Here is a 57,404-nt window from a genome sequence, read left to right on the forward strand (position 1 = left end):
CTGACAGACCCGACCGGACAGCAATCTGCATGACCGGAGAAATATCAGGAGCAGCCATTTTCAGCACCACCTGCTGTAATCCCCAGATCATGCACAATGCCACCATAATGCCGGATGCCTTTGCATCCAGGGCTTTTCGCACGTCCACAGCACGACCTTCTTTTAAAAAATTACACTGCACTATAACGCTGTCAGATTTACAGGATATAATTCAAAACAGATAACACATCTTCTTATTCAGGCAAACTGTCTTCATGAAAGTCCGCCATACCCATCAACAGCTGCATCGGCTGACAAATAACGATGAGATTGTTGCACCCCTCTGGCTGAACATCCGCCACGACCCTGCCCAATCCATCTATCCCCTTCATGGGCATGCATGGGGCGAATTCATCTATGCATTCAACGGGGTGATGGAGGTAAACATTGAGCAGATTGATTACATTACTCCTCCACCGTATGGCATCTGGCTCCCACCGCATATTCAGCACAGTGGACTGAACCGGACGTCAATTACCCATGCAACACTGTATGTACATGAAAGTCTCTGTAATGCACTTCCGGCACATCCAGGTATTCTGCTGACGACTCCACTAGTGACCTCAATACTGCAACATATTCTGCAGAACCCTTCAGATGAAACCGACCCGGCTTATACACGGTTGCTGTATGTCATGCTTGATCAGTTACGCCAGGCGCAGGTTATCAGCAGTTATCTGCCCCATACTTCACATGCTGCACTGAAACAGATTCTGGACTATCTGCATCAGAATCCTGCGGATAACAGCTCACTTGAAGCACTCGCCCGTACAGTCAATATGACCGAGCGGACACTCGCAAGACACTGTCAAAAAGAACTGGGCATGTCGCTGAATGAATGGAGACAGCGCCTGAAAGTCATGAAAGCCATGACCATGCTGAATGAAGCAAGGAAAATTGAGAGCATTGCGCTGGATCTGGGCTATGCCAATGCATCTGCTTTTATCAATATGTTCAAACGCTGGATGAATATTACCCCTGATCAGTTCCGTAAACTGAGACAGCTCTGAACAGCAAAATTCAAGGCAAAAAAAAGCGACCTGAAGGTCGCTTTTTAAAATCTGAAGCTTTATTCGCTGACAAATGCAATATCAGTCAGTCCTGCTTCACTTGCACGGGACATGACCTGTGCAACCGTATCATAACGTGACTCTTTGTCTGCACGTAGCTGAATCGGTGGTTTGCTGGACTGCTGCCCTGCTTCATCCAGGCGCTTCTTCAGTTCATCCATACTGATGACCTGAGTTCCCCACGCCACTTCACCCTCAGCATTAATACTGATGGTGACCGCCTCCTGAGGAGGCTCAACCACTTCTGCGGTTGTTTTTGGCAATGTTAATGGAATTGATGGGTTGGCAACGGTTGCAGTCACCAGAAAGATGATCATCAAAACCAGCATAATATCGATCAGAGGAATGAGGTTCATCTCATTCATTCCTGCATCGTTATCTTCACCCAACTGAAAAGCCATTAAACCTGACCTCCAACCAGACTGTCAGAAGATGTTTTGACATCTGCTTTCTGAGCCGTTGAATCCTGTTGCAGCATCGTGTCAATCAGCAGGCTATGTGCCTGATCCTGTAACTCGTTGCTGAGTGTACGGTTAAAACGGACACAGATGTTGTAGGCAAGTACTGCTGGAATTGCCACCGCAAGACCCAGCCCCGTCATGATCAGTGCTTCACCCACTGGCGTTGCAACCTGAGCCAGACCCGCCTGACCGCTTTTACCCACAGCAACCAGGGCATGGAAAATACCCCATACTGTACCGAACAGACCCACGAAAGGCGCAATTGAAGCAATCGTACCCAGAACAGAAACACCTTTTTCAGCATTTGCTTTTTCTGCAGCAATCTGACGAAGCAGCGCCTGTTCAGCAACGGCTTTACGCTGTTCAAAACTTAAAGGAGAAAACTTCGCCTTTAATTTATTCAGTGCATCTGCAAGACGGATATAAGCCACCTGCTTTAACTGACGAGTACCCATCAATCTCAGAACAAAGATGGTCCATGTCGCAATCGACATTGCCAGCAATACGAAATACAGCGTTTTACTCACTGCATCAGCATGTTGCCAGTAAACTGAAAAGTTCATACACGAACTCCTGAAATGTTAATTTTGGGTATTCAATTCAAATTCCAGTGGAAGCGTTGTTGTCAGAATCCCACCACCTTTGACAGGTCTGAATTTACTGTAACGCACGCTTCTCAAAATCTTTTCATCAAAGGCAGAAACACCTGAAGAACTGGCTATTCTTGCACTGTTGATCTTGCCCGATGTTCCATCAACCTCAAGTGCAATCAGCATTTTTCTGTTACTTCCTTTGAGGTCTTCATTGGTATATTTAATGGCTGGTTTTCTTGACCAGTCGAGTTCACCCAAACTGACCACCCGTGGTGTTTTCGACTCACGGTCTGCGCGTTCACGGTCAGCCCGATCCCGTTCAGCTTTATCACGCGCAGCCTGCTCTCGTGCCTGTTGCTCTCTGAGTTCCTGCTCACGCTTTAACTGATCCTGACGTAACTGTTCTGCCTGACGCTGCTGATCCAGCTTCTGCTGTTCCTGCTTCTGCTTTTCTTTTATATCTTCCTGATGCTTTACATCAGATGCCGGCTTAGTCACCTTCTGCGAAATAATTTTTGGTTTCACAACAGGCTTCGGCTCAACCTTTTTCTCTACCGGTTTTGGTTTCGGTTTCGGCATGACAGGAGGCGGTGGTGGTGGCGGAATGTCCTGTTTAATTTTGACAAAACGCACCTGTACAGGTTTTTTCTCTATAGGTTTAAGTTCAGCCATTTTCATATGACTGACTGCCCATAGCACGCCCATATGTCCAATCACAACAGCAACAAGTGCAGCTACGACTTTCTTTTTCATCGAATTTGGATCTTGCATAGCGGGTGTGGGAGAATAGCTCATTTAAAATCTGATACCTGAACTGCTGCTTATTATTCAAATAAACAATCAGTTTCATTGGTTGGCACAATTAAGGTAACGCAATAATAAATGAGAAGTGTTTTCATTTGCAACTATTAATTGCACTGTTTTTATGAGTTTTTTGAATGAGTCACACAAAAGAGGCATACCAGATGTATGCCTTTTAAAATAAAGAAATCAGTCGATCTTACTGGAATACAACCGTTTTATTACCATCCACAATGATACGGTCTTCAAGATGCCACTTCACCGCACGGGCAAGTACATTACGCTCTACATCCTGTCCAAGTTCACGCAGCTGCTCGACGGTAAAGTCATGGCTGACACGCTCTACATCCTGCTCAATAATCGGCCCCTGATCCAGATCAGCCGTCACATAGTGTGCCGTTGCCCCAATCAGTTTCACACCTTTTTCATACGCCTGTTTATATGGGTTTGCACCAACGAATGCAGGCAGGAATGAATGGTGGATATTGATCACTTTCATTTCCCACTTCTGTACAAATTCTTCATCCAGAATCTGCATATAACGGGCAAGAACAAGCAGATCATTACCTTGCATCAGCTCATCAATCTGTGCATAAGCTTCACGTTTATTTTCTTTTGTAACAGGTACAACTTCAAACGGAATACCAAAGTTTTCCACGGCTTCACGCAGATCAGGATGGTTGGAAACCACTTTAGTGATCTCACACGCCAGTCCACCACGTGAATGACGCCACAGCAATTCAAGTAAGGCATGATCCACTTTAGAGACCAGAATACCGACTTTTTTCACGTCACTGACCAGAGAAAGACGCCATTGCATCTCATAACGTTCAGCCACATTGGACGCAAAAGTCTGGAGCAGGCTTTCACGACGGCTCTGTAAATTATCCAGTTCAAACTCAACACGCATGAAATAACGTCCACCCTGAGCTTCAGTCGCGTATTGATCCAGTGCGGTAATGTTTGCGCCCTGATGGTACAAAAAGCTGGAAACAGCCTGCACAATACCAGGTTTGTCCTCACAGGTAATCAGTAAACGTGCTGTATTAGCAGTGGTCATATTCATGTTGGTTTATATCACTAATCGGTTAATTAAAAAAACAAGGCAAATATTCTACTCTGTTTCAGGTTTTTTGAAACAGAATTATTCCTCTGTATCGTTATTACGCGATGCAGAAAGACAGGCAAACAGTTCAGACGGTCCAAATGTTTCCATTAAATGCTCATAGGTTGCACGGCTTTCACCACGCAGATATGCACCCTCAAGGAACACCATCTGTCTGAGTGCCTGCCAGACCCACTTCTCTTCAAGATGGTTGGAGTCCACGATATGACCCGACATATACAGGAAATTGGTCCAGTTGGTCAGCACAATCCAGAGGTTGATAATCAGTGCCTCAATTTCAGAAGATGTCATCTGCATCAGACCTGCATCCACAAATGCCTGATAGATTTTCTGACCCTGCTGCATGACCTTGCCCGCAAAACGTGGGTACATCTTACGGAAATCTTCGTTATTTTCCACCAGATGATAAACATCACGGTGCAGAAAGCGGTAAGCCCATAACTGGCTGCTCAGCACCTGAAAATAACGGATCTTATCATTGGCATCGAGCAGACGGTCATCTGGCAATGCAAGCATTTCCAGTGTTTCCTGCTGATACTGCTCCATCAGCTCTTTGATGATTTCATTTTTATTTCTGAAGTGATAGTACAGATTCCCCGGACTCATACCCAGTTCTGCTGCAATATGATTCGTAGTAACGGAACGTTCACCACGCTCATTAAACAGCTGCAGACTGAGTTGCAGAATTCGTTCTTTCGTTTTAACCGTTTTGGAGTGAGACATCCTGAACTAACCATTTTCCAAGTGTCAGATGAGTGACACATAAAGTAACTTGACTCTTTAGAGTAAATACTCTAAAAAATAATTCAATCGCTTTTTATTAAATGGTAACACGTCATGAACAGTCAAACAAAAACAACTTCAATGACACCGCATGCACTGGACAGTCAGATGCTGGGAATTCTTGAGCAGCAGAAGTTTGCCTATCAGCGTTACCCGATGCCAACAGCAAAGGAACGTATTGATCGTCTGGCACGACTGAAAAAAATACTTGTGAAATATCAGGATCAGATTGCAGAAGCCATTAATCAGGATTATGGCAACCGCTCTATTGCAGAAACCAAAATTGGTGAACTGCTGACCTGCCTTGAACATATCAAATATTACAGTAAAAATCTAACCGGCTGGATGAAGCCTTCCAAACGTCACATCGGTATTATTCACCAGCCAGCAAAAGGATGGGTTCAGTATCAGCCTCTTGGTGTTGTAGGCATTATCACGCCATGGAACTATCCTCTACTGCTGTCTATGGGTCCTCTGATCTGTGCGCTGGCTGCGGGTAACCATGCCATGATCAAAATCTCCAGCGCCTCTGCCAATTTTGGTCGGGTCATTGAAAATGCACTGTCTGAAGCTTTTCCACAGGAACTGGTTGCAGTCATCAATGGCGGTGGGGCTGTTTCTGATGCATTCTGTCGTCTGGCTTTTGACAAAATGATTTTTACCGGTTCAACCAATGTCGGTAAAACCGTCATGGCGGCGGCAGCTGAAAACCTGGTTCCTGTTATTCTGGAGCTGGGAGGCAAATCACCTGTTCTGGTTCACCCTTCAATTGATCTGCATGATGTCGCACAGCGCCTGGCTGTCGGTAAATTATGGAATGCCGGTCAGACCTGTGTTGCACCGGATTACATGTTCCTGCCTAAAGGCAAGACAGCTGAATTTACTGAACACTTCAGAAACTGTGTTCAGCAGATGTATCCATCCATTCAGAACAACCCTGACTATACCTCGATTATCAATGACAAACAGTACAACCGTTTGCAGGGGTATCTTGAGGATGCACGCAATCAGGGTGCAACCCTCACTGAAATCAATCCAAAGCATGAAGACCTGAGTGGTGTCCGCAAAGTTGCACCGACATTGCTGAGCAATGTGACCCCTGATATGGACATCATGAAGAATGAAATCTTCGGTCCGGTACTTCCAATCATGGAATATGATCAAATAGACGATGTTATTGACTTTATTAATAGCCGTCCACGTCCACTTGCTTTATACTACTTCGACTTTGATCAGGCGCGTGCAGATTATGTTGCACAGCGTACTCATTCAGGGCATTTCGGACAGAACACGGTTTTGACCCATGTCGCACAGGACGATTTACCATTTGGTGGCGTTGGTGCATCAGGTATGGGGAAATATCATGGTCCAGAAGGTTTCTTCAGTTTGTCGCATGAACGGTCAGTGATGTCGAATCCCAAGTTATACAGCTTGAAATTCATTCTCCCACCGTTTAACAAACCGATTCACAAGTTGATTTCAAAGACCCTTCTTCGCTAAATGATCAAGGCATGACCTATCGCACAGGTTCATGCCCAGTTTTAATGAAAATCGCTTGTCTTTTAAGCGCATTTTTGGTATAAAACGCCCCTTGAATGATTTCATCCGTTTACTTAATAACTAGCTGCACAATCTGTGTTGTCTAGCAATGGAGTTCACCATGTCTAAGGTTTGCCAAGTTACCGGCAAGCGTCCAGTCGTTGGCAACAACGTCTCGCACGCCAATAACAAAACCAAACGCCGGTTCGAGCCGAACCTGCATCACCACCGTTTCTGGTTAGAAAGCGAAAAACGTTTCGTACGTCTTCGTCTAACTACAAAAGGTATGCGTATTATCGACAAATTGGGTATCGAAAAGGTTGTTGCTGACCTGCGTGCTCAAGGTCAAAAGATCTAAGGAGTCACAGCAATGCGTGATAAAATTCGCCTGGTTTCTTCAGCTGGTACAGGTTATTTCTATACCACTACTAAGAACAAACGTACTATGCCGGAAAAAATGGAAATCAAAAAATTTGATCCAAAAATCCGTCAGCACGTGATCTTCAAAGAAGCGAAAATCAAATAATTTTGGTTTTCTTAAAAAAAACGACCTCTCTGGTCGTTTTTTTTTGCACTTTTTTTATTCAGCTTGTTAAAATTTCTGAGACTTTTCTGGCATTTTTTGTGCTTATGTTTTCACCTTAATCATTACTTAAGGAGCCTTTAGTGCCTCATGACGTAGATCTGATTATATTACTTGCCGCAGGTTTTGGCTTAGCCCTTGTTTTTGGCTATTTTGCTGCCCGTCTACGCCTCCCCCCTCTGATTGGATATCTGATCGCAGGAATTATCATCAGCCCAAATACGCCTGGTATAGTTGGTGATATTCAGCTGGCAAACCAGCTCGCTGAACTGGGCGTGATGTTCCTGATGTTTGGCGTAGGTATGCACTTTTCGTTAAATGATCTGATGCAGGTCAAACGGATTGCTTTACCTGGTGCAATTTTACAGATTGCTGTAGCAACACTGCTCGGAATAGCTGTTTCCATGCTCTGGGGATGGAGTTTTGGCTCTGCCCTGGTCTTTGGTCTCAGTCTGTCCTGTGCAAGTACAGTCGTCTTACTCAAAGCTTTGGGTGACAGAGGTTTACTCAATTCTGTAAATGGTAAAATTGCCGTTGGCTGGTTACTGGTTGAAGATCTGGTCATGGTACTGGTGCTGGTACTGTTACCTGCAACTGCGGTTCTGTTGGGTGGCAAGGCACTCACTGACAGCTCTGCAACGCAGAATATATGGCTGACACTGGGCATCACACTCCTGAAAGTTACCGGCTTTATCGCATTCATGCTGATTGTGGGTAAAAGACTTGTCCCATTAATCATGCAGTTTGTTGCCCGTCTCGGATCACGTGAACTGTTTACTCTGACAGTGGTTGCAGCCGCGGTCTCCATTGCATTTGGTGCATATAAAGTCTTTGGTGTTTCTATGGCACTGGGAGCATTCTTTGCAGGGATGGTGGTTAAAGAATCAGACTTCAGTCACCGTGCTGAGGAAGAAACACTGCCTTTACGCGAAATTTTTTCCATCCTGTTCTTTGTCTCTGTCGGTATGCTGTTTGACCCACGCATTCTGATTGATGATCCAATCCATGTTCTGGCAGTGGTTGCCATTATTATGATTGGTAAAACCATTGCAGCTATGGCACTGGTTCTGTTTTTCCGCTATCCGCTCAACACCGCTTTAACTGTAGGCGCAAGCCTTGCACAGATCGGTGAGTTCTCCTTCATTCTTGCCACACTGGGTGTCTCACTCCAGCTGTTATCCCTGGAAGGTCAGAACCTGATTCTGGCTGGTGCCCTGATTTCCATTACCCTGAACACGTTCATTTTCTCTGCAATTGAACCTGTGCAGAACTGGATACGTGAACGCTCACATCTGGCACGCTTACTGGAACGCAGTGGTGACCCACTGGCGATGTTACCGGATGAAGTCTCACAGGATTACCTGCGTGATCAGGTGGTGATTATTGGGCATGGTGAGGTCGGTCGCCGTATTACCCGCAGCCTGATGTCTGAAAATATTAAAGTCGTGATTGCAGAAGAAAACCGGGAAATCGTGGAAGACCTGCGTGAAAAAGGCATTGCCGCAGTCAGCGGTGTGGCAACCGAAGCTGGCGTCCTGATTCAGGCACATATTCAGCATGCCCGCCTGTTGGTGATTTCACCTATGGATATCATTGATATTCATCGTATCGTTGATATTTCAAGAACACTCAACCCACAGATTCAGGTACTGGTCTGTGCTGAAAGTAAAGAAGAAGCTGAAGTGATACGCAAAGAAGAAATTGGTGAGGTCTATTTTGCCAAAGAAGAAATGGCGAAAAATATGACCAATCATATTCTGAATCAGATTCAGATCGCACACCATCAGTCACCTACGCATTAACCTGTTACTAAAAACAAAAAACGCACCTTCTGGTGCGTTTTTTCAATGAAACAACTCAGCTCATATACTGTGGTTTTTCATCCACAATTTCAGCCTGAAGCTGATCCATCTGTTTTTCCAGCAAACCAAACAGGGCTGCCTGAATCATATGCTGTGCAACCACTGCTGTCTGATCACCAAGCAATGCCTTCACTTCGTCATTAAACTGAATTTTGACCAATGGCTCTTTTTCAGAATCAGCATTTCTCAATGCCAGTTCACCGCCCTCCAGCTGAACCAGTTCCAGAATCGCTTCCTGGCTGCCAAATAATTCTTTCAATTGTTCTATAGACATAAATCCTCCATGTTCAACATGGTGACAAAGAGCAGGACACTTTGTGTGACTGAGAATACTGATATCGGGGCAATTTTCTAAAGTTCAAGGGTTCCCCCTCTGCTTAGAATTCCACCATTTCATTTCTGAATCCATCAATCAAATGAGTCAGCTCACGGTGCCATTCCCGCAGGATTTTTGTATCAGGTAACCATGCCTGCGGTGTCTGTGTCACTTTAATAATCAGGTTGGATGATGTTTCATCTTCAGGTTCTGGCGCACTTGGCTCGGGTGTGTACTGACACATTCTGTATGCCCGTTTAAGTTCAGCAATAAAACCCTGCTTTGCCAGTTGCTGCATCACAGCAACTTCAGGTGACACCTGCCCTTTGGCCGCCATATTTTCTTCAATGGATTTCAGCGTTGGCGTCATATCGTTCAGGCGGTAGTAACGCACCAGTTCCTGTAAAAAGGCAAGTACAGCACCATGCAGATGAAATACTGCAGCTTCACGATGTGCCTGTGACTGCTGAATATGTTCAATCTGTTCCGCCTGCTGACAGGAAAGTCTGGCAAAATAAAGCTTCTGATTGGTACGGTCTGCATGAAAACGGGCAACACGGGACATGAGTATTTCCTAAAAATTCTGGCGTCTATGACGTAAAAGTCTGCGTTGCTTCAGCCCATCATACAGACTGAACCGATGATTCAGCAGACCCTGTAAGCTTAATCTGTATTAAACCGAATACACAATAAAAATTATTCATGATCAATTTCCACCGTATAGATTTTCCGTTTAGCAATAACAGAAACAGGTGGGTCAAGTGGACGAACCCTGGTGATCACCCATGCCCAGTAAGTACCACATGCTGCTTCCAGTTCATCTTCACGCCAGGGATGAACCGATTCAATATCCACCAGTGCGACCGCCAGACCGGTATCTTCATCCCCCTCCTGTCTCAGGTAATGATGATTTTCCACGATCAGCAAATCTTTCATCGGCACATGAGGCGGACACCATGAACGTATTTCCAGCGTCTTTAATCCCTGTACAATTTTAGAACCACCTGGTGAGACGATCGACAAAGCAGAATATTGTTTTTTCATTTACAGTTCTTAAATCAAGTACTTCAGGGTTTCAATATATACCGACAGCAATATTCTCAGGCAATAAAAAAGGAGCATTTCTGCTCCTTTTCAATGTCGTGTACTCAGTTTAAGCTTTTGGTTTTTCTTCCGCAGCTTTCACACGAATCCCACATCCTTTCACTTTCAGCGTATTTAAACCTTTGATTGCTTTAATCGCTTCACGTGGATTTGTCATTTCAACAAACCCAAAGCCTTTGGATTTGCCTGACTCAGCATCCATCACAACTACCGCAGACTCTACAGCACCAAAAGGTTTAAACAGCTCAAGTAATTCAGCTTCTGTGATCGAACGCTCAAGGTTACGCACTAAAATTTTCATGATCAAACCTGTAATATCTTCCACATAGTTTAATCCAGATCTATACCAAAATCTAAATTAATCGCCTGACGTTCGATCAAGGCACTTTTTACTGTCTGCTGACGGGGACGGTAATGCGTTTCCGTAGTACATAAAATGCGGCTCAGATCATTCAGAAAATAACTTTCGATCTTACGCCCCTGCTCATCCACCTGATCTTTTGCCCACAGACTCAGATTCTGCTTAGTCAGAATCAGCTCATTCTGCGCCCGTGTCAGTGCCACATACAGCACACGGCGTTCTTCCTCAACTTCGTCAAAGTTACCTTGCGCACGTGCATGTGGGTACTGTCCTGCGGATACATTCGCTACATAACAGACTTTCTGTTCAGTTCCCTTTGCTGAATGAATGGTAATGAGTGTGACCACATCATCCTGTGACTGACGCTCAATCTCGGAAATGGACACAGGATCGAGCACATATTCTTCCAGGAACTCACTCAGCTGAGCATGTTTTGAAGCCAGCTGTTTGACCAGCTCAAAGTCTCCGACCCGTTTATGCCAGTCTTTTTTGGCATAATTTTCTTCCAGCTGCTGCACAATGGCTTCCACACCCAGTCGGACACAGGCTTCCACTTCTGTTTTCAGTACCTGCATCTGTTTCATAATGAGCAGTGTATTTTCTGGAATACGTCCAAATTTTTCCAGTTTCAGCATCAGCTGATCAAAGTCAGCTTCCAGTAATAACTGCTGCGCGAGTTTGCTGGCACTGACATCCCCCACACCATTCCACAGCGTCAGAAAACGCATCCAGGCGATATCATCCATTGGGTTGGCAACAACACGCAGCAAACTGAGTAAATCCTTCACATGCGCTGTTTCCAGCAGTTTCATGCCCCCAATAAAACGATAGGGTACATTCGCCTGAATAAAAGCCGCCTCAATATGACGTGCTGCAAAAGCTGAACGCACCAGCACCATGTGATCATTCCATGATGCACTTTCAAGCAGATGCCGCTCCTTGATATCAATCGCAATCCATTTCGCTTCATCAAACTCATTCGGGAAAACATGAAGACGAGGTGCTATACCCTCTCCACGGTACGCTTCGAGTTTTTTGTCATAATGAATCGGGCTTTGATCGAGCAACCAGTTGGACAGGTCCAAAATTTCCTGGGTGGAGCGATAGTTCTTTTCCAGTTTATGGACAACGGCATCGGGTACACGGTCTTTGAAATGGTGAATATTTTCAAAATCTGCACCACGAAAGCCGTAGATGGACTGTGCGTCATCGCCCACGCAGAACAGACTGGTCTGATCTTTTAAAGGCTCAAGAATTGCCCACTGCAAGGGATTGGTGTCCTGCATTTCGTCCACCAGCATGTGCTGACACAGCCCTGCCACATACTCACACAGCCCTTCAGACTGCGCCAGTGCAGAAGCGACCACAGCCAGGATATCATCGTAATCAAGAAAGTGACGTGCCCGCTTCCGAGCCTCGTATTCCTTCATAATCTCTGCAATCTGATCTTTATATTCCAGAAATTCCGGATGCTGTTTTTCCAAGGAAAGACTCAGTTTCTGACGGGTGTTCCGCGCATAGGAATAGACATCACAAAGCTGCTGGGGTTTTGGCAAGGCGTTAGGATTTTTTTTATCATCCTTACCACGGATCAGACGGAACAGCATGAGCTGATCATCCCGATCAATAATGGAAAACTGTTCCAGTCCAAATGCCTTAGGCACACGGCGCAGTAAATACATACAGAACGTATGGAACGTGGAAGCACGTAAACCTTTGGCTTCATCGCCCAGCGCCAGTTCCACCCGTGCGACAATTTCACTCGCTGAACGGCGGGTAAAGGTCAGAATCTGAATCTGGTTTGCCGGAACACCCTGGTCTATCAGATAGGCTGCCCGCGCCACAATGGTTTTGGTTTTGCCACAACCTGCCCCTGCAAGTACCAGACTGTGCTTTGCCTCTGTAGTGGCAGCCTGTTTCTGTTGCGGGTTCAATTCATTTATCAGCTGGGCTAAACTCATTTTTACTCATCAATTTGCGAATGGCGTTAGTTTAGCAGACCTGTCTTTTAAAAATGACTTTTCCTTTTCATTCGTTTACAGGATTAATCTGGCAATATTTTCACAGCTCCTTTCCAGATTCTTTTCTCCATTTTTCAATGCTGTCTGCAGATCACAAGCACCATCAACGATGCCAAAAATCGCAGTAAAGCCCTTATCGTACAATTCTTCAATGCCTTCACCGACATAACCTGCCAGAGCAATTACAGGTGTATTGAAACGCTTGGCAACTTGCGCCACACCAAATGGTGTTTTACCAAACTTGGTCTGAAAATCTATGCCACCCTCACCTGTCAGCACATAATCAGCCTGGACTATTTTGTCTGCCAGCTGCGTTTCTTCAATCACGATTTCCACACCTGAACGGATTGTCGCACCTGCAAAAGCCATCAGACCAAAACCCAAACCACCTGCTGCCCCTGCCCCCGCAACATTCTGTTGATCAATCTTTAAAGTGGATTCAACCAGAGCAGCAAAATGCTTTAAATTCTGATCCAGTGTTTCCACCATTTCAGGGCTTGCACCTTTCTGTGGTGCAAAAACATGGGAAGCACCATTTTCACCACACAGAGGATTATTCACATCACTGGCAATCATGATTTCAGTCTGCTTTAAACGTGAATCCAGTTCTGAAAGATCAATTTGAGTCACCTGATTCAACTGACCACCGCCCACTGCCACAGGCTGTCCATGATCATTCAGGAAGCTGACACCCAATGCCTGAGCCATGCCTGCACCCGCATCATTGGTCACACTCCCCCCCAGACCAATAATAATTTTCGAAACACCCAGATCCAGCGCAGCACTGATCATTTCCCCTGTGCCAAAGGTCGATGTAAATAATGGGTTACGCTGAGATTTTTCAATCAGATGAATACCATTGGCGAGTGCCATTTCTATTACAGCGGTTTGATCATTTTCAATCAAACCGAAATATGTCTGAATTTTCTGACTGACTAATGGTCCTGAAACTTCAACTGCAACTTTTCGCCCATTTCTCGCTGCCACTAACGCATCCACTGTTCCCTCGCCACCATCTGCCATAGGAACATGAATAAACTCCGCATCGGGTATCACTTTCAGAATGCCGCTCTGCATAGCATGGCAGGCTTGCACAGCAGTCATGCTTTCTTTGAAAGAGTCAGGGGCGAGGACAAAACATTTTGACATTTAATTTTCAAGCGTTACTGATTCAAAAATTAACATAACGACTTTTTACACATAGATAAACTGATAAATAATTTCTAAAGCTAAAGAAGTGATGAATATGGAACGAGTCAATTTAGGAAAAACAGCACCTGAACTGTATAAAACTGTCCTTGAACTTGAAAATCTATCCATGCAAAAAGTGAAACAGGCAGGTCTGGACTCAGGTTTTTCACATCTTTTAAAATTACGTGCTTCACAGATTAACCAGTGTGCTTTCTGTGTCCGTATGCACACCCAGGATGCAATCAAAGCAGGTGAATCCATTGATCGGATTACCTTGATCAGTGCATGGCGGGAAAGTCAGTATTTTTCAGAAAAAGAACGCGCAGCACTGGTTCTGATTGAAGAAATCACCCTGATTGCACAACAGCATTTTCCTGATGAAGCCTATACAGCTGCAAAAAAAGTGCTGAATGATGATGAAATTACAGCGATTGAATGGATCGCCATTGTGATCAATACCTGGAATCGCATTGCCATTTCAAGTCAGTATCAGGTCAGACTATAAAGATTACTTTTATCTTTATCAAAGTACAGACCCTATCAGCGCTGAAATTTCAGCAGAATAAATAAAAATGCCCAGCGACTGACTGGGCATTTTTATTATTTACAAGTCATCAATGGCTTGCAGGTGGTATATTCTTAATTGCGGCAGCAAAAGTCAGATAATTGACCCCCTGAAACAGAATATCCACACCCAGAAACAACCCCAGTACCCAGAAAGGTGAATCGGGTGTTGCCAGAATCATGACACCGGTGATCAGCGTCAGTATGCCTGAAAATAACGTCCATCCCCAGCCATGCATTGGCTTCAGCATAAAAGCATTAATAATCCGGATAAATCCTGCGATCAGCAAAGCCACAGCCAGCAGGTTGGTCAACACGACAGCCGTTGTCACAGGTGCCTTAAATGCATAATAACCTGCCCCGATATACAACAGCCCAAACAGCGCCCATAGCCAGCGCAATCCACCATCAAATATTTTAAAAGCCGCAATCAGATGTAATACACCACCGATCATCATCAGCACGCCAAACAGCATGACGACCGTTAATGTCGCAAAGCCGAGTGATCCCAGTAAAACCAGTCCAAAAATAACCAGTATTGCCCCAAGCAATAAATACCACTTTCTGTTTTCATGAAGTTGATGGCGAATCAGATCGTTTCCCACTGTACGCATATTTTTCTCTTCGTTGTCATGCACCTGCTTTATTGTTGCGCTGTTTCAACAGGCTGTCTGTATAAAAACTGCATCTGAACAGGTACAAAATATGGCTCCAGCTACAGGCAGCCCGTCTTATTTCAGCCAGCCCATTTCCTGAGCCGTCAGCGTACTGATCATGGTATCTTCGAGTTTTGAAGGGGTAATACTTTTTTGATTACTCAGCGGAATATAGCCACCCATCAGTTCTGCACGTTTCTGAGGGAACAACGGTTGCTGATCAGGGGCTGCATAACCTTCAGGAAAAACTGGCTGCCCTGTCTGCATGCTGTATTTGTCTGTTGCTCCAAAAGTATGCATCAGCTCATGCAGCATCACCACTTTATTTGAACCACTGTGCCTGCCTGACGCAAACAGATTGACCGAACCAATTTTACCCCGCTGTAAAGCCACAGAGTGTTTTAAAAGCTTCGTCTGCTTAGGGTTATAGTAATTCAGATACAGAGTCACACCCGGACGACCATCTGCACTTTCCTGCTGTCGCCAGGCGTAATAACGGAACTTCAGGCTCCAGATGATCGTATCAGCCATGCTGCCTGTTTCAGGTACCTTAGGTGCCAGCTGATTGATCTGACGCCCCAGCTGAAAATAAATCTGCACAGGATTGCCCCTCAACTGCTGACTCTGACTGAGGATATAATCCTGTGCCTCTATCATATCGACAGCAGACAGTTGCTGAATATAGGCTTGCGTCACTTCACTTCCATCCGCGTTGACAGGATGCAACAGAACAACCACAGGCTTTGTCCAGTCCTGATTCATATCCCGCCAGGCATTCACAGCAACAATCAGTAAAACCACCAGTAAAATAGATACTCTGATTTTTTTCCACATAAACAGGACTCGGCTTAACGTTTAAAACAGCTGGATTTTCAATAATTCAGATGGTTTCCGATGAACAAAATTATCCCAGATATACTGATACAGGAGTCTCTGCCCCCCAAATTCAGCTTTTTCAATTGCCTCCTGCAGACTGAACCAGGCATATTCGCTATGTTCATCATTCAGCACAATCTGCTGATGTTCCGTGCAATACACCAGGAACACAGGAATCATTTCTATTACATTCTGATCAGCTTCATAGAACTGCTCCAGATAATCAGCACTGTACAGCTCGCTTACCTGAACCTGTGTTTCCTCTTTAATTTCCCTCACAATCGCCTGAACAGCGGTTTCAGCCGTTTCAACTTTTCCTGCAATGTGAGACCAGAAATTTCCTTTGACCCGTTTCATCAGCAGAATTTTTATTTCCCCGTCCTGCCTTGAGAGCAGGATCCCAGAAACAATATGTGAACGAACTGGAATGAGCGTTTTTATCATGAATCTATCCTTTTACAGTTCAGTTATGCAGTTCAGTCCATTGTCTTAAAAACAAAAAATGCTAACCGAAGTTAGCATTTTAAACCGACTGAATAATTAAGCTTCAGTCCATTTTCCATCTGTATAAACCAGTGACCATTTGGTCTGTTTACCCTCAGGTGTTTCAGAACCAATATACTGTGCCTGATTCTTACGGCTGAATTTCACCAGGGTTGGATTACCTTCTGGATCCTGATCCGGAGCCTGCAGGATAAACTGATATTTCGGATCCAGCTGATCTGCAACACTGCGCAATTCTGCAACCTTAGGCGCACGTGTTTCACGGACTTTCGGGAACTTACTCGCCGCCAGGAACAGACCTGCTGCACCGTCACGCAGTACAAAGAAGTCATCATGCTTGGTTGAACGTAAATGTTCCATTTTGATCGGGTCTACACGCGGAGGTGCAGGCTGACCACTTTTCAGGACTTTACGGGTATTGTCACAGCTCATGCAGGCAAAATAAGGACCGAAACGACCTGTTTTCAGCTGCATTTCGCCATCACATTTATCACATGGAATGGTTGGACCATCATAACCCTTGATTTTGAACTCACCTTCTTCGAGTTCATAACCATCGCAGTCAGGGTTATTACCACAGATATGCAGTTTGCGACCACCATCAATCACATAACTGTCCATTGCCGTTTCACAGACTGGACAGCGTTTTTTCGACATCAGATCTGCGGTTTCAGCAGCGTCATCATCAGACAGCGCAGCCAGTGATTCAACTGGCGTTAAATTCAGTGTCTCTTTACAGCGTTCTTTCGGTGGCAGGTTGTAACCTGAACAACCCAGGAACACCCCAGTCGTACCTGTGCGAATCTGCATAGGACGCTCGCATTCTTTACAGTGCACAGCTTCCACTTCCACAGGTAAATTACGGCGCATACCGTTTTCACCCTGTGCTGTGGTCAGACGTTTTTTGAAGTCACCATAAAAACTGTTCAGCAGCTCTTTCCAGTTACGCTCACCATCTGCAACTTTATCCAACTGCCCTTCCAGGTCAGCTGTAAAAGCATAGTTCATCAGATTGTTAAAGTTTTCATCCAGACGGTCTGTCACAATCTCGCCCATCTTCTCTGCAAAGAGACGACGGTTATCAAGTTTGACATAGCCACGATCCTGAATGGTGGAGATGATGGCAGCATAAGTCGATGGACGACCAATCCCCTTTTTCTCCAGTTCTTTCACCAGCGATGCTTCAGTAAAACGTGCAGGTGGCTTGGTAAAATGCTGTGATGGGTCGAGTTTTTCAAGTTTAAGAATTTCACCGACTTTTACCGCAGGTAACAGTACATCATCATCAGATTTGTTCTGACCACGGACTTTCGTAAAACCTTCAAAAACCAGTGTACGGCCTTTGGCTTTTAACTCAACGCCATTGGCATCAACCAGAATCGTGGATGATAAATATTCAGCAGGTGTCATCTGACATGCAACAAACTGACGCCAGATCAGGTCATACAGACGCTGTGCATCACGTTCCACACCCACCAGACTGTCACCTTTCAGCGATACTGTGGATGGACGGATCGCTTCGTGCGCTTCCTGTGCTCCTGCCTTATTGCCATAACGGTTCGGTTTGGCTGGCAGATATTTCTCACCAAATTCTGTTTCAATATGGCTGCGTACCATATTCACCGCATCATCACTTAAAAATGTGGAGTCAGTACGCATATAAGTGATGAAACCTGCTTCATACAGACGCTGTGCAAGCATCATGGTTTTTTTCACGGAAAAACCAAGACGTGTACTGGCTGCCTGTTGCAGGGTCGATGTAATGTATGGCGCACTCGGATTGACCTTGGTCGGTTTATCCTCACGGGTCGCAACTTTATAATCTGCACCTTTTAAAACATCCAGCAAAGCATCAGTCTGTGCTTTGTTGCTGAGTTTTAAGGTTTTACCGTTCTGCTTAACGGCTTCAAGACGGATCTCATCTTTGGCAGATTTTGTATCTGCAAAAACCTGCCAGTATTCTTCTGGGACAAACGCGCGGATTTCACGCTCACGTTCCACCACCAGTTTTACTGCAACTGACTGTACACGGCCAGCAGACAGACCACGGGCAATTTTTTCCCACAGTAAAGGGGAAATCATGAAACCTACAACACGGTCGAGAAAACGGCGTGCCTGCTGAGCATTGACTTTATCTATATCCAGACGCGTTGGATGATTAAATGCATCCTGAATGGCATTTTTCGTAATTTCGTTAAAGACCACACGCTGATAACGTGAATCATCACCACCAATGACTTCTTTTAAATGCCAGGCAATCGCTTCCCCTTCACGGTCAAGATCGGTTGCGAGATAGACCTCGTCAACCTGCGAAGCAAGCTTTTTCAGTTCGGCAACGACATGTTCCTTGCCTGGTAAAACTTCATATTTGGCTTTCCAGTCATGTTCTGGATCAACCCCCATACGGTTCACCAAAGCGGACTGGGCTTTTTCAGCCTTCTGAGCTTCAGTCAGTTTTACACGGGGTCCAGCTTTTTTTTCAGCAGATTTGGATGAACCACCTGTAGGCAAGTCACGGACATGCCCCACCGACGATTTCACAATATATTGCGAACCCAGATATTTGTTGATGGTTTTCGCTTTTGCAGGCGACTCCACAATCACTAAGGCACGTTTTTTCCCCGTATCAGGAGCGGTATCTGTGGTGCTTTTGGATGTGGATCGAGGAGCTTTCGCCATAATAAATCGTTTACCCTGTTATTTATGAAATTAAAATTCAGCCAGATGAATCAACAATGCCTTCATGTCGTCAAGCTGCTCGGCTTTCAGGTCAGATTCTTCCTGCCAGTACAGCCCCACGCAGTTTGCCTGCATATCAATAGCATAAATCCCTTTTAATGCAATGGGAAAATCATTAAATTTCTCATCTCCCTGAACGGTTTTGAGTTTTTGATCCTCCACTCTTGCACGCATCAGAGGCAAACGGGCTTCAGGCAACAGAACACTGTAATACGCCACCATACTTGCACGTTTTTCAGTTGCCATCGGTACACGGGTCCATTCAGGTGCTGCAACCAGTCTGGGATGCAATCCCATTTTACGGGCTTTGTCGCGCATGATGCCCAGTGCTTTTTCACGGGGACTGACTTTTAGCCCAAGAACTGAACCCAGTACAAATACGATAACAATAACCGCAACCCAAATACCTGTGTTTTCCATAGTAAAACCTTTCTGACCTTTTATTAGAGTTGCACAAGCGCAATATAAAACGCAAGATCAAAATCAATCTATGATGGATAATCCACTGTTTATACACCCTCAGCTCATTTCTGCTGCTCAAAATACAGCATCCATCGGGACAATGATTCAATTGAAGGCTCCAGTGTTCTCCCCAGCTCTGTGATCTGGTATTCCACTTTTGGAGGAATTTCAGCATATACCGTCCGGCTGATCAGCTGATGTTTTTCCAGCAGCTTCAAATGTCTTGAAAGTTCTTTCTGTGGGACAGGACTGAGTGCTTTATGCAGTTCATTAAAACGGACAGGTTTCTCGGCATGAATCAGGTGATAAATGATCGGCAGCACCCACTTTCCTGAAAAGAGCTGAATAAAACGCATAATTGAACAATGTTGTTCATACTCAGAAGCAGACATTTTCCACCTTACATAAAATTACAATTACAGTTTCCACATTTGCCGTCATTTCCAACCAGATGCACACCCAGTTACCGACAGGTAAGTACTTCTATCTCACCATAAATACAGACAGCATAGCGATAAATACAGATACAGCAGGTATTATATGCGTTTAAAAAACAAAACCATCCTGATCTCAGGAGCAACCAGCGGTATTGGGCTTGCATCCGCACAGCGTGCAATTCAGGAAGGTGCCTTTGTCTATTTTACAGCGAGAAATACAGAAGCTCTTGCACAGACTCAGGCACTGCTTGGGCAGAAAAGTCATGGCATTCAATGTGATCATGCATCAGTTCATCAACAGCAGTCTATGGTCAGTTATCTGCAGCATTCAGCTGTCCACCTGGATGCTGTATTTCTAAATGCAGGAAATGTACATCATGAGGCTTTTGGGCAATGGGATGAACAAAAGTTTGACAAGGTTTTTAACACCAATGTGAAAGGACCGTTTTTTCTCCTGCAAAGCCTTTTACCCCTGCTCAATCCAGGTTGTTCTGTTGTTCTTTGTGGTTCGACCAGTATTCATATTGCACTGCCCCAGAGCAATGTTTACGCTGCTTCTAAAATCGCTTTACGTTCACTTGTAAAAACACTGTCCCGTGAACTGCTGTCACAACAGATCAGGTTTAATCTTCTGTCCCCAGGACCAACGCAGACACCTGCACTGGATAAAATTACCTCTGATGAAAGCACAAAACTGAAGCTTAGAGCTGAAATTGAACAGCTTGTTCCACTGAACAGAATGGCAGATTCAAGTGAAATTGCCGATGCATTTATCTATCTGGCTTCGACTGAATCCAGATTTGTTATAGGCACCGAATTACTGATTGATGGCGGTGTTGCCAACCTTTGAAGCTGGTTCTGAATAACAGGCAGACTGAAATTTCTACCTGTGTTCAGATTTGTTGTGATGTCTAGTTCAGATACATTTCGTGGCTGTACAGGATTTCGTGACCATTCCAGTAGATATAGCCTTTTTCTATCAGCTCTTTGAGCAACAGTCTGACGTCAGACTGAGGGAACATTGCTCCAAGCAAGTCGCGTAACTGATAAATATCCCGTGGTTTCTCATTTTTCAGCTGTGACAGTTTCCGTACCACTTCCAGCTGCACAGGATCAATCTGACCAAAATTTTTGTACAGCTCAGTCTGCACATCCTGCGAAGCTGCTTCAATAATATCTGTTTTCAGATTCGGTGAACTTTCTGCCGTGATCTGCAACTGTGTGACAGCTGTCGATAAATCCACAGAATTTTCAGGTGGTACAGGGCTTCCATTCAGGTTCAGCTGAATCCATTGACGCAGGATTTTTTTACGGTAAGCAATCTGATCCTCATGGCGTTTAATGATTTTCAGATTAATCATTGCACCCACGACCTGCTGTGTTTTTTCAGGAACCATCTGCAAAATATTGGCAATTGAATTTTTCAGCTTTTCAACTGTATTGGGCTTCCCTGTCATCCGTCCCAGTGCATCACAGTATTTTTTGACCTGCTGTAACAGCGGTTTCTGCTTGAACGTTTCTGCATCGGGCAGCACATAAACTGCCCTGCCTGTATCTGGACTGATCTGAATCAGACTGCATGAAATATCTGCACCACTAAGTAAATCTATCAGAACATCTATTCCAGACTGTGCTGAAATCACTTCCACATGGCTGTCTGGCTCAAGTAAAGCCATCAGCTGTCCAACCAGAACAGCATATTCAAATTCTTTCTGACTGGCTTCCGGTACATCCAGAATCACCACCTGACCACTGCTGACCCAGCCCGAAAACTCTGTCATGTCTTCAAGGGTGTATTCAAAATTCCCTTTGCAGTTAAATAAATACAGCACAGGAAAATGCTCAATAATCTCCCGCAGCAACTTTGCAGTGGGCATATTATTTTCCAGGTCCAGCAGCACGGCTTTGGGATTCATTGTCAGAAGCTTCAAAAGACTGTTAACAGGTTGTGCATTACAACGGCAAGTGCGATAAAGTGCAAATAAAACCGACAGATAAATGTAACTTTCTTTTTAAATTAACACGCATATATACCTCAGCTCCTGAGACGTTGTGCAGCACACCTGGTTTTCAGTGCTGAAACTCAGTAATGCGGTGGACGATCAGTTACAGGATCAAACTCTGCAATACCTTCTGACAAATCAGATGCTTCAACACGGCGATACAGAATCTGCATTTGTTTTTTTAAATCAGCAATTTCTGTACCCTGTATCGCAAGCTGATCATTTAATTGTTCGACTAAATCATCCAAAAATGCAATTCGGACTTGCAAATCTTCTATAGGTGCGGACAATGACGCCTGATCATCCAGATTTATATGTTTAGTCATTTTAAGTCCTCATTTGGGGATATTCAGGAAACCGTATGGCCTATATTACTTTAAGGGATATCCAGCTCGCATTTGGCGGACCGGCTCTGCTCGATAACGCAAACTTCAGTCTGGAGCGTGGCGAACGTGTCTGTCTGATTGGGCGTAACGGTGAAGGAAAATCCACCCTGCTCAAACTCATTGAAGGAAGTCTGCTTCCAGACAATGGTGAAGTGTCTCTCCAGAACGGCATTACCATTTCCATGCTGGCGCAGGATGTTCCCATGGATTCAGGCAAAGTGGCAGACATTGTTGCCGAAGGTGCCGGTGAAGCTGCTGCTGTCCTTAAAGCATACCATGAAGCCAGCGATGCATGTGTACTGGGTGATATGGAAGCCTGCGACCGTATGGGTAATCTGCAACACCAGCTGGATCTGCTGGATGGCTGGTCACTGGAAACCAAAGTCAACTCCATTTTAAGTAAAATGGGACTTGATCCAGAAGCTGATCTTGCCGATTTATCAGGCGGTCGTAAACGTCGTGTCCTGCTTGCCCGTGCTTTGCTGACACAACCTGACGTACTTCTACTGGACGAACCGACTAACCACCTGGATGTTGAAAGCATCGAATGGCTTGAAAAGTTCCTGCTTGATCAGAACAATTTAACCCTGCTGTTTATTTCGCATGACCGTTCATTTGTGGACAGCATTGCGACCCGTATTGTTGAGCTGGATCGTGGTGTCCTGCGCAGTTATGAGGGTAACTATTCACGTTACCTGGACTTAAAAGCTCAGCAGATGGAAGCTGAAGAAAAACAGAATGCTCTGTTTGATAAAAAACTGGCAGAAGAAGAAGTCTGGATCCGCCAGGGTATTAAAGCCCGCCGTACCCGTAACGAAGGTCGTGTACGTGCGCTGAAAGCCCTGCGTGAAGAATCCAGAGCGCGTCGCTCTCAACAGGGCAAAGTAAGCATGGCAACACAGGATGCCAGCCGCTCAGGTAAAGTGGTCTTTGAAATTGACAATCTTCAGGTCACTTTTGGCGATAACGCACCAATCATCAAAGGCTTCTCTGCACTGGTCATGCGTGGCGACCGTATTGGTCTGGTCGGTGACAACGGTGTAGGTAAAACTACACTGATTAAAGCGATTTTAGGTGAACAGGAACATAAAGGATCGGTCAAAACCGGTACACAGCTGGAAGTTGCTTATTTCGACCAGCTGCGTAATGCACTGGATCTGGAAAAATCAGTCAAAGATAACGTTTCAGAAGGTTCTGACTTTGTGGATGTAAATGGTGGCCGTCGTCATATCTACAGCTACTTACAGGACTTTCTGTTCTCACCTGAACGTGCCCGTACACCGGTCAAAGCACTGTCTGGTGGTGAGCGTAACCGTATTCTACTGGCAAAACTGTTGCTCAAACCATCCAACTTAATTGTGATGGATGAGCCGACCAACGACCTGGATATGGTGACTTTAGAGTTACTCGAAGAAATGCTCGGTGGCTATAAAGGTACATTACTGTTGATTTCACATGACCGTGCCTTTATGGACAATGTCGTGACATCCACCTGGGTCTTTGATGGCAAAGGCAATATTGATGAATACATTGGCGGTTACCAGGACTACCTGGAACAGCGTCCTGATCAGACTGCTGTCGATCAGAAAAGTGATGTAAAAAAAGCCCTGGCTAAAGCTGAAGCAACGGCTGCCGCTGCAGCTCAGGCTCCACAGAAAAAAGTCAAACTGAGCTATAAAGATCAGCGTGCACTGGAACAGTTACCTGCTGAAATTGAAGCGCTTGAAAAAGAACAGGCTGAACTTTCAGAAAAACTGGCAGATGGTTCATGGTTTGTCAGTGATGCAGATGCAGCGACCAAAGCATCACAGCGCCTGTCAGAAATTGATGACCTGCTGCTGGAAAAAATGGAACGCTGGGATGAACTTGAAGAAATGACCAAAGCCTGATCTTTTCAGATTCAGATCAGCTTTCTACAGATAAAAACACCGCCTCAATGGCGGTGTTTTTATGTCTGCACATTGTTTCTGCTGTTTCCTTGTCGAATTCAGTTCATGCTAAACTGCAACGCTGTCGATCAATATTCATTGTTAAAAGCGTTATATGAGCAAAAAACATCAATACAAACCCGGAAAGTTTTATTGGGCATTCATCTCCCCTCAATACTGGGGGATCTGGATTGCTATTGTTTTTTTAATGCTTTTAGCTATTTTACCCTGGGCTGTTCAGTACCGACTGGCGACTGTGCTGGGTAACTTTGCATTTAAAAGTCTCAAATCAAGACGAAAAACAGCTGTTCGCAATCTGGAAGTCTGCTTTCCTGAATGGACACCTGAACAGGTTCAGGACAATGCCCGTCAGGTCTTTGTCGATCAGATGCTTGGGGTTTTTGAAACTCTGAATGCCTGGTACTCACCTGCATGGTTTAAAAACAGAGTCAGTATCGAAGGACTGGAACATCTGCAGAAAGCACAGGCTGAGTCAAAAGGTGCATTGCTGCTGGGAACACACTCCACACTGCTCGATGCCGGTGGCTATATCTGCGCCCAGTATTTTGAACCTGATGTCGTCTATCGCCCACAGAACAACCCCCTGCTTGATATGCTGATCTATCGCTGTCGGGCAACCATCTACACCCATCAGATTGATCACGATGACATGCGTGGCTTGATTCGACATCTGAAAAACGGCAGAGCCATCTGGTACAGTCCTGATCAGGATTTCGGTCTGAAACAAGGCGTTATGGCGCCATTTTTTGGTGTTCCTGCCGCTACCGTTACAGCGCATCGCCGTTTACTGAAAATGACCAAAGCTGCAGCAATTCCTTTATATTTTTATCGTTATGGTGAAGTCAGCAATCCCCGATACCGTGTGCTGATTGAACCAGCTCTGGGCAATATGCCAGGAGAAGATGAAGTAGAAGATGCTGTTCGGGTCAACAAAGTGATTGAAAATCAGCTGCGTATCGCACCCACTCAGTACATGTGGTTTCACCGCAGATTTAAAACCCGTCCAGAAGGTTACGAACAGATTTACTGAGCCTTTGAACCAATATAGTGCAAATACTGTACAAAAATTAACTGATGCACCAGCGAAAGACTTTAGACTGAATGAAGCTGAATACCTCTGATATTCAGCTTTTTTTGTTTTATAATTTTAGAGAAAATAAACAATGAAGCAGATAAAATTTCTTTTAATTCCCTTAACGGCTGCAATTTTAATGACCGCTGGCTGTGATAAAAAACCTTCCGCTGAAGCTGCTGCTGAAACATCAGGCAACTGGCAGATTAAAGCAGACAGCCTTTCAAAAGCCAATCCAGCTGACATTAAAGCTGATCTCACACTGTTAAATGAAGTAACCAACACCACAAATGCCGATGCCCTTGCATTACGTGATGAAGTACTGAAAGCCGGTACAGACCAGGAAAAAATCAAAGACATTCTAAGCAAGAGCAACGATCTACAGAAAAAAGTCAAAGAAAAAATCATGGCAATGAATCTGAAAAGCGCAGAAGTTCAGAATATCCGTACACAGATGATTGACAATCTGCTGACCTCAGAAAAACTGTATGACATCTCAACTGCATCCAACTTTAACATGCAGGCACCTACTGAAGAGTTTATTCAGCTGTCTCAGCGCTCTGTAGCTATTCAGCAAAAACTGGGCAGTGAACTGAATGCATTAAACGCTCAGTACGCACAGTAATTTTTTTCAGGTATCCAGCTGATCCCAGAGCTGGATACTGATTTTACCCACCCTAAGCCTTCCACACTTTAAACCGGACACTCAGCCAGATGATCATAGGCCAGAATAAAGTATTCACAATATCGTGCAGACTGGCACCAACCCGCCAGTAGCCATGATTGATCAGATCATCCCTGGCATCGAAAAGCTCACAACCGACTGCAACCAGCACCACAGCCCATATTGCAAAATGTGATTTCAACTGACGTTTATGCAGCAGTGCCACAATCAGATAAACCGCAAGACCCGCATAGATATGCAATGCATCACGGGCAAGGTCGGTAAAATTCACAATATAAATTTTGAAATTCTGAAAAGCAGACAGATACATTCAGGAAAACCTCTTTTTTACGCTTTTGTCATTTTTCTACTGTTCCATAAAAGCATAACCCGAGTTCTGCGTCCTGCAAAACTCGGGCTTATGAGGTTGTGCTTTCAATTTTTTGTTTTTTTCTGGCTTTCCATACCACCATCATGTCCATGATGATTATCCATCGGCTTCTGCTTCCTTAAACGGGACTCTTCCTTTCCCAACTCCATGTGCCGATGAGTTGAGAATAAGTGATACCTCGCTGCTCCGCCATCCGCTATCCGCCTAAATCCATGTAAGCAATTTCTTACACTTTTCCTGCAATGTTGAATCCTGTTCCGCTCTATCTCATTTCATTTTTATAATCCTGAGCAATTTCATCTGTCACTGTTTTTTCTTCACGCTCAGCTTTTTCTATTCCATCCTGAATCGCATCCTGTGCTTCCTGCTCATCCGCATCGGTCTGTTCCATTTCTTCCTGAATCTGCTCAAAAACACGTCCTGTCTGCAAAACAACATATACAGGAAAATGATCTGAACCAATATGTGGCAACCGCTGCATCTGTACCAGTGCAAAGTCAGTACTGTGGAAAACATGATCAAGTGACCATCTTAAAAATTTATAGTCCGCATGAAAGGTGTTGACGTATTTACGTCCGACGCGCGGGTCGAGCAAACCACTGATCCGCTGGAACAGCCGTGTGGTTCTGGACCAGGCAACATCGTTCAGATCCCCCATCACAATACAGCTTTCATCCAGGTCTTTGATCTGATCTCCCACAATCAGCAGTTCTGCATCCCTTAATGTTGAATCTTTGGCTTCGGTCGGACTCGGCGGTTTGGGATGCAGACAGTACAGATTGACCGGCTGTCCTGAAGCTAAAATCACCGTACAGTGAATGGAAGGAATTTCATCACTTAAAATAAATTTAACTTCTGCATCCTGAAGTTCAAGTTTGCTGTACAGATGCATGCCATACAGGTTATCCAGCGGCACGGGCACCCTGTACGGATAGTCTGATTCAATCACAGACAGTTCATTCTGCCAGGTCTGATCCGTTTCAAGGGTCAGCACCATATCTGGCTGATGTTTCTGAATCTGCTCAAGCAATAAGTGATACTGGTCATTGGGTGTCAGCACATTGGATACAATCACAGAAATCTGCTGTGCAGGGTTCAGCTGTTCCTGTCTGACCTGCTTCACCTGCTTTTTCCACAAAAATGTATAAGGCAGGACCATTTTCAGCTGATAAGCCAGGGCTGCGATCAGCAACACCAGGATGATTTCCCTTTGCCTATCCCACGGCTCATGCCAGAACAGCAACAGAATAAAAGCAACAACACCTGCTGCCAGTATCTGTAAACGTGGAAAATCTGCTCCCCTGAACCACCATTCATCCCGTGGAATCAGTGACCAGAAACTCAGCCAGATCACCACGCCTGCCAGTATTTCGATCCAGATCATATTTTGTCACTCTTATATTCTATTTTTTTGAACTATTCATAAATTAATATCAATTTTGCATGTAACATAAACAAGTTATATTGCACAACATAATTGCTGTTTTGATTCTGTAGCGCTTGCAGTTGGGCGCACTTTTGATACACTCAAACCCCTTTTAAATTTTTAACGCACCGAGGCAAAGTGACATGAAAGTAGGTCTGGTCGGTTGGCGCGGGATGGTTGGTTCCGTCCTTATGCAACGTATGGTTGAAGAGAATGATTTTGCTCATTTTGAGCCATTCTACTTTTCTACCAGTAATGCAGGGGGTGAATCTCCTGCTTTTGGTGGTAAAACCGCCCCAGCACTTATGGATGCATCAGACATCAGCAGTCTGAAGCAGATGGATGTCATTATTACCTGTCAGGGTGGCGACTACACCTCTGACGTATTTCCAAAGCTGAAAGCAGAAGGCTGGAACGGCTACTGGATTGATGCTGCATCTACATTGCGTATGAATGATGAAGCGATCATTGTACTGGATCCGGTGAACCTGAACGTGATTAAAGAAGGTCTGGTCAAAGGGACTAAAACTTTTGTCGGTGGAAACTGTACTGTTTCCCTGATGCTGATGGGCATGGGTTCATTATTCCAGCAGAACCTGGTGGAATGGATGACAGCAATGACTTATCAGGCTGCATCTGGTGCAGGCGCACAGAACATGCGTGAGCTGATCACAGGAATGGGGTATTTATACAACAATACCAAAGATCTGCTGGATGACCCGCGTTCTGCAATCCTGGACATCGACTCTAAAATTGCTGATTTACAGCGTGGCGAAGGCTTCCCGTCTGCAAACTTCGGCGTGCCTCTGGCAGGTTCCCTGATTCCTTATATCGACAAACAGCTGGAAAGCGGTCAATCGAAAGAGGAATGGAAAGGTCAGGTTGAAACCAACAAAATCCTGGGCAATCAGCAGATTGTACCGATTGATGGTCACTGTATCCGTATCGGTGCAATGCGTTGCCACTCACAGGCTTTGACTGTGAAGCTGAAAAAAGACGTTCCGCTTGATGAAATCGAAGATATGATCCGTCAGTCGAACCAGTGGGCTAAAGTGGTTCCAAATACCCGTGAAGCATCCATGACTGACCTGACTCCAGTGGCGGTAACAGGAACTTTAACTGTACCTGTAGGTCGTTTACGTAAGCTCAATATGGGTAAAGAATACCTTGGTGCATTCACAGTGGGTGACCAGTTACTCTGGGGTGCTGCTGAACCTTTACGTCGTATGTTACGCATTCTGATTGATTACAAAAATGCCTGATCTCATCTGAATGATGGGTCAGAATAAAAAGCCGATCATGAAATGATCGGCTTTTTTATGTAACTCATGTGTTAATATTTTACAAATCATCAACATCCAGTTATTGTATAACGATCTCGTTGCGATATATGACCTGAGCCACATATTAAGATGACTGCACATAACAAATTAAAAATCGCTATTCTTGCCATTATTGCATCACAGCAGATTCATGCAATTACTGTAGATCCGATTCAGATTCAATCGGCACCTGGGGAACTGCTTTATGCAGAAATAAATTTTCGTAATGCTGCACCTGATGCAGCAGTACAGGCGGGTCTGGCAACACCTGAAGATCTGATTTCAATGGGGATTGCACATCAGCCTCCAGGACATCTGAACTTTTTTACCCGACGCAATGGTCAGGGTGAAGGTGTGATCACCATTACCTCTTCCCGCCCGATGACGGAATCGGAGCTGAATGTTGTCATCCGGATCAGAGAAGGCAATGCCGTCCATATTCAGCATGTCAGAAAACAGATCAAACGGAATGCTCTGCTCAATCAGAATACCGCAGCAAACGAGCGGACGCTGACACCGGTCATTATTGCCAGTGAAAAAGACATTCCTCTGAATCTTCCGATGAGTACGGCATACAGTGTGCCTGCCATGCAGACGGCTGCAAAGATTAAAACGCCAGAAGTTACCCTGCCTGTGAAACTCAGCACACCACCTGTTATGAATGCATCCGCTGTCTCTCAGACAACAACTGAGACTGTAACAGCTGCTGTTCCTGCCGCCCCTGCACCATCGGCATCTGCATCGGTAGCACCATCAGTTGCTCCTGCTGTACAAAACAGTCAGGTTTCAGCAGATCCTCTGGTCAGGAAATACGCTGAATCACTTCAGACAAACAATACTGCTGAGCCAGCCAGACCTGCTGTAACCAGGCAGACTCCAGAGACAGCAACAGCAGGTCAAGCTCCCGATTCCACACCTGCACAGCATACCGTGCAAAATAATGAATCTTTATGGCAAATTGCAACGCGTATTGCAAACTCCCAGAACAGACCGGTTCAGGAAGTCATGAAGCAGATTAAAGTCGGAAATGAACATGCGTTCATTCATGGTGATGCCAACCGCCTGCGTAAAGGTGTTGTTCTGAATCTGCATGCCGCAGCACCTGCCAAAGATAAAAAGACACCTGTCACTGTGCAGCCTTCTGCAACAGCAAAACAGTCTGGTAAAGCGAAGTACCGTCTGAATCAGGCAGAGATGAGCCTGGTGGCAGAAAAAGAAAATAATTCTGCACATGGTTCTGCGAAAAAGAGCACACAAACAAATCAAACCTCAGAAGAGTTGTCACTAAAAGTTATGACATCTCGAGAGAAAACCGTTAAATTACAGAGAAACGTGACACAACTGGATTCAGCATTACGTCAGAAGGATCACAGAATTCAATTATTAAATGCTCGTCTTGCCCAGTTGCAGCAACAGTTGAAAAATCAACAGCCAGACAACAAAGCAAAACACCAGAGTGCTACAAACTAAAGATTTTGGGGAGAAGTCAGTTTAAAGGCTTCATCCATAAGGGGTAACAACATGTTGATTTATGTGATTCCATTAATTTTACTGATTGTGGTTTTACTTGTCGTCAAGAAAAAACAGGCAGGGAATGAGTCTGGCGCAACACAGAAAAAAGCAGCTTCTGCAAAAGGGAAGAAAAGCAGCTCGACTAAAAAAGTGCCGCAACCCACCCAGGTCGTTGAAGATACTGTTTTAACAGCTCAGAAGAAAACAACGCCTTTGTCTGCAGATGTCCGTGACAAAATTCAGGGACTGATTCAGGAGCGTAATTTTTCAGGTGCAGAAGCGCAGATCAATCAGGCTTTAAACCGCGACAACACTCAACATGAACTCTATCTGTTTCTGTTTGATATTCACCTTTTACAGAAAGATGAATTTGCAATCAGCCAGTTGCTGAATCATATTGAAAGCCTTGAGCTGAACAGTATTCTTGAACAGGCGCAGGCAAAAAAAGACGAATATGACCGTGCTCATGCCTCGACCAAAGATACCATTGATTTTGTACCGTCAAGCGGTTCAGCGGTTCAGACAGCTCCATCTGCCAAAGCAACAGCTGACTTTGATGCTTTAATGCAGACTCCTGATACAGCAACCAGTCAGACGCCTGCATTTGACCGCCTGCAACAGGAACTCTCTGCATCATCTGACTCTGTACTTCCTGAGTTAAAAGCCCTGCCAAGTGACTTCAGCTCACTTTCAGTCGAATCTTCAGTACCCGTAACACCTGCAGCAGAAGTACCTGCACCAGCGCCTGTAGCTGAACCTGTTCCTGAAATAAAACCACTGGATTTCAATCTGACTTTTGATCCAGCTCCTGCTGCACAACCTGTAGTTGAAGCTGAAAAAACAGAAGAAATCAAACCACTGGATTTCTCTTTTACGCTGGATACTCCTGTTACCGACACACCTGCTGTTGAAGCTGAAAAGCCGGCAGAAGCAGAAGCTGTTCCAGAATTTAAATTTGACTTTTCAGCAACAGAAACCAGTCAGACTGAAACAGCTGCTGAACCTGTCAGTGAACTGAAACCAGAATTCAGTTTCAGTCTTGACCCAGTTGTCAGCACAGAAACAGCTGAACCAGAGCCTGCAGCAGTAATTTCTGATATTCAGCCTGCACAGAATCTGAATGACCCATTGGCTCAATCTTTCCCTGAACTGCTTGAAGTCAATGAAATTCAACTGAACCTCGATCTGGCTCAACAGTACATTGAACTGGGTGCTTATGATTCTGCGCGTAAACTGCTGGCTGAACAGCAGGCTTCATACAGTACTGAACAACGTCAGCAAGCCGATCTGTTACTGAACAGAATCGCTTCCTGAACGATTTAGCCTTAAAATAAAGCAGTCTCCATGACTGCTTTTTTTATGATGAAAAAAATTGCTCTGATCTATATGGGCGGGACATTCGGTTGTACAGGCGAACCCTTGTCTCCTATGCCAGCTGAACGGTTTATTCCCCAGCTGAAACGTGTCCTTCCTTTGAATATGGATATCGAATGCTTTACTGCGCCTGTGATAAAGGATAGCAGTGCCTGTATCGGTACAGACTGGCTTGAGCTTATTCAGTTCATTCAACAGTTACAGTTAAAGCAGTTTAATCATTTTGTTGTGATTCACGGTACCGATACGCTCAGTTATGCCGCTGCCGTACTGTCCCGTTTCATTACTCAGTCCGCTCATGTCGTTCTGACCGGTAGTCAGTATCCATTACTGAATATTCAGGGAGCGGACAATCGTGAGTTCAGTGATGCAATGGATAATCTGAACTTTGCCCTTGAGTCTGTTCTGCATGCTAAAGCAGGAGTTTATCTGGCTTTTCACCATCAGTTACTGCATGCAGCCAGTGTCCTGAAAACTCATACCACAGAGTTAAATGCATTCAGTGGGACTTCCGCCACTGCTGAATGGGAAAATACTGAAAAAAGCCACACAGTCAGTGAACAGGATATTGAAAAGTCGAGACGCTTCAACTGTCTGAATCTGATGATGCAACCCATTGCCACAGAGCATTTACTGTTCAATCTATCACTGTTACAGAAAAATCCTCCAGACTGTCTGATACTGCAGGGGTTTGGTACAGGAAATATTGCGGTAAACCAGGAAATCATTCAGAAACTTCAGCAGATTCAAAGCCAGGGCTGTCCCGTCATACTGACCACACAGGTCAGTTATGGGCAGATGGATCAGCGGTATGCTGTCAGTTCATGGATTAAAGATGCTGAATTACTCATCAGCGATTGTCATGGACATGCAGATCTTTATGCAAAAACCCTGAAAATGTATTTACAATATGATGCTGTTCAGCAATGGCATGAACATTGGTAGCTTTTCATTTTTCAGTCAGTTTTTGAGGTCACTATGCAGCGTTTTGCAGTCGGTATTGAGTTCTGTGGTACTCGTTATAAAGGATGGCAGACTCAGCAAGCTGGCGTTCGCAGCGTACAGGAAACCATTGAAACCATACTGAGTAAGATTGCAGATGAGCCGATTATCCTGCATGGCGCAGGTCGTACCGATGCCGGTGTACATGCAACCAATATGGTGGCTCATTTCGATACCAGTGCCATTCGTCCGATCCGTGGCTGGCTGATGGGGGCAAACAGCACGCTGCCTAAAGATATCGCCATTCAGTGGATCAAGGAAATCAGCCCTGATTTTCATGCCCGTTTCAAGGCTCAGTCACGCCGTTACCGCTATGTGGTCTATAACAACCCCAGTCGCCCTGCTCTGCTGTTTAAACAGGTGACACATGCCTACTACCCTCTGGATGTAGATAAAATGATTGAGGCTGCGAAAAAGTTCGAAGGTACTCATAACTTTGAGAGCTTCCGTGCGGCAGCATGCCAGTCCAACCAGCCGGTACGTCATGTCAGTCACTGCCGTTTAGTCCGTCACGGATGCTATTTAGTGCTGGATATTCAGGCTAATGGCTTTCTGCATCACATGGTTCGCAATATTATGGGCTGTCTGCTTGAAATTGGTCAGGGTATGTATGATGTTGACCATATTGACGAAATTTTTGCTGCCGAAGACCGAAAAGCAGCAGGGATTACCGCTCCACCCGATGGTCTTTATTTTATTCATGCAGACTATCCACCACAGTTTGAACTGCCGAAAATGCCATTAGGTCCACACTGGCTCAATATGCCTGAGTAATTTCTGGATTTAAAAATATCTATGGAAGTTGAAGATACACCTTCATGATAAATCCCGGATCCAAAAATGAAGCACTGTTTCCATCACAATGAAAGTCTCCCTCCCTGTGGGAGGGATTAAGGGAAGGTATTTAAAATACTTAACGCTGTTTACGCTTTCTGTATTCCACAGGTGTTTCATTGGTCCAACGTTTAAATGCCCGATAGAAAGTACTTGGCTCTGAAAAACCGGTCAGATACACAATTCTCTCCACACTTTCAGCTGTATTTGCCAGCAGTTTTTTCGCCAGACGACAGCGGTAATCCGACAAAATCTGCTGAAAACTGGTATTGGCTTCAGATAACTGAGTCCGTAAACGGCGTGGCGTAATATTCAACTGTGCTGCCACGGTTTCGAGGGTTGTTTCACCACTTTCAAGCGTGGAGCCGATTGCACGGCGGACTTCACCAACCAGATCATAACGGGCAAGTTCCTGCAGCTTTTCAATCGCCAGCTGTTCATGTAACTGCAACAGCTCAGGTTCTGCCTGCCATAACGGGAAATCCAGAATTGCAGGATCAAAATACAGACGGGTTTCCTTCTGCCCTAAACTGACCGGACACTCATACACTCTGAAATACTCACCATCAGGTGCGCCCTGTGTGAAATTGAAATCAATATAAATCGGTTCAAAGCGTCCTTCAGTGATAAATTTGAAAAACCGTAATACACCAGACATCGCACATTCAGAAAAATGTCGGTTTACAATATTTTCTGCCCACGGCTGCTCACCATTGGTCAGATAACAGCGGTCATCCTCAATCACCAGTCGGGCATGAAATGCATCACTGATCAAACGCTGATAGGCCAGTGCACGCTTCAGTCCTTCCCCAAAGTTCTCACTGCTGATAAACAGGTGCTCAATCACCTGCCCCCGATATAAAGGCAGATGTTCACCAAGATGCAACCCGATGTCAGGATCCTTACTGACCTCCTCCGCCGCAACCCAGAACGCATATTGAGCATTCAATGGAGTACGGTCATTGGCCTCAACCTGATTCAGGGCGACACCCGCTTTTGTTAAAATTTCCTCAGTCGGTAAACCTGCACGACGAATCGCCTGGTATCCCAACCTTAAAACAACAGATGCATCAGTTAGCTGACCCACTCAAAGACCTTCCTTGTATCTTATTCATTTATACTCAAAAAGATTAATTTCAGATTAACTGCGATTGACCAAACTGACAACATGAAACTACACATTTTTGTAGAATTTTTTTACAGCGTTCTTTGCCTGTTTTACTTACAGATGATCAGCCAACGCTCCATTTCATCTTGTTTTATACAGAATAATTGACTATAATTTGCCCCTTTCCAATTTGATCATCAGGTAGGCCATGGCCAATAAAGAGGAACTCATCGAGTTCGAAGGCGTTGTCACCGAAACGCTTCCTAATACTATGTTCCGTGTACGTTTAGAAAACGGTCACGAAGTGATTGCCCATATTTCAGGTAAAATGCGTAAACATTACATCCGCATTCTGACTGGCGACAGCGTAAAAGTCGAAATGACTCCTTACGATCTGACCAAGGGTCGTATTACTTACCGTGCACGCTAAGTCTTAGCGAAAGCAGAAAAGCCACTGATCAAGTGGCTTTTTTTAAAAGCATGATTCCTGTTTCTGATCTGTCGGATCGCATATCTGTATGCTGATCTGTATAACTCTGTTTTTCTTAAATTTATCCTCTGCCGATATAAAAACTTGAAATTTACACAACAATTCAATAAAACTGTAAACAGATAAAATCAGAATACCGAGAATAAAATAATGAAACCAGCCAGCCTGTTACTGTTGCCCTGCATCGTGTTTTTAAGTGCCTGCAACACTTCACCAACCACCGTTCGTGTAAATCTGGACCAGGAACTGCAACAGTATATTGGTCAATCTGCCTCAGAAATCAAACAGAAACTGAATCTAACCGAACTGGGCTATAAAGTCCGCTCTGCGCCTGTTCAGACTGACAGCCACCTGAGTTACACCGTTCTTCGCACCATGCAGATTCCAGTGGCTCAGCCTGCAATGCGCATCTCCTCGAGTGGAGGCACTCAAGCTATTCATGCCGCATCAAGTTATGACTCCATTGATCTCAAATGCAATATTATTTTTAATCTGAAAGATGGTATTGCTCAGTCTCTTGAATATTCGGGTCGTGCCTGCTGATCAGACATAAAAAAACGCAGTAAAAATACTGCGTTTTTTATCCTGTACTGTGTCTTAGCCCAGTGCTGCAACCACAGCCTGACCCATTTCCACTGTACCGACTTTGTTCATACCTTCAGACATGATATCGCCTGTACGTAAACCCTGATCCAGCACATTACCTACAGCATCTTCAATCGCTTTAGCCGCTGTTTCTTCACGGAAGGTATAACGAAGCATCATTGCAACAGAAAGAATCGTTGCAAGTGGGTTGGCAACGTTCTGACCTGCGATATCAGGTGCTGAACCGTGACACGGCTCATACATTCCTTTACCGTTTTCATCTAAAGATGCAGATGGCAACATACCGATTGAACCGGTCAGCATTGCCGCTTCATCAGAAAGGATGTCACCAAACAGGTTACCTGTCACGATCACGTCAAATTGTTTAGGCGCACGAACCAACTGCATTGCTGCATTGTCTACATACATGTGTGACAGATTGATATTCGGATACTGTGCTTCTTTCAGATCGGTCACAGTCTGCTTCCACAGCTCTGTCACTTCAAGAACGTTGGCTTTGTCCACTGAACAGACTTTACCGCCACGCAGATTTGCCATTTCAAAAGCAACTTTAGCAATACGTTTGATTTCAGATTCGGCATAAACGTCGGTGTTATAACCCTGTTTTTCACCGTTTTCGAGCTCACGGATACCACGTGGCTGACCGAAATAAATACCACCTGTCAGTTCGCGGACAATCAGAATATCCAGTCCAGATACGATTTCAGGTTTTAAACTGGAAGCATCTGCCAGTTGCGGATAAAGAATGGCAGGACGTAAATTTGCAAATAAATTCAGTTCACTGCGGATTTTTAACAGACCACGTTCAGGACGGATAGAACGCTCAATCGTATCCCACTTAGGACCACCCACTGCGCCTAAAAGAATCGCATCGGCTTTTTTTGCCTGTTCTGCAGTGACAGCAGGGTATGGTTCGCCATGTGCATCAATTGCTGCACCGCCCAGCAAACCCTGTTCCCAGCTCAGACCTAAACTGAATTTTTCGTTAACACGATGAAGAACCTGCTCTGCAGCTTTAACGATTTCAGGACCAATGCCGTCACCAGCTAAAATCAGAATTTGTCTGGACATGTTTTTTTCCATTGTTTGAGTCAGTCAGTGACCGACTGTAATTAAAGTTTCTTTTCCACAAATTCGCCCAGTCCGGTCAAAGCATTATACGGACGACAGAAACGGCGGATTGTTTTATGTTGCTGACGCAGTTCCACACACAAAGGATCCGGCGCAGACACACTCAGTAAACTTCCCTGATGTCTGGTCCGCTCACGATACATTCTGAATGTATACAAACGACCTGGTCTGAACTGATGGATCACATGCAGTTTTTCCGCTTTATCTTTAGAGACAGGATAAAAACGGATCACCACTTCATGCTGTCCAGGCGGAACAGACAGATATACTGCATTTGCATCACTCAGTGAGTCTGCCTGTAGACGCACGATCTTTGAACGCATCGCCTGTCTGCTCAGCCTGTGATTTTTTTCTGCGACAACAGGAATCTGATCCAGCCTTTCAAATTCACAGTTTTCTGTACCTGTACAGTAAATCTGTGCATTTAAACGGGTTGCTTCAGTTTCCTTAATATTTTTCAGGCTTACAGTATTCATGGTCTGACAAGCCGTCAATAATGTTGCCATTACTGCAAGTCCAGCCAGACGCCCCAGAAATTCAGTCATTGTTCAAGCCCAACCCTTATACAATGCAGCAGATACAATATTTTCTTCTGCTCAGATATTAACAAGAGTCAGGGCTTGTTACCACAAGTGAACTCAGTTTCTGAATTAACCCTGAATTTCTGCAAAAACCCACGGGCGAGCCGCTTTGGTTTTCTCTTCATAGGCCTTGATATCATCAGCAACCTGTAAAGTTAAACCGATATCATCCAGACCATTGAGTAAACAATGTTTACGGAATGGATCAACTTCGAACTTGAATGCTTCGCCCTTTGGTGTACGTACTTCCTGCGCTTCCAAATCAATCGTTAACTGATAGCCTTCATTGGCAAAACACTCTTTAAATAACTGATCCACAATCTCTTCAGACAGGATCACTGGTAACATGCCATTTTTAAAGCTGTTATTGAAGAAAATGTCTGCATAGCTTGGCGCAATTACAGTACGGAAACCGTATTCTTCCAATGCCCACGGCGCATGCTCACGGCTTGAACCACAACCAAAGTTAGCACGTGAAATCAGGATGGAAGCACCTTGATAACGTGGTTGGTTCAAAGTGAAATCAGGGTTTTTAGGACGTTTTGAATTGTCCTGACCTAAAAAGCCTTCATCTAAATAACGCAATTCATCAAATAAGTTTTCACCAAAACCTGTACGTTTAATGGATTTCAAAAACTGTTTTGGAATAATTAAATCTGTATCGACATTGGCACGGTCTAAAGGTGCAACGATACCTTGTTCAACGGTATATTTTTTCATGTTTATTTCCCAATGAATCGTAACCTCTCCCTAACCCTCTCCTAAAATGAGAGGGAACTCCTTCTCCCTTTGGGAGAAGGTTGGGATGAGGGCTTAAACTAGAATGTACGTACATCAACAAAGTGACCTGCGATTGCTGCCGCAGCTGCCATAGCAGGACTGACTAAATGCGTACGACCACCATTGCCCTGACGACCTTCAAAGTTACGGTTAGACGTCGATGCGCAATGCTCACCTGGTTGTAACTTATCCGCATTCATTGCCAGACACATTGAACAACCCGGCTCACGCCATTCAAAACCAGCTTCGATTAAGATTTTGTCTAAGCCTTCTGCTTCAGCTTGTGCTTTCACTAAGCCAGAACCCGGAACCACCATCGCTTGTTTGATACTTGCTGCAACTTTTTTGCCTTTTGCAACTTCAGCTGCCGCACGAATATCTTCGATACGTGAGTTGGTACATGAACCGATGAATACGCGGTCTAACTGGATATCCGCCAATGCCTGACCACCATTCAAGCCCATGTATTGATAAGCACGTGTCCAGTCATTACGCTGTACATCATCTTTCGCCTGTTCCAGGGTAGGAACAGCTTGTGATACAGGAATCACCATTTCAGGAGAAGTTCCCCACGACACTTGCGGTTCAATCTCTTCACCCTGTAACACAACAACAGTATCGAAATGCGCGCCTTCATCAGAAACCAAAGTATTCCAGTAAGCGACAGCAGCATCCCACTGTTCGCCTTTAGGTGCATACGGACGATCTTTTACGTATTCAATGGTTTTGTCATCAACAGCAACCATACCCACACGTGCGCCACCTTCGATTGCCATATTACATACAGTCATACGACCTTCAATCGACATATCACGAAACACCTGGCCACCGAATTCAATCGCATGACCTGTACCACCCGCAGTACCGATTTTACCGATAATGGCTAATACGACATCTTTCGGTGTTACGCCTTGACCTAATTTACCGTCAACACGTACCAGCATATTTTTCATTTTCTTTTGAACTAAGCATTGAGTTGCCAATACATGTTCAACTTCTGATGTACCAATACCGTGTGCCAGACAACCAAATGCACCATGTGTTGCTGTATGTGAGTCACCACAAACCACGGTCATACCCGGCAAAGTTAAACCCTGCTCAGGCCCCACCACGTGTGCAATCCCTTGGCGTACATCGTTAATGTCGAACTGAACCACATTAAATGTTTTACAGTTATCATCTAAAGTTTGTACCTGGATACGTGAAGTATCATCTTCGATCCCTGCAATCCCTTCTGAACGCTCTTTGGTGGACGTTGGAACGTTATGATCAGGTGTTGCCACGTTGGCACTTAAACGCCAAGGTTTACGACCCGCCAGCTGCAAGCCTTCGAAAGCCTGAGGAGACGTTACTTCATGTAATAAATGACGGTCGATATAAAGAAGTGCTGAACCATCATCTCGTTGTTTTACTAAATGGTCATCCCACAATTTGTCATACAATGTTTTTGCTTTCTGGTTTTCGCCTGCCATGTCGATGCGCTCCACTGGACTGGGTAATTCTTTCATTAACTTTGATTATAACCACGTTTTCACATAAATCTAATTTATCATTTTTATTAATTTAAAAACTTTTTGGAATTATTTAAAAACACATTCATCCCAGATATCACTGTGTTCTTAAACCTGTCAAATCAATTACATACACTTTTCAACCGACAAAATATTTTGAGTTTTATCAGACACCTGTTGTACCTGATAAAACCATCAACCAACTTATTTCATGCATGCAATATTCAGATATAAAAATTTCAGGTCAATTAATCCGCCATTTTCAGGCTTTGCATTCCTGTAATTTTTTTATATTCATCGCCATATCTGGAAAAGTTGGGTTGAATTTTATCGTCAAAAACCTGGGCCATCAGTTTTTCACACTGTGACTTAATATTTTTTTCTTTTTCATGTAAGGCCTGAATCATAATGACCGAGTTTGGGTTACCACCTGAAAATGAAAAATGTGGATTCGGCTCAGACAAGGCTTCTTTTACTTCCTTGCTGTCCACACCAAAAAACTTTGCAGTCCCAAGACGCGCAGGGAGCATATTCAACTGAAAATTAGCTTCCCTTAATTGTTCCCGATATTCAGCACCATATTGCGCATCATAATCATTCAGATAGCGACGGACTTTACGATTAAACGGTTTAGTCTGACGCTCATAATATTCATAGGCTCGTCTTAATTCACGTCCATATTCACGAGCTTCCTGTTGTGCTTCAAACCCTAATGACTGCAAATCTCCACAAATCTGCATTTTTAAGGTCATTTCACTTTCAATACGTTGTGATTCAAGTGCTGCCTCCAGTAAATCCTTTTCGGGTAAGTCCTTTAAATAAGAACTCCCACCACATCCAGTCAGTACAACTGCAAACCCCAATACACAGTATTTCAATTTCACATGATCACCAGAACAATAAAAGTATAATTAAGTGATTATATTTAATCGTATTTATTTTTAAACTATATTTTTTAAAACTACCCACTGAATAAAGGTTATTTACAAATCCAATGATCACAAATAAAAAAATCTCTTTTACATTTTAAATGATAATGATTATTATTTAATTACCTTCTCATCCTGTGGTGACGCTCATGGCTCGTATTCATAATTTTGTTCAAAGCAATCAGCGGATTTTCAAAAAAACGCTCAGCTATTACATCATGCACATCACTGTTGCAATGCTGGTCGCATACGTGATTACCGGTAATCTGTGGATGGCGATTACTTTAAGCCTGATTGAACCTACTGTTCAGGCGATTGCATTCTTTTTCCATGAAAAAGCATGGAATGCGCAGGATCGTAAAAAATCCCTGAATGCCAGTGATGCAGCCTGAAGCCGTCCAGACCATGAGTCGGACTCTGTTATCATCTGACAAGACCGATGTATGGACTCAGGCTGTCCAGCTGAACCCCAGATACAATTTTCACATTTAAGAAACTGATATTCCACACAGATCAAGCTTTCAACATAATAAAAATTAGGGTTAATCACCACCACCGCCTCCACAGCTGCTGCAACTGCTACAGGATGAAGATGAATCTGAGGATGACGAACTTTCTGAACAGTCACGACTGTCAGAATGACTGGCTGTACCCGAAGTGGAAGAAGAACAACTGGATGAGTTTGAACCACTGTCCCTGATAGAGAACTGATCATATAAAGCATAAATCAGCGTCATTTGAAAAATAAAACCTGCTGACCAGGCAACGTTCTGATCGACCTGAAACAAGCGAGGAATCTGCTCTGGATGCAGATCTTTAACCCCATGCAGACGGCAACTCACCTGCCAGCTGTGTAACAGCTGAAGTCGGTGAGCCCGATGTTCCCCTGCTGACACCTCCTCTGCATGTGGATAGTGATACAACTGAAACCCAAGTAACTGCTGACACATTTCTGCATAAAAGCCCGCGTATCTTTCTAGTAAAAGATGCCACAGTGCATCCACTGACTTTGAGGGCATCGCATAGGCCTGTTTCTTAATCAGATGCAATGCCAGATAATCCTTAAATCCCTCTTCAATCTGTTTAATCTGCGCAGAGCCATACCCTGGATACTGCCGTGAAAAATCGGACAGAATATATGATGGGATCTGAAATGCATCCAGTCGTGCCATTTTCTGCATACTTTTAAAACGGGAAATCCCCCAGATCAGCATAAAAACAGCAGGAATCAGCAGTAACGTAAAATTTCCGGAAGCATAGCCAATACCTGCAGTCATCATGAAAACCACCGCACTGACAATAAAAAATACAGACCAGCTGATTTCACTGAAATGCCTTCTGTACGGATGCTGATTGATGGTCTGTTTATACATGCATGGCTCTGTATTTATTTTTATTTAACTTAGCTGAAATTAACGTCTCTAAAGTCAGAAAATTGTAATTCAGTACCTCATGCATACGCTACCAAAGCTTGAAATTAAAAATTTATGAAATTTTACTTTGATTAATTCTTAAAATTTCTAAATAATGAATTAAGCATAAAAATTCTTTATGGATGAGTGAGCAATGAATTTAGCAGCCTTTGAAGCCTTTGTGAAAGTCATGGAAACAGGATCAATTTCTATGGCGGCAGAACTTTTATTTATTACTCAGCCTGCTGTGACCAAAAGGATTCACAGCCTGGAAGAATATTTTGGTGTCAAACTGTTTGAGTCGGCTGGACGAGGTGTACAGGCGACACATGCCGCTCACTCCCTGCTGCCTAAAGTCAAAAACTGGCTGAATGAACTGGGTGATATTCATCATACGCTCAGCCATGAACAGGGTGAAGTCCGTGGCAAACTGAAAATTGGTACCAGTCACCATATTGGGTTACACCATCTGCCTGACCATCTGAAAAACTATGTTCAACAGTTTCCTGAAGTCAAACTGGATGTCCATTTTGTGGACTCAGAACAGGCACACGAACAGGTACTAGCAGGAGATCTGGAACTGGCGTTTCTGACTTTACCGCCGACAGGAGATGACCGGCTGAACTATTTCACCATGTGGAATGATCCACTGGTATTTGTGGTTGCACCATTTCACCCACTGGCACAGATCAACAACCTGAAACTGGAAGATTTGATTGAATATCCGAGTCTGTTACCTGCTGCACAGACCTATACCAGTCAGATCACCCTGGCGGAGTTTGAAAAGAAAGGGCTGAAACCTAAAATCACCATGAGCAACAACCCACTGGAGTCGATCCGCATGCTGGTGTCGATTGGTCTGGGATGGTCTGTATTGCCTAAAACTTTGCTGAATCAGGATCTGAAACAGCTTGATCTGAATTTTGAAATGAACCGTAAACTGGGGATGGTCTGGCATCCAGGACGGACTCAGTCACGTGCGGTTCAGGAACTGATTGAGATGATGAAATAATCCGAACATTATTTCTGATGGCAACAAAAGCTGAAAATAAAAAATCCTCCACTTAGGGAGGATTTTTTATTTTCAGCAGCCGTTCAGCGCACTGAATTATTCTACAGAGTCTTCATGCAATGACTCATTCAGCTGATCCACCACTGTAGCCCATTCACCATCCGACTGAATTTTTTCAGACAGGAACTGACGCTGTGCATCGGTCCAGAACGGTGCCTGAGTAATGGACATAGAGGCATCCATCTGATGATTTTCAATAAATGTCTGAATCCCCTCTTCGCTTGAATCAAGTCCGAGCTGTTCAAACAGATTGGTCATTCTTGGACGTGTCTGGCTCATTGTTATTCTTCCTCTGCAAGTAAAATACTGTTCTCAACATAGCATCTTTTAAGTGAAAGAAAAGTATTCCGCATCATACTTTTGGCTAAACATTCAGCAGATTCTGTTTTTCAGAAGTATCACCACCATATACAGATCCAGCTTAAATCGACCAGTCCTGAATTTCCCAGCACTGCTCTTCTGCTAAGGTTTCCAGACGGTCATCAGGGTTAATGGCAAAAGCATGATCTGCATACTCCAGCAGAAAACGGTCATTGATCGAGTCTGAATATGCCCAGGACTCTGTCACATCACGCCCTTCCAGCCACTGATCCAGACGCGCCAGTTTGCCTTTCTGATAACACGGAATATTGATTACTTTGCCTGTGTATTTTCCATCCACAACTTCTGCATTGGTCGCAATAATCTCAGTAATACCAAATTCACGGAAAATCGGCGCAGTAATAAAATCAGAAGTTGCTGTAATTCCCACCAGCTCATGTCCAGCATCTTTATGTCGCTGAATCGCTTTGAAGCCTTCAGGACGCATTTGTGGACGAATCACTTTTTTCATAAATAACTGATGCAGTTCAGTTAAATATTCATTATCGTGCTTTGTTAAAAATTCAAAGACAAATTCATTGTAGGCAATCGGGTCAAGCTGCCCTGCTTTGTAATCTTCATAAAACTTATCATTCATTGCACGGTGATGGACAGGATCCACCAGCCCCTCATTGACCAGAAACTCACCCCAGGAGTGGTCAGAATCGGTATTTAATAAGGTGTGATCCAGGTCAAATAACGCCAATTTCATGAAAATACCCGTTTAAACTGAAATTTAAGAAAAAAATTGTAAATCTATCACCGCTAGTCGATAGAAATTCGTTAAGATCATAGCAATTTTACAACATTATTACTTTGACTTTATCGAGCTGGATAAAAAAGAGAGTATCCCCATATATAAAGTCAGAGATATTAAACAATTTTAGGTGCCAGATGATCGATTCAGAAGGTTTCCGACCCAACGTCGGGATCATTTTGGCAAACGACTTTGGACAGGTTTTATGGGCAAAACGCATTGGTCACAATGCTTGGCAATTTCCACAAGGAGGTATCCAGCTTGGAGAATCCCCTGAACAGGCACTTTTCCGTGAGCTGAGAGAAGAAGTTGGCTTACTGCCCGAACACGTCGAAATCGTAGCGCAGACAAAAGGCTGGTTGCGCTATCGTTTGCCGCATCGGTATATACGCACGGATTCAGATCCTGTATGTATTGGTCAAAAACAGAAGTGGTTTTTATTGAAACTGACAGCGTCTGCAAAAAACATTCAGCTGAACCTTTCAGACCCTCCTGAGTTTGATCAATGGCAATGGGTCAGTTACTGGTACCCACTGGGTCAGGTCGTGAATTTTAAACGCGATGTATACCGTAAAGCCATGGTGGAACTGTGCAATCAGTTACCCATGAAAAAACCATAAAAAATCGCATTAAAATGCAGATTTTATGGACTACTGTTGTTATAAATATATTCAGGATTAATTTTTAACTGGAGCAGTTTTATGTCGAATATGCAGCTGGACACCCTAAGACGCATTGTGCAGGAAATCAATGCGTCCACCAGTCTGCATGAATCACTCGACATTATGGTCAATCAGGTGGCGGAAGCCATGCATGTTGACGTCTGCTCCATCTATTTACTGGATGAACGCAATCAGCGTTATCTGCTGATGGCATCCAAAGGTCTGAACCCCGAATCTGTCGGTCATGTTTCACTGCATACCAGTGAAGGTCTGGTCGGTCTGGTCGGTCAGCGTGAAGAAATTGTCAACCTGGACAATGCACCTAAACATGAGCGGTTTTTATATCTGCCTGAAACCGGAGAGGAAATCTACAATTCTTTCCTGGGTGTGCCGGTCATGTACCGCCGTAAAGTTATGGGGGTACTGGTTGTTCAGAACAGAGAGTCACAGGATTTCAGCGAAGCCGCAGAATCTTTCCTGGTGACCCTGTGTGCACAGCTTTCAGGCGTGATTGCACATGCTCATGCTGTTGGTAATATTGACGTCTTCCGTAAACCCAGCAACACCCCTGCCTACAAAACCTTTCAGGGCGTTTCTGGTTCAGGCGGTATTGCTTTAGGTCGCGCTGTTATTTTATATCCCCCTGCTGATCTGGACGCTGTTCCCGACCGTGAAGCAGATGACATCAGTGAAGAGCTGCTGTTACTGGATAATGCCATTGCATCGGTCAGACAGGAAATTCTGTCTCTGGATGAAAAAATGCAGGATGCATTGATGGCAGAAGAACGGGCTTTATTCAGCGTGTTCCTGCGGATGCTTGATGAAAATGCCCTGCCTGCTGAAATCAAAACTGAAATCCGTGATGGTAACTGGGCACAGGGGGCTGTCCGCAATGTCATTGATAATCATGTAGCACTGTTTGCACAGATGGAAGATGACTATCTGCGGGAACGGGTTTCTGACCTGCGTGATCTTGGACGACGTATCCTGGCTTTCCTGCAGGAAGCCGATTCCAGTCACCGTGAACTGACTGACGAAAGCATTCTGATCGGTGAGGAAATTTCCACAGCTGCACTGGTGGAACTGCCAGTCGATAAAATTGCAGCGATTGTTACAACCGAAGGTGCGATGAACTCGCACATGGTGATCGTGGCTCGCGCACTGGGGATTCCAACCGTTGTCGGAGTGACAGAACTCCCGATCAACACGCTTGATGATGTTGAAATGATTGTGGATGCTCATCAGGGGCGGGTCTTCATTAATCCACCGCGTCGTCTGCGCACCCGATATAAAGAAGTTCAGAAAGAAGAAGAACAGATTGCCAAAGACTTAAAACAGTACGAAACCAAGGATGCTGTTACCCCAGATGGCGTGGCGGTCAAGCTGTATGTCAACACAGGATTAATGATTGATGTTGTCCGTGGTGTACAGCGTGGTGCCAAAGGCGTTGGGCTGTACCGTTCCGAAATTCCGTTTATGCTCCGTGACCGCTTTCCTGGTGAAGAGGAACAGCGTCTGATTTACCGTCAGCAGCTCAGTCACTTTGCCAATAAACCCGTAGTGATGCGTACTCTGGATATTGGTGCAGACAAAGACCTGCCGTATTTTTCCATTGAAGAAGAAAACTCTGCACTGGGATGGCGTGGTATCCGCTTTACCCTGGATCATCCTGAAATTTTTTCTTCACAGATCCGTGCAATGCTCAAAGCCAGTATTGGTCTGAACAATCTGCATATTTTACTGCCGATGGTCACCAGTGTCAGTGAGGTTGAAGAAGCACTTTATCTGCTCGAACGTGACTGGGTCGCTGTTCAGGAAGAAGAACAGGTTAAAATCACCAAACCTAAAATCGGCATCATGGTTGAAGTACCCAGTGTACTTTTACAGATTGAAGAATTTGCTGAACTGGTGGACTTCTTCTCTGTAGGTTCCAATGACCTGACTCAGTATCTGCTGGCGGTTGACCGCAACAATCCCCGGGTTGCCAACGTTTATTCGCATTTCCATCCATCAGTACTGCGTGCGCTGAGCCGACTGGTCAAAGAGTGCCATAAATACGACAAACCGATCAGTATCTGCGGTGAAATGGCAGGTGATCCTTTAACAGCAATTCTACTGATGGCAATGGGCTTCAATACCCTGTCCATGAGTTCAAGTAATATCTTACGGGTACGTAAAGCAATCTGCCATGTCCCAATGAGTGATGCAGAGGAGTTGTTGGAGCGTGTTCTGAAAGTGAGTAACCCACTGATGGTGAAAAGCTGGATGGAATATTATTTTAAGACGCATGGTCTGGAAGATATGGTGAAATCTGCAACACGTATTATCAGTGCCTAACAGAGAAAGGGTTTTCTTTTACCTCACAGCATCATTTTACTGTTCAGATCACCTGACATAAAACTGAAGAATTAACAGGCAATAAAAAAGGGAGATAATCATTTGAGTATCCCCCTTTTTTGTGTTTTGCATAACCTCGTTTTGCATTCTTTTTTCGATCTACAAAAGTCTGGCTCTTGTTAAAATCGTTCATGTGTTTTGCCACAAAGTTGTGAATCACAACTTCAGGCGCAGCTTTTTTCTTCGCCATTTTATTTACCTTTCAGACTGTATTTTCACCACTTGGTGAAATGCTGATAGTACGCTTTTTTGCATAAAATGCAAGCCTGAACATACATCTCAGTTATTTCATTTTTATCATATATAATAAAAGTTTACATAAAATCAGATCAATATGATTCCCCATCAACATTCAGAACTTTTAGCTGAATATATTCTTAGAAGCCTGACTAAATTACGTCATAAAAGGTATGAATCCTATGTAGTCCACAGGATCATTAACTTACTCGATGACTTTTCCTTAAAGTTTGTGACTCAACAATATGTTAGACGTTCTGATAATAGAATTGCGCTTACAGATCTATTTTTTCCACAACTCAAATTACATGTTGAAGTCGATGAGGGACATCACTTTGTAATCCATGATCAAAATTATGATCAACAACGTTTAATAAGAAGTGACAATCAACCACACTATATTATTCAGCACCATAATGAAGATAAAGTCAGAGAAGCAGATATTATCAGTATTACAGGGCATCAAATTTATAGAATTAATGTCGATAAACAAGAAAATAACGCACCTCAAACATTAAGTACTATTCATCAGCAAATTGATGATCTACTTTTAATCATAAAAAATCTAAAAGCTGAATTAAAATCAGAGAATCGATTCCATCCATGGGATATTGATCAGGAATTTAATCCACAAACGTATATCGACTTAGGTTCAATCCATCTCAAAGATAATGTTTTATTAAAAACAGGAAAGGATGTCTGTAATTGCTTTGGACACAATTATAAAGGTATGCAACGAGGAGGGGCTATACATCCTATAGAATCAGATACACTCATCTGGTTTCCAAAATTATTTGAAAATGAACACTGGATCAATTCAATTACTCCTGATGGATTGATTATTAATGAGAAATCAACAAATCAGGAAATCATGGCTAAAAAAGTGATTGAATGGAAAAGTGGTCCCTCAAAAAGAATCGTCTTTGCTCGCGTCAAAGATAATTTAAGTGCCAGAACATTTTATCGTTTCATGGGACTCTTCCAACTCAAATCCACGAATGAAACGGATGGCTGCACATGGATACGCATTTCTGAAAGTGTAAGAACCTACCCTCCCAAATCAAATCCATAACTGATTTTAAGGGTGTATATGAATGTCAGTTCCGAACATTCATATACGCTCCAGTTCCATCTTTCATAAACGTCCCTATAACTCAAAATAAAGACAATGATAACAAGCTGTTATAGCCTAAAAACACACAGCCTTACATTAAGTTTCATCAGAATAAAAAATAATTAAATATTTTCAACAAGTTAAATTTGCTTTATTTTTAAAACGTATATATATTGTATATACATTTTGATTTTCACCTTTGGGGATAAATACGTGATGGCTGAATTACCCAAAAAGACAAAGGTGAATAAAAAAGATGGTCAGCTCTTAATTCGCATTAGCAGTGCTGAACGGGATGAGTTTTTACAATTGTGTGAAAGTCTTGATACCAGTGCGGCACGTGAGTTAAGAAAATTTATCCGTAGTTTTATCAAAAAGCATCAGCCAACGGATACTCAAACGAAGGAGTAACATGATGTCAAAGCAAGTTAAATCTTTAAAGAAACAAATCAAAGCGCGTTTGGACAAAATTTCAAAACACGAAGGTAAATTGAAAAAACTCCAAAAAAAGCTTAAAAAACAAAAGTAATTTTCAATAATTACGGGTTAAAAGTATCAGCTTCAAATCTAATTTGATTTAAGCGTATGAAGGTCATCATGATGATGACCTTCGCTGATTTTGGCATTTAAAAATCTATTTCAACTCGCCAACGCCCTTTCCAACAATCGCGCTACATCCACTGCTTTTGCATCTACCATTCCCACGACTCGTCCATGAAATTCACTATAACGCGTTGCAATAAATGCATCGGCAACAAACTCAGGTGCATACTGTTTCAGTAAAATGGCTTGAGCGAGAATGACCAAGCGACTGACCAGACTACGTGCCATAAACTGCATATCATCGGCTTGTAGGCTACTGAATAACTTAAACAATGACTGTAATTCATTTTGCAAAACAGCATCACTTGAAGCCACTTTGGCGAATGATTGGAACAGAACTTCAATCGACTCACGATCACGTTGAATGGCACGCAATACATCCAGACACATGACATTGCCCGAACCTTCCCAGATGGTATTTACAGGGGCTTCTTTAAAAATACGAGCCATGATGCCTGTATCGACATAACCATTGCCACCAAAGACTTCCATCATTTCACCTGTCAGCTCTACAGCACGTTTGCATACCCAAAACTTAGATGCAGGGGTCATGATGCGTTTCCATGCCAGTGACATTTCATCATCCTGCTCATAGCAATGTGCGAGATGAAAACTGAGTTGCATTGCAGCTTCTGTTTCCAATGCCAAATCCGCAAGCACGGCTTGCATCAAAGGTTGTTCGGCTAAATGCTTTCCGAAAGCTTTGCGCTGACGGGTATAGGCAATGCACTGTACCAATGCCTGACGTAGCATCGCACTTGAACCCACCGAGCAAGTCAAACGGGTGTAATTCGCCATTTCAATAATGGTCGGAATACCACGCCCTGCCTCACCGATCATGATGCCCCAAGCCTCTTTAAATTCGACTTCTGAACTTGAGTTACTGCGATTGCCGACTTTGTCTTTTAAGCGTTGCACGTGAATATTATTCTTCGTGCCATCTTCCAACCAACGTGGCACAAAGAAACACGCCAAACCATCCTGTTCAGTTTTCGCCACGACCAGATGCGCATCACACATTGGGGCTGAGAAAAACCATTTATGCCCTGTCAGCAAATAAGCTTTTCCACGACCTGATTCCGCCACAGGTACAGCAAAAGTTTCATTGGCACGGACATCTGAACCGCCCTGCTTTTCCGTCATGCCCATACCCATCCAGATGGATTTCTTTTGAGCAATAGGAATATCACGTTCATCGTATTCATTGGACAGTAATTTTTCGCCAATTTTTGACCAAAGCTCAGGTTCATTCTGAATCAGTGGAATACTGCCTAAAGTCATTGAATTGGGACATAAATTGCCACATTCAACCTGTCCACTTAGAAAAAATCGTGCTGCCCAATCCACCCATTTTGAAGAAGACTCTGAATGTTTAAATGGATGTGCATGGGTATTGAACTGACGGTTAATGCCCATCCATTTATGCCATGCAGGGTGAAATTCTAAAAAGTCTTTACGGCGACCACGTGCATCAAATGCATGTAATTCAGGTGTATGACGATTGGCTAGGTCTGCATATTGATAATATTCTGCTGAACCGACAATCTCTCCAAACTCCGCTAAAGTCTGCTGATCCTGACTGCCATAGCGTTGTAAAATTTCCTGTAGGACTTGATCTGTGCTGAATAAATTGTAGTTTTGCAATTCATCAAATTGGTTGCTGATCTCATGGGTCTGCCATGCTGTGGTTGTTCCAGATTGTGCTGTATTCATCCTGAATCTCATCTTGTTGTTTGCTTCGATTCCATTCAGTATAGAAGAAAATCTGTAGATGGATGTTCGGGTTATTTTTATGGCATTGCCTGCGATCAATGTACGTCGTAAACCTCGCCAGTCAAGGGCTCGCATCACCCAGGAAGCCTTGATGGAAAGTTTTGTTCGGCTTTTGCATGAACGCCCTGCCAGTGAAATCACTATTCGGGGAATCACCGATGTTGCAGGTGTCGGCTTAGGTACTTTTTATGAGTATTTTTCTAAGAAAGAAGATTTGATTGCGTTGACCATTCATCAGCATGTGAAAAGTAATGCTGAAGCCTTAAAAAGTTATGCACAAAGTCTGATCGAGTTATCCACAAATCTGGATTTTTCAGCATATTTACAGAAAGTGATTCATTTTCAGTTACAGGAAATTCAAGCACAGCAATTTTTATGGGCACAGACTTTTTTACTGGAACGGCAGATTTCGAGTATTGAAATTTATCGTAAAAGTTATGACATGATGGTGCAGATGTGGCATACCATTCTTACGCCTTTTGTTCAGGATCATGAGCAACTGAATCGGATCAGTTTAAATGTGCAACGGGTTTGTTATGGAGTGACCTCACAGACTTTATTGATTGAGCCTGAGTTTGGAGGATGGCATGTTTTGGAGAATGATGTGATTGGTCTTTTAAACAATTTGATAGGGATATAAGTTTTATATTTGCAAAATATTTTAAAATTGAGTGAAAACGAAGCCAACTTTTTCAGGTCGGCTTCTTTGATGATAAATAGCGATCTTAAAATCATTCAATTAATTGAAAAATACAAACTATTTAAATTAAATTTCGCATAACCTCCATTATGTTAAATGGATAATTGGTTGAGGGAGTTTTATGCATTAGTCTCTCTTTATTGCAGTCAATTGAGTCATCAATTGATCACCATAAGACGTTAAAGTCCAATATATATTGTTATCTGATGGAGGGTGTTTTTTATTACTTAATTCAATTAATTTCAAGGCTCTAAACTGGACAATTACAAGTCTTAAATCTTCCAAATATGCTTTTCTATTAGATAAATTTTTTAATTTATTTGTCTCTGCGAAGACTTTAATTTCCTTATTACAATATCTGTAAATGCATTCTCCAAGAAGAACTAATAAATTTTCTTCACTATTTTCTACAATCATACTTGGTGATAAATGCTCAAAAATGCTATTCCAAGTTATCCCCACCGGAATCGCATAACCTGTTTTGCTTGCATAACGATCATCGTTAATTTTATTAGCTGTCAAGTAAATATGTAGAAAAATACTATCTTCACCTTGTGACAGGTTTTCAATGCCTTCAGGTTTTGACCTTAAATTTTGTATAGTAGTTTCAAGTTCCTGGATCTTATTTCTTAAGGCTAAAATTTCTTGAGTTGTGTTTTCAGAGGGTATTAAATCAGCACGAACCCATCCTATAGCAGGATAAGTTTTTATTGTTTTACTAAGGCTTAATGAAACAATTCCCGAAATTTGATCTAAATTTTTCCAAAATTTAACAAGTCTTCCTGTACATACTTTTTCTCGAAAATTTTCCAACTTTTCTTGTAAATTGGAATCTTTTTCACATTTGATTTGAGGTAAATTATTAGGTTCACCATGAACTAATGCAATAACTTTCATTCCTTTAGAAACAGCGTAGTCATATTCCATTTCAGTGTAACCAATACCCTCAGGACTCAAAGAGCCATATCTTCCTCCAATTAATAAAAGATAATAGTCACAATCATCAATAACTTTTTTTATAAAATCCCATTGTTCTTCATCTGCTGCTGGAAAGAGTTCCATTCCTGCAGGAATACAATCCATCTCCATGAGAGTTTGAATGATATGTTTACGTTCTTCTTCTAAATCTTTGAAAGTTGAACTTACAAAAACTTGATATCTTTTATCCATTTAAATTACAACTGTTAACTTTTTATAAAAATAACATGCTTAGTTTTTATAAGCTATTTATTATTTATTGGACAAAATTCTTTATAAAATTCGATTCTGTCGTATTAAGAATATCTAAAATTAATATAATACATCTTGTACGAAATTCAATCAGTTATCTTTTTTAAATCAGTAGATTACAATCCATACAAAAGCCTAACTGATCCAGGTTGGACTTTTTTAGATAGGAAATCATCATTCCACAAACCTCATTTCCCCCACACCATTTGCTGACTTTAAAAGATATAAAAAAACTCCTTTCAGTCATGTTTGAAAATCAGTTTATGCGATAACTTATTGAACAATTTCAACAAAACAGACCTGATCATGTTCAATAAAAAAATTTCAGATCGTTTTATCAAATATATCTACCCACTTGTAGATGCTACAAAAAGTCAGGAAAACAAAGCCTTTCCACAGAACTATAAACTCCTCCCCTACACTCATTCCAAAAAAACTGGATGGACGCATTTTGGTGTCATGATTCCTGATCTACCTGCACCACATCACTTTTATTCAGTCATGTCCATCATCGGTACAGCAGGTGCATTGGCGTTTGATAACGATCATGCTTTAAAAGATACACCACGAAATAATGCAACTGCGGTTGTTGGAACAGGAACAAAAAAGACCAGTGTATTTGCAGGTTATTCGATTCCGAAAGAATGTCAGTTTGCCGAAGATGGTTCACATATTCAGTTTGGCAATGACCTCACCATTACAGGTCAATATCCACATTACTAGCTTCATTCAGGCAATGAAAACTATCAGATTGATCTGGACTTAAAGCTAACAGATAAAATTACATGGTTTGTTAAAACACCATTTTATGATCACATCAGTCTCCTGGCAGAATATTCAGGGACACTGCAAAGTGAAGGTCAGTCTCAGGAAGTTTCAGGCTTATGCACCTTTGAACATGCAGCCGCTGTCAGCCCACATTTAATCTGGAAAAAAGCACTCAAACAAAATCTGAAATTACCTTTAGATTTCTTTACCTATCAGATCATTAACCTTGCTGATGGAACTCAGCTACTGCTCAATGATACCCGTATTAATGGTACTCAGATTGTCAGTAAAGCCTTCTTCCGTTCATTGACCCAATACAATAAAACCTGCACAGCTGAGTTTAAGGTCATTGAATATCAGGAAGATTTAGCGACTGCACCTGATGGCAAACAGATGAAATTGCCACAGGTTTTTGAATGGTGTATTTATGAAGATCAGCAGGAAATTCTTTATTTACGTTGCACAGTGAATACTGAATTTAACTATGGCTTAGGCAGTGGTTATGTCGGAGGCTATGCTTATACAGGCATGCATAAAAATAAAGAAATTCAGGGACAAGGCTATATTGAGTATATAGATCGAATGGAAAGTTAATAACCACAAAAAAACCGCCCTCAGGCGGTTTTTTATCAAGACAAGGCTTTGTATTTTGTACTCTCAGATCAGACTTCAATCTGACTGCCACAAAGAACCCAGTTTCAAGTCCCACTCTGCCGGAGTAATCACCATTCTGCCGGCATTTGGAGTCAGTGTAATTTCACTGAAGTAAACATAATCTTTTGATAACAGAAAATCCACCCGGCTATAACCCTTCTGCAAACAAAGTGTCTCAGACAAAGTTACCATCTGACATATTTTTTCTGGTTTATCGATACAGATCGGTGAGTTTTCTTTCAGATCCACTTTAAATGGCTGTAACTCCCAGGTGGTATCATAAATATTGGAGTAATCCTTACCCTGCCTGTCCTGAACATCCACCTCGATATATGCGGGTTTCCCCTCAAAGCAATGTACCCGGCAGGTCGTAATAATCAGATCATTTTTAGTATCATGATAAAGGTCAATGTATTGCTCAGCGATGATCCGTGGCTTAATATCTTTGTAGTGCCATTCACGCTTTCTGTAGTACATGTTCATACTTAAATGATTTTTAAATTTAAGCGCAGCACTGCCTCTATCAAAACGTTTTTTATCTGAACAGACGGTAGCACTTCCACTGTCATGCGTACATTTCAGGACGAACTTTTCTGGTAAGGCATTAAAATCTATTTCATCAAAGTGTTTGTATACACCCAGTACAGGAACAAGATGAGATGAGCAGATTTTATCTGAAATAATCTCTCTGACAGCCAGTTTATCTGCAAGCTGCGTATGCAGAGGATCTCTTTCAAAAATCATCCGTGCCGTAACTTTTTCATTAAAACTGGATGGTTTATCGAAGTCAGGAACGTACCCCAGTTTACTGATAAATCTTTTAGTTAAATATTTTCGATCCGAAACAAACCGGGTTCTGATTACTTTCGCCAGATAAGTAAGATTGTCTATCATAAGAAATAAAATTTAATTAATTTAAAATAAAGTTCTTTCAAAAAAGCTGCTTTCTGTGACTTTGGTATGCGTTAAAAAATAGAAATCACAGTGAAGGTTTGTTAACAAAAGTTAACACAAAACACATTATTAATACATGCTATTTTCTATAAAAAAATAGCCATTTTTCATATACAACACTTGAGCATGCTTCCAGTTCAAAAAACGCTGAGAGGCACTGATTGAAGCACAAAAAAGCCGATCTTTCGATCGGCTTTTTTGTGTAGAAAAGATTTATTTCACATCAAAACGGTCAGCATTCATGACTTTTGTCCATGCTGCCACGAAGTCTTTGACAAACTTCTCTTTGTTGTCGTCCTGTGCATACACTTCTGCATAAGAACGAAGAATCGAGTTGGAACCAAATACCAGATCAACACGGCTTGCAGTCCATTTCACATCGCCTGTTTTACGCTCAACGATGTTATATGAATTTTTACCTGTTGGTTTCCAGTTAAAGTTCATGTCCGTCAGATTCACAAAGAAATCATTGGTGAGGACACCAACTTTATCCGTGAACACGCCTGCTTTATTGTCTGCATAGTTTGCGCCAAGTACACGTAAACCACCAACTAACACCGTCATTTCAGGTGCAGTCAGACCAAGCAACTGTGCACGATCAAGTAACAGCTCTTCTGGCTGAACTACATAATCTGCTTTTAAGAAGTTACGGAAACCGTCAGCTTTAGGCTCAAAGTCTTCAAATGAATATGCATCGGTCTGTTCCTGAGTCGCATCACCACGCCCTGCTGTAAATGGTACTTTTACATTAAAACCAGCGGCTTTCGCTGCTTTTTCAACGGCAGCAGTACCACCCAGAACGATCAGATCAGCGATACTGACTTTTTTGAACAGACTTGCCTGAATTTCTTCCAGTTTTGCCAGTACTTTAGCTAAACGTGCAGGTTCGTTTCCTTCCCAGTCTTTCTGTGGTGCAAGACGGATACGCGCACCATTGGCACCACCACGGTAGTCCGAACCACGGAAAGTACGAGCACTGTCCCAGGCCGTTGCAATTAATTCTGCTGAAGTTAAACCACTGTCCAGCAGTTTTGCTTTTAAGTTGGCAACATCTACGTCAGACAGCGTGTAATCCACAACAGGGATTGGATCCTGCCACACCAGATCTTCTTTAGGAACATCAGCACCTAAGTAACGGGTTTTTGGCCCCATATCACGATGCGTCAGTTTGAACCATGCTCGTGCAAATACATCTGCCAGTTTGTCAGGATTTTGATAAAAATCTTCTGCAATTTTGCGGTACGCAGGGTCAAATTTCAGTGCCATATCGGCATCTGTCATCATCGGGTTACGGCGTACATTTGGATTGTGTGCATCAACAGGTTTGTCTTCCTCTTTGATGTTCACAGGTTCCCATTGTTTTGCACCTGCAGGGCTAAGGGTTTTTTCCCATTCATACGTGAACAGTAAATAGAGGAATTCATTGTCCCATTTGTCAGGATGCGTCGTCCAGGCACCTTCAAGACCACTGACCATGGTATTTGCGCCATTGCCTGTGCCTTCTGAGTTGTGCCAGCCAAGACCCTGGAATTCTACATCTGCACTTTCTACA

Annotated in this window: 60 protein-coding genes and 1 pseudogene (2 of these 61 running past the window's edge); 25 read left to right on the forward strand and 36 right to left on the reverse strand. The window is 43.3% G+C overall.

What is annotated here, in order from left to right:
• Positions 1-148, reverse strand: partial view of a DMT family transporter gene (locus CDG61_RS14885; RefSeq protein ID WP_171405651.1) — the 5' end (the start) only. The gene continues 764 nt to the left of window position 1, outside the view; only the first 148 of its 912 coding nucleotides appear in the window; the start codon lies at positions 146-148; its stop codon lies off the left edge, out of view.
• 106 nt (positions 149-254) lie between these two features.
• Here CDG61_RS14885 and CDG61_RS14890 point away from each other — a divergent pair, with 106 nt between their 5' ends.
• A complete protein-coding gene (locus tag CDG61_RS14890; RefSeq protein ID WP_087550524.1) occupies positions 255-1,049 on the forward strand; it encodes an AraC family transcriptional regulator in 795 nt (264 codons plus the stop codon).
• Between the two features lie 59 nt (positions 1,050-1,108).
• On the opposite strand, the gene CDG61_RS14895 is transcribed toward CDG61_RS14890, so the two are convergent.
• From CDG61_RS14895 to CDG61_RS14915, 5 genes are all read right to left on the reverse strand, one after another.
• The gene (locus tag CDG61_RS14895) at positions 1,109-1,510 is read right to left on the reverse strand and encodes an ExbD/TolR family protein (protein WP_087513728.1); all 402 of its coding nucleotides are present in this window, start codon (positions 1,508-1,510) and stop codon (positions 1,109-1,111) included.
• The gene (locus CDG61_RS14900) at positions 1,510-2,133 is read right to left on the reverse strand and encodes a MotA/TolQ/ExbB proton channel family protein (protein WP_087550523.1); all 624 of its coding nucleotides are present in this window, start codon (positions 2,131-2,133) and stop codon (positions 1,510-1,512) included. Before CDG61_RS14900 ends, CDG61_RS14895 begins: the two co-directional genes overlap by 1 nt.
• Before the next feature lie 18 nt (positions 2,134-2,151).
• Entirely contained in the window at positions 2,152-2,958 is an 807-nt protein-coding gene (locus tag CDG61_RS14905) for a TonB family protein (RefSeq protein WP_228199587.1), read from the reverse strand.
• A gap of 205 nt (positions 2,959-3,163) precedes the next feature.
• On the reverse strand, positions 3,164-4,030 hold the full coding sequence (gene purU / locus CDG61_RS14910) for a formyltetrahydrofolate deformylase (protein ID WP_087513725.1): 867 nt from the start codon (positions 4,028-4,030) through the stop codon (positions 3,164-3,166).
• Positions 4,031-4,108: 78 nt separating this feature from the next.
• A complete protein-coding gene (locus CDG61_RS14915) occupies positions 4,109-4,813 on the reverse strand; it encodes a TetR/AcrR family transcriptional regulator (protein ID WP_087550521.1) in 705 nt (234 codons plus the stop codon).
• Between the two features lie 114 nt (positions 4,814-4,927).
• Here CDG61_RS14915 and CDG61_RS14920 point away from each other — a divergent pair, with 114 nt between their 5' ends.
• The 4 genes from CDG61_RS14920 (at position 4,928) to CDG61_RS14935 (ending at position 8,797) form a co-directional block, all read left to right on the forward strand.
• On the forward strand, positions 4,928-6,373 hold the full coding sequence (locus tag CDG61_RS14920) for a coniferyl aldehyde dehydrogenase (RefSeq protein WP_087550520.1): 1,446 nt from the start codon (positions 4,928-4,930) through the stop codon (positions 6,371-6,373).
• 160 nt (positions 6,374-6,533) lie between these two features.
• Positions 6,534-6,770: a 50S ribosomal protein L28 gene (gene rpmB / locus CDG61_RS14925; protein ID WP_000048256.1), complete on the forward strand. Its 237-nt coding sequence runs from the start codon at positions 6,534-6,536 to the stop codon at positions 6,768-6,770.
• A gap of 12 nt (positions 6,771-6,782) precedes the next feature.
• A complete protein-coding gene (gene rpmG / locus CDG61_RS14930) occupies positions 6,783-6,938 on the forward strand; it encodes a 50S ribosomal protein L33 (RefSeq protein WP_001205031.1) in 156 nt (51 codons plus the stop codon).
• A 140-nt stretch (positions 6,939-7,078) separates the two neighbouring features.
• A complete protein-coding gene (locus CDG61_RS14935; protein ID WP_087550519.1) occupies positions 7,079-8,797 on the forward strand; it encodes a cation:proton antiporter in 1,719 nt (572 codons plus the stop codon).
• A 55-nt stretch (positions 8,798-8,852) separates the two neighbouring features.
• Here CDG61_RS14935 and CDG61_RS14940 read toward each other — a convergent pair whose 3' ends face one another.
• The 6 genes from CDG61_RS14940 to CDG61_RS14965 form a co-directional block, all read right to left on the reverse strand.
• Positions 8,853-9,131, reverse strand: a complete 279-nt coding sequence (locus tag CDG61_RS14940) for a hypothetical protein (RefSeq protein WP_087513721.1) — start codon at positions 9,129-9,131, stop codon at positions 8,853-8,855.
• A gap of 103 nt (positions 9,132-9,234) precedes the next feature.
• Positions 9,235-9,738, reverse strand: a complete 504-nt coding sequence (locus CDG61_RS14945; RefSeq protein WP_087513720.1) for a DUF6586 family protein — start codon at positions 9,736-9,738, stop codon at positions 9,235-9,237.
• Between the two features lie 131 nt (positions 9,739-9,869).
• Positions 9,870-10,217 carry an ASCH domain-containing protein gene (locus CDG61_RS14950; protein WP_087550518.1) on the reverse strand — a complete coding sequence of 116 codons (348 nt, stop codon included), beginning with the start codon at positions 10,215-10,217 and terminating at the stop codon, positions 9,870-9,872.
• A 109-nt stretch (positions 10,218-10,326) separates the two neighbouring features.
• Positions 10,327-10,578, reverse strand: a complete 252-nt coding sequence (locus CDG61_RS14955) for an RNA recognition motif domain-containing protein (protein ID WP_087513752.1) — start codon at positions 10,576-10,578, stop codon at positions 10,327-10,329.
• A 29-nt stretch (positions 10,579-10,607) separates the two neighbouring features.
• Positions 10,608-12,599 carry an ATP-dependent helicase gene (locus CDG61_RS14960; protein ID WP_087550517.1) on the reverse strand — a complete coding sequence of 664 codons (1,992 nt, stop codon included), beginning with the start codon at positions 12,597-12,599 and terminating at the stop codon, positions 10,608-10,610.
• A 75-nt stretch (positions 12,600-12,674) separates the two neighbouring features.
• Positions 12,675-13,808, reverse strand: a complete 1,134-nt coding sequence (locus CDG61_RS14965; protein ID WP_087550516.1) for a glycerate kinase — start codon at positions 13,806-13,808, stop codon at positions 12,675-12,677.
• 97 nt (positions 13,809-13,905) lie between these two features.
• On the opposite strand from CDG61_RS14965, the gene CDG61_RS14970 reads away from it, so the two are divergent.
• Complete coding sequence (locus CDG61_RS14970) at positions 13,906-14,355, forward strand: carboxymuconolactone decarboxylase family protein (RefSeq protein ID WP_087550515.1); 450 nt, start codon at positions 13,906-13,908, stop codon at positions 14,353-14,355.
• Between the two features lie 109 nt (positions 14,356-14,464).
• Here CDG61_RS14970 and CDG61_RS14975 read toward each other — a convergent pair whose 3' ends face one another.
• The 6 genes from CDG61_RS14975 to CDG61_RS15000 all read right to left on the reverse strand — a co-directional run bounded on the left by CDG61_RS14975 (position 14,465) and on the right by CDG61_RS15000 (position 20,043).
• Positions 14,465-15,028: an HdeD family acid-resistance protein gene (locus CDG61_RS14975; RefSeq protein WP_087550514.1), complete on the reverse strand. Its 564-nt coding sequence runs from the start codon at positions 15,026-15,028 to the stop codon at positions 14,465-14,467.
• 117 nt (positions 15,029-15,145) lie between these two features.
• Positions 15,146-15,904 carry a hypothetical protein gene (locus tag CDG61_RS14980; protein WP_087550513.1) on the reverse strand — a complete coding sequence of 253 codons (759 nt, stop codon included), beginning with the start codon at positions 15,902-15,904 and terminating at the stop codon, positions 15,146-15,148.
• A gap of 21 nt (positions 15,905-15,925) precedes the next feature.
• Positions 15,926-16,390 carry an NUDIX hydrolase gene (locus tag CDG61_RS14985; protein ID WP_087550512.1) on the reverse strand — a complete coding sequence of 155 codons (465 nt, stop codon included), beginning with the start codon at positions 16,388-16,390 and terminating at the stop codon, positions 15,926-15,928.
• Between the two features lie 96 nt (positions 16,391-16,486).
• Positions 16,487-19,129 (reverse strand): type I DNA topoisomerase, encoded by a 2,643-nt coding sequence (gene topA / locus CDG61_RS14990; RefSeq protein ID WP_087550511.1) that lies wholly within the window; start codon positions 19,127-19,129, stop codon positions 16,487-16,489.
• 30 nt (positions 19,130-19,159) lie between these two features.
• On the reverse strand, positions 19,160-19,609 hold the full coding sequence (locus CDG61_RS14995) for a hypothetical protein (protein ID WP_087513711.1): 450 nt from the start codon (positions 19,607-19,609) through the stop codon (positions 19,160-19,162).
• A gap of 104 nt (positions 19,610-19,713) precedes the next feature.
• Positions 19,714-20,043, reverse strand: coding sequence for a winged helix-turn-helix transcriptional regulator (locus CDG61_RS15000; RefSeq protein ID WP_087513710.1), 330 nt, complete (start codon positions 20,041-20,043; stop codon positions 19,714-19,716).
• A gap of 148 nt (positions 20,044-20,191) precedes the next feature.
• Between CDG61_RS15000 and CDG61_RS15005 the strand changes: the two genes are divergently transcribed.
• Positions 20,192-20,938, forward strand: coding sequence for an SDR family oxidoreductase (locus CDG61_RS15005; RefSeq protein ID WP_087550510.1), 747 nt, complete (start codon positions 20,192-20,194; stop codon positions 20,936-20,938).
• A 61-nt stretch (positions 20,939-20,999) separates the two neighbouring features.
• On the opposite strand, the gene CDG61_RS15010 is transcribed toward CDG61_RS15005, so the two are convergent.
• Together CDG61_RS15010 and CDG61_RS15015 are read right to left on the reverse strand one after the other, a co-directional pair.
• Complete coding sequence (locus CDG61_RS15010) at positions 21,000-22,004, reverse strand: hypothetical protein (RefSeq protein WP_087550509.1); 1,005 nt, start codon at positions 22,002-22,004, stop codon at positions 21,000-21,002.
• Positions 22,005-22,171: 167 nt separating this feature from the next.
• Complete coding sequence (locus CDG61_RS15015) at positions 22,172-22,417, reverse strand: SlyX family protein (RefSeq protein WP_087550508.1); 246 nt, start codon at positions 22,415-22,417, stop codon at positions 22,172-22,174.
• 35 nt (positions 22,418-22,452) lie between these two features.
• Here CDG61_RS15015 and CDG61_RS15020 point away from each other — a divergent pair, with 35 nt between their 5' ends.
• From CDG61_RS15020 to CDG61_RS15030, 3 genes are all read left to right on the forward strand, one after another.
• Entirely contained in the window at positions 22,453-24,366 is a 1,914-nt protein-coding gene (locus CDG61_RS15020) for an ATP-binding cassette domain-containing protein (RefSeq protein WP_087550507.1), read from the forward strand.
• 154 nt (positions 24,367-24,520) lie between these two features.
• Entirely contained in the window at positions 24,521-25,456 is a 936-nt protein-coding gene (locus tag CDG61_RS15025; protein ID WP_087550506.1) for a lauroyl acyltransferase, read from the forward strand.
• Between the two features lie 133 nt (positions 25,457-25,589).
• Positions 25,590-26,123 (forward strand): hypothetical protein, encoded by a 534-nt coding sequence (locus CDG61_RS15030; RefSeq protein ID WP_087550505.1) that lies wholly within the window; start codon positions 25,590-25,592, stop codon positions 26,121-26,123.
• A 52-nt stretch (positions 26,124-26,175) separates the two neighbouring features.
• On the opposite strand, the gene CDG61_RS15035 is transcribed toward CDG61_RS15030, so the two are convergent.
• Together CDG61_RS15035 and CDG61_RS15040 are read right to left on the reverse strand one after the other, a co-directional pair.
• Positions 26,176-26,493 (reverse strand): hypothetical protein, encoded by a 318-nt coding sequence (locus CDG61_RS15035; RefSeq protein WP_087550504.1) that lies wholly within the window; start codon positions 26,491-26,493, stop codon positions 26,176-26,178.
• A 322-nt stretch (positions 26,494-26,815) separates the two neighbouring features.
• Positions 26,816-27,937: an endonuclease/exonuclease/phosphatase family protein gene (locus CDG61_RS15040; RefSeq protein ID WP_087550503.1), complete on the reverse strand. Its 1,122-nt coding sequence runs from the start codon at positions 27,935-27,937 to the stop codon at positions 26,816-26,818.
• A 185-nt stretch (positions 27,938-28,122) separates the two neighbouring features.
• Here CDG61_RS15040 and asd point away from each other — a divergent pair, with 185 nt between their 5' ends.
• From asd to truA, 5 genes are all read left to right on the forward strand, one after another.
• Entirely contained in the window at positions 28,123-29,241 is a 1,119-nt protein-coding gene (asd, locus tag CDG61_RS15045; protein WP_087513701.1) for an aspartate-semialdehyde dehydrogenase, read from the forward strand.
• 150 nt (positions 29,242-29,391) lie between these two features.
• Positions 29,392-30,771, forward strand: coding sequence for a FimV family protein (locus tag CDG61_RS15050; protein ID WP_087550502.1), 1,380 nt, complete (start codon positions 29,392-29,394; stop codon positions 30,769-30,771).
• A gap of 51 nt (positions 30,772-30,822) precedes the next feature.
• The gene (locus CDG61_RS15055; RefSeq protein ID WP_087550501.1) at positions 30,823-32,127 is read left to right on the forward strand and encodes a FimV/HubP family polar landmark protein; all 1,305 of its coding nucleotides are present in this window, start codon (positions 30,823-30,825) and stop codon (positions 32,125-32,127) included.
• 45 nt (positions 32,128-32,172) lie between these two features.
• On the forward strand, positions 32,173-33,132 hold the full coding sequence (locus CDG61_RS15060; protein WP_087550642.1) for an asparaginase: 960 nt from the start codon (positions 32,173-32,175) through the stop codon (positions 33,130-33,132).
• A gap of 33 nt (positions 33,133-33,165) precedes the next feature.
• Positions 33,166-33,963, forward strand: a complete 798-nt coding sequence (gene truA / locus CDG61_RS15065; protein WP_087550500.1) for a tRNA pseudouridine(38-40) synthase TruA — start codon at positions 33,166-33,168, stop codon at positions 33,961-33,963.
• A gap of 139 nt (positions 33,964-34,102) precedes the next feature.
• Here truA and CDG61_RS15070 read toward each other — a convergent pair whose 3' ends face one another.
• Positions 34,103-35,110 carry an AraC family transcriptional regulator gene (locus tag CDG61_RS15070; RefSeq protein WP_087513696.1) on the reverse strand — a complete coding sequence of 336 codons (1,008 nt, stop codon included), beginning with the start codon at positions 35,108-35,110 and terminating at the stop codon, positions 34,103-34,105.
• Positions 35,111-35,339: 229 nt separating this feature from the next.
• Between CDG61_RS15070 and infA the strand changes: the two genes are divergently transcribed.
• A complete protein-coding gene (gene infA, locus CDG61_RS15075; protein WP_001284370.1) occupies positions 35,340-35,561 on the forward strand; it encodes a translation initiation factor IF-1 in 222 nt (73 codons plus the stop codon).
• A gap of 210 nt (positions 35,562-35,771) precedes the next feature.
• Positions 35,772-36,164, forward strand: coding sequence for a hypothetical protein (locus tag CDG61_RS15080; protein WP_087550499.1), 393 nt, complete (start codon positions 35,772-35,774; stop codon positions 36,162-36,164).
• Between the two features lie 54 nt (positions 36,165-36,218).
• On the opposite strand, the gene leuB is transcribed toward CDG61_RS15080, so the two are convergent.
• From leuB to CDG61_RS15105, 5 genes are all read right to left on the reverse strand, one after another.
• Positions 36,219-37,298 (reverse strand): 3-isopropylmalate dehydrogenase, encoded by a 1,080-nt coding sequence (gene leuB / locus CDG61_RS15085; protein ID WP_087550641.1) that lies wholly within the window; start codon positions 37,296-37,298, stop codon positions 36,219-36,221.
• 41 nt (positions 37,299-37,339) lie between these two features.
• Positions 37,340-37,903 carry a hypothetical protein gene (locus CDG61_RS15090; protein WP_087550498.1) on the reverse strand — a complete coding sequence of 188 codons (564 nt, stop codon included), beginning with the start codon at positions 37,901-37,903 and terminating at the stop codon, positions 37,340-37,342.
• Between the two features lie 105 nt (positions 37,904-38,008).
• The gene (leuD, locus tag CDG61_RS15095) at positions 38,009-38,659 is read right to left on the reverse strand and encodes a 3-isopropylmalate dehydratase small subunit (RefSeq protein ID WP_087550497.1); all 651 of its coding nucleotides are present in this window, start codon (positions 38,657-38,659) and stop codon (positions 38,009-38,011) included.
• Between the two features lie 98 nt (positions 38,660-38,757).
• Entirely contained in the window at positions 38,758-40,191 is a 1,434-nt protein-coding gene (gene leuC, locus CDG61_RS15100) for a 3-isopropylmalate dehydratase large subunit (protein WP_087550640.1), read from the reverse strand.
• Between the two features lie 287 nt (positions 40,192-40,478).
• Entirely contained in the window at positions 40,479-41,114 is a 636-nt protein-coding gene (locus CDG61_RS15105; protein ID WP_087550496.1) for a hypothetical protein, read from the reverse strand.
• Between the two features lie 194 nt (positions 41,115-41,308).
• Between CDG61_RS15105 and CDG61_RS15110 the strand changes: the two genes are divergently transcribed.
• Positions 41,309-41,551, forward strand: coding sequence for a DUF2061 domain-containing protein (locus CDG61_RS15110; RefSeq protein ID WP_087513691.1), 243 nt, complete (start codon positions 41,309-41,311; stop codon positions 41,549-41,551).
• 150 nt (positions 41,552-41,701) lie between these two features.
• Here CDG61_RS15110 and CDG61_RS15115 read toward each other — a convergent pair whose 3' ends face one another.
• Positions 41,702-42,532 (reverse strand): hypothetical protein, encoded by an 831-nt coding sequence (locus tag CDG61_RS15115; RefSeq protein ID WP_087550495.1) that lies wholly within the window; start codon positions 42,530-42,532, stop codon positions 41,702-41,704.
• 193 nt (positions 42,533-42,725) lie between these two features.
• Here CDG61_RS15115 and CDG61_RS15120 point away from each other — a divergent pair, with 193 nt between their 5' ends.
• Entirely contained in the window at positions 42,726-43,583 is an 858-nt protein-coding gene (locus CDG61_RS15120) for a LysR family transcriptional regulator (RefSeq protein ID WP_087513689.1), read from the forward strand.
• 96 nt (positions 43,584-43,679) lie between these two features.
• Here the strand turns inward: CDG61_RS15120 and CDG61_RS15125 are convergent, their stop codons facing one another.
• Together CDG61_RS15125 and CDG61_RS15130 are read right to left on the reverse strand one after the other, a co-directional pair.
• Complete coding sequence (locus CDG61_RS15125) at positions 43,680-43,922, reverse strand: DUF2789 domain-containing protein (RefSeq protein ID WP_087513688.1); 243 nt, start codon at positions 43,920-43,922, stop codon at positions 43,680-43,682.
• 142 nt (positions 43,923-44,064) lie between these two features.
• A complete protein-coding gene (locus CDG61_RS15130; RefSeq protein WP_087550494.1) occupies positions 44,065-44,715 on the reverse strand; it encodes an HAD family hydrolase in 651 nt (216 codons plus the stop codon).
• 182 nt (positions 44,716-44,897) lie between these two features.
• On the opposite strand from CDG61_RS15130, the gene CDG61_RS15135 reads away from it, so the two are divergent.
• Together CDG61_RS15135 and ptsP are read left to right on the forward strand one after the other, a co-directional pair.
• Positions 44,898-45,380, forward strand: coding sequence for an RNA pyrophosphohydrolase (locus CDG61_RS15135; protein WP_087513686.1), 483 nt, complete (start codon positions 44,898-44,900; stop codon positions 45,378-45,380).
• A gap of 81 nt (positions 45,381-45,461) precedes the next feature.
• Positions 45,462-47,759 carry a phosphoenolpyruvate--protein phosphotransferase gene (ptsP, locus tag CDG61_RS15140; RefSeq protein ID WP_087550493.1) on the forward strand — a complete coding sequence of 766 codons (2,298 nt, stop codon included), beginning with the start codon at positions 45,462-45,464 and terminating at the stop codon, positions 47,757-47,759.
• A gap of 43 nt (positions 47,760-47,802) precedes the next feature.
• Here the strand turns inward: ptsP and CDG61_RS15145 are convergent, their stop codons facing one another.
• Positions 47,803-48,009, reverse strand: coding sequence for a hypothetical protein (locus tag CDG61_RS15145; RefSeq protein WP_087550492.1), 207 nt, complete (start codon positions 48,007-48,009; stop codon positions 47,803-47,805).
• 144 nt (positions 48,010-48,153) lie between these two features.
• Here CDG61_RS15145 and CDG61_RS15150 point away from each other — a divergent pair, with 144 nt between their 5' ends.
• Together CDG61_RS15150 and CDG61_RS15155 are read left to right on the forward strand one after the other, a co-directional pair.
• Positions 48,154-49,128, forward strand: coding sequence for an AbaSI family restriction endonuclease (locus tag CDG61_RS15150; protein WP_087550491.1), 975 nt, complete (start codon positions 48,154-48,156; stop codon positions 49,126-49,128).
• A gap of 258 nt (positions 49,129-49,386) precedes the next feature.
• Positions 49,387-49,581 carry a hypothetical protein gene (locus CDG61_RS15155; RefSeq protein WP_087550490.1) on the forward strand — a complete coding sequence of 65 codons (195 nt, stop codon included), beginning with the start codon at positions 49,387-49,389 and terminating at the stop codon, positions 49,579-49,581.
• Between the two features lie 228 nt (positions 49,582-49,809).
• Here the strand turns inward: CDG61_RS15155 and CDG61_RS15160 are convergent, their stop codons facing one another.
• Positions 49,810-51,486: an acyl-CoA dehydrogenase family protein gene (locus CDG61_RS15160; RefSeq protein ID WP_087550489.1), complete on the reverse strand. Its 1,677-nt coding sequence runs from the start codon at positions 51,484-51,486 to the stop codon at positions 49,810-49,812.
• Positions 51,487-51,565: 79 nt separating this feature from the next.
• On the opposite strand from CDG61_RS15160, the gene CDG61_RS15165 reads away from it, so the two are divergent.
• Positions 51,566-52,186, forward strand: a complete 621-nt coding sequence (locus CDG61_RS15165) for a TetR/AcrR family transcriptional regulator (protein WP_087550639.1) — start codon at positions 51,566-51,568, stop codon at positions 52,184-52,186.
• A 186-nt stretch (positions 52,187-52,372) separates the two neighbouring features.
• Here CDG61_RS15165 and CDG61_RS15170 read toward each other — a convergent pair whose 3' ends face one another.
• Positions 52,373-53,416, reverse strand: coding sequence for a DUF4062 domain-containing protein (locus CDG61_RS15170; RefSeq protein WP_087550488.1), 1,044 nt, complete (start codon positions 53,414-53,416; stop codon positions 52,373-52,375).
• A gap of 561 nt (positions 53,417-53,977) precedes the next feature.
• On the opposite strand from CDG61_RS15170, the pseudogene CDG61_RS17765 reads away from it, so the two are divergent.
• Positions 53,978-54,838: pseudogene (locus tag CDG61_RS17765) on the forward strand (DUF6670 family protein).
• A 75-nt stretch (positions 54,839-54,913) separates the two neighbouring features.
• Here CDG61_RS17765 and CDG61_RS15185 read toward each other — a convergent pair.
• Together CDG61_RS15185 and katG are read right to left on the reverse strand one after the other, a co-directional pair.
• Positions 54,914-55,792, reverse strand: coding sequence for an ATP-grasp fold amidoligase family protein (locus CDG61_RS15185; RefSeq protein ID WP_087550485.1), 879 nt, complete (start codon positions 55,790-55,792; stop codon positions 54,914-54,916).
• Positions 55,793-56,065: 273 nt separating this feature from the next.
• Positions 56,066-57,404, reverse strand: the 3' portion of a protein-coding gene (gene katG / locus CDG61_RS15190) for a catalase/peroxidase HPI (RefSeq protein ID WP_087550484.1). 851 nt of this gene lie beyond the right edge of the window; 1,339 of the gene's 2,190 nt are visible here — the last part of the coding sequence; the start codon falls outside the window, past its right edge — the gene reads right to left on this strand; the stop codon is at positions 56,066-56,068.

This window comes from Acinetobacter sp. WCHAc010052, from assembly GCF_002165295.2.
Classification (GTDB): Bacteria; Pseudomonadota; Gammaproteobacteria; order Pseudomonadales; family Moraxellaceae; genus Acinetobacter; species Acinetobacter chinensis.

Excerpts from the sequence above, each read along its gene's own strand:
- infA (WP_001284370.1), top strand. The coding sequence starts at position 35,340 with ATGGCCAATAAAGAGGAACTCATCGAGTTCGAAGGCGTTGTCACCGAA.
- leuB (WP_087550641.1), bottom strand. The coding sequence starts at position 37,298 with ATGTCCAGACAAATTCTGATTTTAGCTGGTGACGGCATTGGTCCTGAA.
- CDG61_RS15050 (WP_087550502.1), top strand. The coding sequence starts at position 29,392 with ATGACTGCACATAACAAATTAAAAATCGCTATTCTTGCCATTATTGCA.
- leuD (WP_087550497.1), bottom strand. The coding sequence starts at position 38,659 with ATGAAAAAATATACCGTTGAACAAGGTATCGTTGCACCTTTAGACCGT.
- CDG61_RS15080 (WP_087550499.1), top strand. The coding sequence starts at position 35,772 with ATGAAACCAGCCAGCCTGTTACTGTTGCCCTGCATCGTGTTTTTAAGT.
- CDG61_RS14915 (WP_087550521.1), bottom strand. The coding sequence starts at position 4,813 with ATGTCTCACTCCAAAACGGTTAAAACGAAAGAACGAATTCTGCAACTC.
- CDG61_RS15025 (WP_087550506.1), top strand. The coding sequence starts at position 24,521 with ATGAGCAAAAAACATCAATACAAACCCGGAAAGTTTTATTGGGCATTC.
- ptsP (WP_087550493.1), top strand. The coding sequence starts at position 45,462 with ATGTCGAATATGCAGCTGGACACCCTAAGACGCATTGTGCAGGAAATC.
- asd (WP_087513701.1), top strand. The coding sequence starts at position 28,123 with ATGAAAGTAGGTCTGGTCGGTTGGCGCGGGATGGTTGGTTCCGTCCTT.
- purU (WP_087513725.1), bottom strand. The coding sequence starts at position 4,030 with ATGAATATGACCACTGCTAATACAGCACGTTTACTGATTACCTGTGAG.
- CDG61_RS15185 (WP_087550485.1), bottom strand. The coding sequence starts at position 55,792 with ATGATAGACAATCTTACTTATCTGGCGAAAGTAATCAGAACCCGGTTT.
- CDG61_RS14890 (WP_087550524.1), top strand. The coding sequence starts at position 255 with ATGAAAGTCCGCCATACCCATCAACAGCTGCATCGGCTGACAAATAAC.
- CDG61_RS15130 (WP_087550494.1), bottom strand. The coding sequence starts at position 44,715 with ATGAAATTGGCGTTATTTGACCTGGATCACACCTTATTAAATACCGAT.
- CDG61_RS15135 (WP_087513686.1), top strand. The coding sequence starts at position 44,898 with ATGATCGATTCAGAAGGTTTCCGACCCAACGTCGGGATCATTTTGGCA.
- CDG61_RS15090 (WP_087550498.1), bottom strand. The coding sequence starts at position 37,903 with ATGACTGAATTTCTGGGGCGTCTGGCTGGACTTGCAGTAATGGCAACA.
- CDG61_RS15015 (WP_087550508.1), bottom strand. The coding sequence starts at position 22,417 with ATGACTAAACATATAAATCTGGATGATCAGGCGTCATTGTCCGCACCT.
- CDG61_RS15155 (WP_087550490.1), top strand. The coding sequence starts at position 49,387 with ATGGCTGAATTACCCAAAAAGACAAAGGTGAATAAAAAAGATGGTCAG.
- CDG61_RS14995 (WP_087513711.1), bottom strand. The coding sequence starts at position 19,609 with ATGGAAAACACAGGTATTTGGGTTGCGGTTATTGTTATCGTATTTGTA.
- CDG61_RS15120 (WP_087513689.1), top strand. The coding sequence starts at position 42,726 with ATGAATTTAGCAGCCTTTGAAGCCTTTGTGAAAGTCATGGAAACAGGA.
- CDG61_RS15005 (WP_087550510.1), top strand. The coding sequence starts at position 20,192 with ATGCGTTTAAAAAACAAAACCATCCTGATCTCAGGAGCAACCAGCGGT.
- rpmG (WP_001205031.1), top strand. The coding sequence starts at position 6,783 with ATGCGTGATAAAATTCGCCTGGTTTCTTCAGCTGGTACAGGTTATTTC.
- CDG61_RS14980 (WP_087550513.1), bottom strand. The coding sequence starts at position 15,904 with ATGTGGAAAAAAATCAGAGTATCTATTTTACTGGTGGTTTTACTGATT.
- leuC (WP_087550640.1), bottom strand. The coding sequence starts at position 40,191 with ATGGCAGGCGAAAACCAGAAAGCAAAAACATTGTATGACAAATTGTGG.
- CDG61_RS15030 (WP_087550505.1), top strand. The coding sequence starts at position 25,590 with ATGAAGCAGATAAAATTTCTTTTAATTCCCTTAACGGCTGCAATTTTA.
- CDG61_RS14905 (WP_228199587.1), bottom strand. The coding sequence starts at position 2,958 with ATGAGCTATTCTCCCACACCCGCTATGCAAGATCCAAATTCGATGAAA.
- CDG61_RS15035 (WP_087550504.1), bottom strand. The coding sequence starts at position 26,493 with ATGTATCTGTCTGCTTTTCAGAATTTCAAAATTTATATTGTGAATTTT.
- CDG61_RS15040 (WP_087550503.1), bottom strand. The coding sequence starts at position 27,937 with ATGATCTGGATCGAAATACTGGCAGGCGTGGTGATCTGGCTGAGTTTC.
- CDG61_RS15115 (WP_087550495.1), bottom strand. The coding sequence starts at position 42,532 with ATGTATAAACAGACCATCAATCAGCATCCGTACAGAAGGCATTTCAGT.
- CDG61_RS14975 (WP_087550514.1), bottom strand. The coding sequence starts at position 15,028 with ATGCGTACAGTGGGAAACGATCTGATTCGCCATCAACTTCATGAAAAC.
- CDG61_RS15060 (WP_087550642.1), top strand. The coding sequence starts at position 32,173 with ATGATGAAAAAAATTGCTCTGATCTATATGGGCGGGACATTCGGTTGT.
- CDG61_RS14950 (WP_087550518.1), bottom strand. The coding sequence starts at position 10,217 with ATGAAAAAACAATATTCTGCTTTGTCGATCGTCTCACCAGGTGGTTCT.
- topA (WP_087550511.1), bottom strand. The coding sequence starts at position 19,129 with ATGGCGAAAGCTCCTCGATCCACATCCAAAAGCACCACAGATACCGCT.
- CDG61_RS15165 (WP_087550639.1), top strand. The coding sequence starts at position 51,566 with ATGGCATTGCCTGCGATCAATGTACGTCGTAAACCTCGCCAGTCAAGG.
- CDG61_RS15170 (WP_087550488.1), bottom strand. The coding sequence starts at position 53,416 with ATGGATAAAAGATATCAAGTTTTTGTAAGTTCAACTTTCAAAGATTTA.
- CDG61_RS15000 (WP_087513710.1), bottom strand. The coding sequence starts at position 20,043 with ATGTCTGCTTCTGAGTATGAACAACATTGTTCAATTATGCGTTTTATT.
- CDG61_RS15055 (WP_087550501.1), top strand. The coding sequence starts at position 30,823 with ATGTTGATTTATGTGATTCCATTAATTTTACTGATTGTGGTTTTACTT.
- CDG61_RS14965 (WP_087550516.1), bottom strand. The coding sequence starts at position 13,808 with ATGTCAAAATGTTTTGTCCTCGCCCCTGACTCTTTCAAAGAAAGCATG.
- truA (WP_087550500.1), top strand. The coding sequence starts at position 33,166 with ATGCAGCGTTTTGCAGTCGGTATTGAGTTCTGTGGTACTCGTTATAAA.
- rpmB (WP_000048256.1), top strand. The coding sequence starts at position 6,534 with ATGTCTAAGGTTTGCCAAGTTACCGGCAAGCGTCCAGTCGTTGGCAAC.
- CDG61_RS14920 (WP_087550520.1), top strand. The coding sequence starts at position 4,928 with ATGAACAGTCAAACAAAAACAACTTCAATGACACCGCATGCACTGGAC.
- CDG61_RS14945 (WP_087513720.1), bottom strand. The coding sequence starts at position 9,738 with ATGTCCCGTGTTGCCCGTTTTCATGCAGACCGTACCAATCAGAAGCTT.
- CDG61_RS14900 (WP_087550523.1), bottom strand. The coding sequence starts at position 2,133 with ATGAACTTTTCAGTTTACTGGCAACATGCTGATGCAGTGAGTAAAACG.
- CDG61_RS15010 (WP_087550509.1), bottom strand. The coding sequence starts at position 22,004 with ATGAATCCCAAAGCCGTGCTGCTGGACCTGGAAAATAATATGCCCACT.
- CDG61_RS14960 (WP_087550517.1), bottom strand. The coding sequence starts at position 12,599 with ATGAGTTTAGCCCAGCTGATAAATGAATTGAACCCGCAACAGAAACAG.
- CDG61_RS14985 (WP_087550512.1), bottom strand. The coding sequence starts at position 16,390 with ATGATAAAAACGCTCATTCCAGTTCGTTCACATATTGTTTCTGGGATC.
- CDG61_RS15020 (WP_087550507.1), top strand. The coding sequence starts at position 22,453 with ATGGCCTATATTACTTTAAGGGATATCCAGCTCGCATTTGGCGGACCG.
- CDG61_RS14970 (WP_087550515.1), top strand. The coding sequence starts at position 13,906 with ATGGAACGAGTCAATTTAGGAAAAACAGCACCTGAACTGTATAAAACT.
- CDG61_RS14940 (WP_087513721.1), bottom strand. The coding sequence starts at position 9,131 with ATGTCTATAGAACAATTGAAAGAATTATTTGGCAGCCAGGAAGCGATT.
- CDG61_RS15110 (WP_087513691.1), top strand. The coding sequence starts at position 41,309 with ATGGCTCGTATTCATAATTTTGTTCAAAGCAATCAGCGGATTTTCAAA.
- CDG61_RS15145 (WP_087550492.1), bottom strand. The coding sequence starts at position 48,009 with ATGGCGAAGAAAAAAGCTGCGCCTGAAGTTGTGATTCACAACTTTGTG.
- CDG61_RS14955 (WP_087513752.1), bottom strand. The coding sequence starts at position 10,578 with ATGAAAATTTTAGTGCGTAACCTTGAGCGTTCGATCACAGAAGCTGAA.
- CDG61_RS15160 (WP_087550489.1), bottom strand. The coding sequence starts at position 51,486 with ATGAATACAGCACAATCTGGAACAACCACAGCATGGCAGACCCATGAG.
- CDG61_RS15150 (WP_087550491.1), top strand. The coding sequence starts at position 48,154 with ATGATTCCCCATCAACATTCAGAACTTTTAGCTGAATATATTCTTAGA.
- CDG61_RS15125 (WP_087513688.1), bottom strand. The coding sequence starts at position 43,922 with ATGAGCCAGACACGTCCAAGAATGACCAATCTGTTTGAACAGCTCGGA.
- CDG61_RS14895 (WP_087513728.1), bottom strand. The coding sequence starts at position 1,510 with ATGGCTTTTCAGTTGGGTGAAGATAACGATGCAGGAATGAATGAGATG.